Here is a 55,181-nt window from a genome sequence, read left to right as displayed (position 1 = left end):
TTTGACATGCCAGGCCTGTTGGCCGGCCGACCGGTGCTCTGGACCCAAACCCAAGGCCATCCCAACCCCGTGCAGGATGAGGGCACCCTGGCCTTGTCACCGGCCGCCATCGAATCGGCCCGCCTGCGCCTGAAACGCTTCGAACCGCTGCTGGCCGAGCTTTTTGATGGGCTGCAAGCCTGCGGCGGGCAGATCGAGTCGCCTTTGATGAACGTGCCAGATCTGCAAACAGCCCTGGGCCTGCCGCCCAGCCGGGGCAGCCTGTGGGTGAAGGCCGACCACCTGCTGCCCGTGGCCGGCTCGGTCAAAGCGCGTGGCGGCACCCACGAGGTGATCGAGTTTGCCGAAACACTGGCCCTGCAGCACGGTCTGATCGACCCAAGCGGCGACTACCGCCAACTGGCCAGCCCCGAGGCCAGGGCCCTGTTTGGCCAGTACACGGTGGCCGTGGGCTCGACCGGCAACCTGGGGCTGGCTATCGGCACCATGGCCGCCGCGCTGGGTTTGCGGGCCGAGGTACACATGTCAGCCGACGCCAAGGCCTGGAAGAAAGCACGGCTGCGCAGCCGCGGCGTGAGTGTGATCGAACACGCAGGCGACTATGCTGACGCTGTGGCAGCCGGGCGGGCCGGGGCGGCGGCCGATCCGCATTGCCATTTTGTGGATGACGAACGCTCCAGCTCGCTGTTCTTGGGCTATGCCACGGCTGCCGCGCACCTGGCGGCCCAGTTGGCAGAGGCGGGGCGGCCTGTCGACGCCCGGCACCCGCTGTTCGTCTACCTGCCCTGCGGTGTGGGGGGCGCCCCCGGCGGGGTGGCGTACGGTCTGCAGCAGCTGTTCGGGCACCATGTGCATTGCCTGTTTGCCGAGCCCACGGCATCGCCCTGTTTTCTGGTGCAGCGGCTGGCGGGCTGGTCGGGCCTGCCCGCCACCGGGCCACACCCCAGCGTATATGACATCGGCCTGAACAACCTCACCGAAGCCGATGGGCTGGCCGTGCCCCGGGCCTCCACCCTGGCGGCCGCCGCCGTGGGCGCCCAGATCGCCGGCATCTACACCGTGCAGGACGACACCTTGATGCGCCACCTGTGGCAGGCCCAGGCCAGCCAGGGCCTGCGCATCGAGCCTTCGGCCGCTGCCGGCCTGTCAGGCCCGGCCATGCTGCTCAACACCCCCCAAGGGCAGGCCTATCTGCAACAGAGGGGCCTGGACAGCCAGATGGCGCAGGCGACCCATGTGGCCTGGCTGACCGGGGGCATGCTGATGCCCGAGGAGGACTATCAGGGCTTTGTGCTGCGGGGCCAAGCCCGCGATCAAGCGCAGGCCTGAAACCGGGAAGGTGGGAACCTGGGTGCGCTCAGGCGGCCCGGCGCACCCACATCAGACTGGCGCCCATGGCCATCAACACGCCGCCAAACAGGCGGTTCTGCGCCCGTTGCGCCCGGGCGCTGCGCAGCAGGCTGGCCAAGCGTGCGCCGGTGAACGCATAACCATGCATGACCACCAGGTCTACCGCCACGGTGGTGAGCATCAGCACCCCGATCTGGGGCAGCAGGGGGCGGCTGGCGACGATGAACTGGGGCAGCACAGCCACCATGAAGACGATGCCCTTGGGGTTGGTCAGGTTGGTGAACAAGCCCGTCAAGAAACGCTGCCGGGCCGACATCATCGGCACTGCGCCAGCGTTCGCCCCGGGGTTGTCGGTCGCCTCATCCAGCAAACCGTGGCCTGCGTGTACCGGCGCGCGCCATTGCTTCCAGCCCAGCCACAGCAGGTACAGAGCCCCCAGCACCTTGACCACGGTGAACGCCATGGCCGAAGCCACCAGCAGCGAGCCCACCCCCACCCCGGCAATCAGGGTGATGCCCATGAGCCCGGCCTGCAGGCCCAGGATGGTGACGCTGGCGCCTTGCACGCCATAACGCAGCCCATGCCCCACCGACAGCACAGCCCCGGAACCTGGCGACAGGGCAATCAGCCAGGCCGCCGCGAAATATGACCACCAAATACTTGTATCCATGCCTCAAATGGTAAGGGGCAATGCGCCTGCCCCGGCACAGGTGGGCTTGAAAACCGCCTTGGCCGCCAGGCCACAGGGCGATTGAAGCGAGGGCTCAGTTCAGGGGCGCCTGAAAGAGCAGGCCAGCGGCGGGCAGGGGCAGCCCCACAGGCGCCAGCCCAGAGGTAGCTGTGGGCGGCTCTGCCAGCAAGGGCGGCACGGCATTGGCACCGACACGGTTGCGCAAGGCCGCCGCAGGTTCTCGGTAGACGTGCTGGCCAATGAACAGGCGCATGCGCAAAGAGCCCAGCACCTTGAGGAACAGGTCCATGCTGATGTGTGCAGGGTCGGACTCGATGTGGGCGATGCGCGATTGGGTGACCCCCACCATCTGCCCGAACCGGGCCTGGGTCAGGCCAGTGGCACGGCGGGCCTCGATCAGCATCGGGCGCAAGGTCGCCAGATCGGGAAACGGATGCACCTCGGCGCCCAGGGCGGTCATCAACAGGTAGAACTGGTGCAGCTTGATGGCCAGCGGATTGCGCTCGATGCCCCACACGCGCGAACTGCTGATCTTCATGTAGTCTGCCACCTCGGCCACCGAAACCTGCTGGGCCAGGCGCAGGGCCTTGAGCTGCGCACCGAGCTGGGTGGGAATGACGGCGTATTGCATGGTGCTGGGGACTCCGGTGGGGGCTGCTGCGATTGTGCCAAATCCGGCCGGTGCCGCCAGGGCTTTCCGAGTGGAACGCAGGGTCAGCAGTCGTTGGCAGCCGCATCGACCCGGCACTTATGGCGCTCCGTCCAAATCCGGCAACGCTGGGTCAGCCACCCTGATATCCCGGGGTTTGCCGCGCTGCGCCCTCCAGGCCGCGCGTGACAGCATCGATCCCATGTTCAAGCTCGAAAGGCGTTGATGACGCAGGCCCGACGCCCCTCTGAAAGTGAGGTATTGCCGTCGATTCGGGCCCAGACCAGTTCCTTCTTTCTCTTTGACGACCAAGCCGGATATCGCTCTACACCCTCATTTTCGCAACGGCTTTCCGTCAGCAACAACAGGTGTAGAAAAAGTCACCTGGCCCATACAGTTGTATCGAACCGACCCAATGTGGGTTACCCGACCTTTCAAGGGCCTACAGGCAGCAGGTGAAACTGAGCAATCATCGACATTGATCGCAATATCTGCCATGCGTATTCTTGATGACAGTTGCCAGAATTGTGACCCTGTTGAACATTTCTGATGCCACGATGAAAGAGGTCGTCATCCGACCCTCACGTGGCCGGACTGGTCCCCCGTGAAACGGTCCGAATGCCCGGCTTTTTTTTGAAATCTGTCACACCGGGATCACATCAGTGATGCCCCGCATTCACACGGCGTGGGTGGGTTGTCCTCTTCAGTTGCGATTCAAATCTTTCCGATCTCTTATGACTTGAATCAAATCTTGACCAAAGCATCAACTTATGATGAAGATCGCACATCACAAATTAAATGATTTTGTCATTTATTTTTATCATTTTATGATCGAGCCTCATACCGAGACCTGGAGCCAGCGTGCGTCTTGACGAGCCATTTGATTTAGGTTCGATTCTGTTACCTGGCTCAGCAGGGATTCAGACTTACCCACTGCCAGGCAATGTGGGTTCCAGCTTTATTTCGCACTGGTCTGGGCCCGCACACCAATCGTCCAGTGTGGGGACCCCTTATCTCAGCGTGGCTTTGTTTCCTCATGCCGAAAAAAAGCATGCGATGTTCAACTTTGGCAACGGTTGGATTGATCGCTTCTGCGACGACCCCCACGCGATCTATGTCACGCCGCCAAACACAGCACATGAATGGAAAATAGACGGCGCACTCATGGTGGTCATGCTGTCCATCTCCATGTCACAGATCAGCGCAGTGATCGAGGAATTAGAAATCAATGACGATGCCATCGAACTGGTCAAGCCCCTGGCCGAAAAGGGCTACTCAGATCCTTTGGTGCATGACCTTATCCTTCGCCTTTGGACTTTTGCCCGCTCGGGTACCAGCTGCAATCCGTTGTTCTTTCAAAGCAGCCTTGTCTGCATTTTGCACAGCATCGCGTCCAAGATCACGCAACGCGCCGGCATGCCGCCCCAGCAATTGAATGGTCGGAATCTGCAAAAGCTCTTGGACATGATTGAGGATCGCATCAGTGAGAACCTGACTTTGAGTGACCTGGCCACGTTTTCCAAAACCAGCAAGTTCCACTTTATTCGTTTGTTCAGTGAGGCGACCGGACGAACGCCTTACCAGTACATTCAGCACCGACGAATCGAGAGGGCGCGCCTGTTGCTGATGACAACAGAGCAGACCGTGGCAGACATTGGCACCCTGGTCGGGTTTGGCGATGCCCCCAACTTCTCCCGCACCTTCTCACGGCATGTGGGTCTGAGTCCGACCCAATTCCGCCAGCAAGCCTGCTGACCCCTTTTCGCAGGCCGGGGCCCAGGCGAGCTCCTGTTTGCTGGCCCACGGCCCCTCAGGTGTGCAACGCCCGATTGGCGTTCACACACGGACGCCTGAAGACATCCACGACATTGACTCATTGATTGGCTTGATGGCGCAGTGCCGTGAGGCTGATGCGCTGTCTCTGACCAAAGCCACATTTTGGCGCGCGTTCTGTTCCAGCGACTTGGTTGCCTCGCCCACTTGGGCAATCCCTGGGGTCTGTTCACGGCTGGCAACCGAGATCTGGGTCATGAGGTCGGTGAGGCTCCGATTCTCCCGAACCACATCGTTCATGGTCTGCCCAGCCTGGTTCACCAAGGCGGTGCCCGCTTCAACGCACCCACGCCCTCGTTTGATGGCCAGCGTCGACGCCAGCCCTCCGCCTTCACATCAGGTGTCAAAAGGTTTCCCAGTCGTCATCGGTACCCGTGCGCCCGGCCGTCGGGACTGACCGGCCCAAGGCCGATGGTGAACCTGCCTTGGTGAGCAGAATGCCCCCCTGGGGACCCAAGCTGGGCCGTATCGGGTTACCTGCCACCACGCTCAAATTCCGGGCATGGACCTGCGGCTGATTGCTGGCGTTGCTGCGCTTCACTGGCAATTGGCTATTGGCCAGCTTGAACACCGACACTGCCGCCACCAGTTCACGCGCCTGCTGGTCCAAACTTTGCGCAGCCGCCGCACTCTCCTCCACCAGCGCGGCATTTTGCTGGGTCGTCTGGTCCAACTGGTTCACCGCCTGGCCAATCTGGCTGACTCCGGTGTTCTGCTCCGTACTGGCTGAACTGATCTCACCCACCACTTCACTCACCCGCTTGATCGACAGCACCACATCCTCCATTGTCCGACCCGCCTCGTCCACCAACAGCGTGCCTTGTTCCACCTGGACCACGCTGGCACCGATCAACGACTTGATCTCCTTGGCCGCGTCCGCCGAACGGCCCGCCAGGCTGCGCACCTCGCTGGCCACCACCGCAAATCCCCTGCCCTGCTCGCCCGCACGCGCTGCTTCCACTGCCGCGTTCAATGCAAGGATGTTGGTTTGAAATGCAATCCCGTCGATCACACCAATGATCTCCGCGATCCGCTTGGAGCTTTCGTCAATGCCCTTCATGGTGTGCACGACTTGCTTGACCGCCTCGCCCCCCTTGAAGGCCACCTGCGAGGCGCTTGCTGCCAACTGATTGGCCAACCTGGCGTTGTCGGCGTTGGTACTCACCGTGGTGCCGAACTGATCCATCGTCGCTGCCGTCTGCTGCAGCGCACTGGCCTGCTCTTCGGTGCGCTGGCTCAGGTCGGTGTTACCCATCGAGATCTGCGTGGAGGCCGTGGCCACACCTTCCGCATTCATGCGCACGTTGGAGATGACCGATGCCAGGTTTTGCTGCATGGACTGCATGGCTGCCATGATGCTGCCCGTGTCACCGGGCTTCACATCGATAGCTGTCGTGAGGTCGCCGCCAGCCACCTTCTGGGCCACACCCACCGCGGCATCGGGCTCACCGCCGAGTTGCTTCGTCAGGCTGCGCGTGATCACCAGGCCCAGGCCCACACCGATGGCCAGTGAGGCAACCGTCAACACGATCAACAGGGTGCTGGTGTCATGGTAGGCGATCAGATTGGCTTCAACAGACTTTTTGGCGTTTCCTTCCTTCAAAACCACAAGCTCTTGCATGGCTTGATCCAGTTCGTTGACCTTGACGCTGAATGGGCCAAACAGGTAGGCGCTGGATTCATGCGAATTTCCTATTCCTTCGCGTTTTGCGATGGACACAATTCGACTGACTTCTTCCTGGTAGCCCGGCATCAACTCATTCAGCTTCTTCAGAAGCTCAACCCCCCGTGCCGAATACACCATGGAGTCGACATCACGCAGGTTGGACTTCAGTAACTCAATATTTTTATCAATGGTTTCGAATGATTTCAACCGACGCTCTTCGCTAGGGGCAAGCATAACGTTACGCACGGCACGCCCCACATACAGCATATTGATGGTGCATTGTTTCAACAGTGATATCCCTCTCAACTCTTTTTCATAGAGCATTTGATCACGCTCATTGATTTGAGACATGCCCCAGATACCAACGCTGCTGACAGCGAAACCAATCACTCCAACCAAGACAAATGAACCGATAAGTCTATGCGCCAACTTCATATTTATATCCCTACGGAAATTTCAGACAACAGCCCGCGCTGTTAAAAAACAAACGGAATCAAGCAGCCTGTCAGACTCAAGAAGCACCAATTGTTTTGCAGCCCCGAGAACAGCATTTGACGCAGATCAAACCTCAATAATCCCCCTCAAAAAACAAGAGAAAACCAATAAATGATGAACAGCACCGTTCTTCGAATGACTCCCGATTCTAAAATACATAATCTACGAACGGCAAATTCAGACAAGCAGAGCAACACAAGACAATGATTCCATTGTCTTTCTGATAGAAAAAACGACAGAGAATTCCCATTCAGATTTCAAAATGATTAATGCCAACAGACTCATTTCACGGCCATGACTCCGGCGCAGCACTTTCAACAAGGCTGAATGCTTATTCAGTTGAAGCAACTTTCTCCAATTGGCAACATACTCAAATCATGATTGGTATCCAATACTCTCGATCGGTTCCATTTTCAAAATGACAATGGCAGCCATGGGCTATTGCTTGACCAGCAATCAACTGCGAGAGATTGAATGTTCTCAGAGTACACATACCCTGCGCTGACATACCTGGGAACCTTGTCCATATTTTTCGTTTTGGCGTTGCTGATTCGCTCTATTTTTAGAATTTACTCAATCCTCAATAAGATGAGCGTTGAAAATAAAAATCGTTCACGGGCTATCCTCACAGACAGTGCAGCAGGTTTGATCAATGAGCTCGGCCTAAAAACAAGCTTGGCAAACAAGCGAAAACCTGCAGATCGAGGGGACCCCTCCATTTGCGTTGTCTGCCTGCAGTGCGGTGATGGCTCACTCCAATCCCGTAACGCTTGTTGCGGGTCCGATGAAGACGGCTGCCGCCAAGGGCGAGATAAACGTGTTCAGACACGGCCCTCAAGCTTGGAAAGCCGGCAGCCTGAAACTGTGCGAACTCATTCTTCTCACTTGCAGTGACTCGTCGGTTGCCACTGACCTCGGAAACAAGCAGCTATCGGGGCTGGAAGCGCCATTGACCCGCCATCATGATTCGGTGCACGTGAAATGCTCGAAGGGGCCGCAATCTGAGCAGCCCCCGACCACAATCGATCAAATGGTGCTCGACTGAAACCTGCCAAGGTGCTGATGGTCGCATTGAGCCAATGCCTGCAAGGTTTGCAGCTGCCAGCCGACCTCCGGCTCGAAGGCCTCTCGTTCAGCCACCGCGGCGTAGCCACCCGAGCCGTAGACGGCAGCGTAGGCACAGTACTGGGCCGCCTCGATGGCCTTGCCTGCCACGGCCTTGGCCACACCGTAACTGGCCGACACAGCCGCATGGCCACAGCCATCCAGCGACCGCGATCCCCGATGTCGATTCGCCAGGGTGGCGGCCTGGTCGGCGGCGGTCTGCAGCGCTGCCTCATCCGCTTGGCCATCGACATACCGGGCCAGGACCTGGAGGCAGGCGATGACCTCGGGTTCCTCCAGCAGGTGTTCGACCCGGCGGGCGCAGGCGAGGCAGAAGGCCAGTGCCAAGGGTCTGTTTTCGGGAGCGTCCAGCCGCAGCTGGCTGGCAAGACAAGTCAATGCTTCGTTCATCGAGGGTCTCCGACAGGCCGTTGTAGAGCCGACCCCACTTTACCCGCCCGGCGCCACCGCGCACAGAACATGCCGAGTGCCACGGCAATCCCTGGGCGGCCAGCCCCGCGAAACTTGGCAAACGCCGGGGCCGACAAAGTGCTTGGCTTGCTCAAGCTCGCGTGCGGTTAGGTGGCCAACGCCAAACCCGCGCCAAAGCCAGAGGCTGCTCAACAGCCTGACTGCGGCGCCTGCACAGACAATGGAAGCCTGCTGGTCGGCGGGGGCCGTCAGCCCTTGCCCCTCTGGAGACCGTCATGAAACACATGCGCCTTGCCCTGATCACCACGAGCAGCTTGCTGCTGACCGCCTGCGGTGACACCGCCTTGCTCACGGTGGCTGAAGGAACCGGGCCACATCCACGCTGGGTAGCGCCCCACCCCACGCTGATCCCGACCGTGAACATCGCGCCCGCCCGAGGGTGGCCTGCGGGCAAGACGCCAACGCCGGCCGAGGGCACGCGCGTGGCGGCTTTTGCGGATGGCCTGGACCACCCCCGCTGGCTGCTGGTTCTGCCCAACGGTGATGTGCTGGTGGCCGAAACCAACGCACCGCAACGGCCCGATGACAGCCGTGGCCTCAAAGGGATCGCGGCCCGCCTGGTGATGAAGCGGGCCGGGGCCGCAGCGCCCAGCGCCAACCGCATCACCCTGCTTCGCGACAGCCAGGGCAAAGGCGTGGCCGACGAGCGCCATGCCTTGTTGACGGGCCTCAACTCGCCCTTCGGGATGGTGCTGCTGGGCCAGCACCTTTATGTGGCCAACACCGACGCTGTTCTGCGCTTTCCGTACACACCCGGGGACACCCAGATCAGCGCCCCAGGCGAGGTGGTGGCCAGACTGCCCGCGGGCCCCGTCAACCACCATTGGACCAAGAACCTGCTGGCCAGCGCCGATGGCCGCAAGCTCTACGTGACCGTGGGCTCCAACAGCAATGTGGCCGAGCTGGGCATGGACGCAGAAGCTGAACGTGCCGCGATCTGGGAGCTGGACCTGGCCAGCGGCACGCACCGCGTCTTCGCCAGCGGCCTGCGCAACCCCAATGGCATGGCATGGGCCAGCGATGGCGGGTTGTGGACCGTGGTCAATGAGCGCGACGAGATCGGCAGCGACCTGGTGCCCGACTACCTGAGCTCGGTGCAGGACGGCGGCTTTTACGGCTGGCCCTACAGCTACTTTGGGCCCCACCTGGACGAGCGCGTGCAGCCTCAGAACCCTGAGCGGGTAGCCAGCGCCCTGGTGCCCGACTACGCGCTGGGGCCGCACACCGCCTCGTTGGGACTTGTATCGGCCCAGGGCAATCGCCTGCCAGGCCGGTTTGCTCAGGGCATGTTCGTCGGGCAGCACGGCTCATGGAATCGACGTCCGCACAGCGGCTACCAGGTGATCTTTGTGCCGTTCGAAGGCCCCCACCCCTCGGGCGCAGCGCCGCTGGAGGTGCTGACCGGATTTCTCGATGGCGAGGGCGGCGCTTATGGGCGCCCGGTGGGCGTGGCCATCGACCGCCAAGGTGGGCTGCTGGTCGCCGACGACGTAGGCAACGTCGTCTGGCGGGTCAGTGCGACAGAGGGCCGCGCAACAGGTCGTTGAACGGCTGCTGGTACCCGGCCGTGAGGCCCTGCCCAACCCGTGACGTCGCCATCACTGACTGTGGACACTGTGCTCCTGCACCCATTTGACAGCGATGGGCACATTTTTACGTGCCAGCTTGTCGATGCCCGCCAAGTCCTTGGAGCGTTCTGCACTGCCCTCAGGCGCGGTCTCGTAGTGGGCAATCAATTTGTTGGCCTCCGCTTCGCGATCCCTTTTGACGGCCAGTTCATGACCCACGAAACACCCGGCCGCGGCCCCCATGACCGCGTGGCCGCCAGCGACATGCCCTGCCACGGCGCCAGCCGTGGCGCCACTGATGCAGCCCAGCGCATAGGCCGGTGAAGCAGAAAACCCCAGGCCAGCCAGACAGCTGGCAACCAGGACGGCAGATCGAACAACGTACGTCATTGAATACCTCATCTCATGAATGTTGGTGGTCGCCTGAGCGGCGATCGCGGAACCTACGCCCTGAGGCGTCTGCGAGAGGCGCCATGCCAAGCGCCAAGGGCGCCGTGAACCTGGGTCGCCCCAACGCAGCTTGCGCTTGCCATCAGGCTTCAAACCTGTTTGGCGCAGGCCTTGCCGTGATCGGCGTGGTTGCCCTTGGCCTTGGCATCGGCCTCGTTCATGTACTCGCCGGATTTGGTCTTGCCATAGGACTTGCTGCCTTCGCAGTGGTACACATGCGACTTGGTGTTGACCCAAACCTGGCCACTGCCACCCCCCGGTGCGGCAGGGGCCGCAGAGGGCGATTTGGCGGGCGAATGGGCTGGCGTGGCGCTCGCTGCGGCTGCCGGTGTCGGCATGGCAACAGGGGCAGCGGCCGGCGCCGTCGCGGCGGGGGCAGCCGCAGGGGCTGCGGCTGTTGCCGTTTGTGCAAAGCCCGAAGCGGCGCAGAGCAGCCCGGCGGCGAGTGTCAAAGCGAAAACGGATGTCTTCATGGAAGTCCTTTGCGGTGATCCAGGTTGGGGCATCAAACCTTTTGAAGCCTCACGTTACACAACGTACCTGACGCGCGCGCCGATGACCCGCATCAAGCTGCACCACACCGTCAAAGCAGGCAATAAGTCACACAACACCGCCACTTGCCCACTTGTTTGGGCTGGGCGAGGTCGGCCTGGCCGCGAAAGCCGCCAGGCTTCGGGTTCGCCGCCACCGCCCACGGCCTCCACGAGGGGCTCAGCTGCGTCGCCATCCATGAACCCGGCGAGCCACCTGCGCAATCACCGCCTCCCGCGCTTCCAGCTTGGCCTTGGATTCCGTCAGGAACACGGCCACCACGATGGGCCCCCCCTCTTGCGGCCAATAGACACCCACATCGTTGGTGCTGCCATGTGCCCCCGTGCCGGTCTTGCTGCCCACGCGCCATGCCTCAGGCAGGCCTGCAGCCAGTCGTTTGGCATTGGTCCGGGTGTCTTGCAACCATTGCGCCAGTTGTTGCCGGCTGCCGTTCGACAAGGCGGGGCCCAGCACTGCCTGCCTGAGCAAGTTCACCATGGCCCGGGGGCTGCTGGTATCGCGCGCATCACCGGGGGTGGATTCATTGAGCTCGGGCTCCCAGCGGTCCAGCCGGGTGACCGGATCACCCAGTTGCTGGGCAAACCGGGTCAGGCCCTCGGGCCCGCCGAGCGAGCGCAACAGCAGGTTTGCCGCCGCGTTGTCACTGACGGTGATGGCGGCATGACACAGCTCGCCCACGGTCATGCCCGAGCCATCTGCGTGTTTTTCGGTCACGGGCGACCAGGGCAGCAACGCCTCGCGGCCAAACGGGATTCGCCGGTCCAGGTGCTCCAGGCCCTGGTCTACCCGGCGCAGCACCTGGGCGGCGGCCAGCCACTTGAAGGTGCTGCACATGGGAAAACGCTCGTCGAGCCGGTGACCCGTCCACAGCCCGGTTTGGGTGTCGCACACCGCCACCCCCAGGCGGCCCTGGGCCTCACGCTCCAGGGCCACCCACTGGGCCGCATTTTCTGGGGGATGGGCCATGGCTTCGGTCTGGGCACGGGCCACTGTACAAGCCAGGCTTGTCGCCGAGACAAGGGCAAACCGGTTGAAGCTTCTTCTTTGCATGGAATTGAATTGCAAGTTGGGTGATCAAGAGCCGGCATGCTAGTGAAGTCGATGGCGCAGGACAAACGATGATTTCGGGTGCGAAGCCATAGAAAATCTGGGGCATGAACCTTCCTTTGAATGCCCTGCGCGCCTTCGAGGCATCCGCACGCCACCTGAGCTTCACACTGGCTGCGCGCGAGTTGAACGTGACCCAGTCCGCCATCAGTGCCCAGGTCAAGAACCTGGAGCAGCATCTGGGCTCGCCCTTGTTCCGCCGGCTGCCCCGTGGCCTGGTTCTGACCGATGAGGGCCAAGCCTTGCTGCCGATGCTCAGCGACTCGTTCAAACGCATGGCGGCGGTGCTGGGGCAGTTCGAGCGGGGGCGCCTGCGCGAGCCCCTGACGGTGGCGACCGTGGGCACCTATGCGGTGGGCTGGCTGATGCCTAGGCTGGAACGCTTCACGCTCGACCACCCGTTTGTCGACCTGCGCCTGCTGACCCACAACAACCAGGTCAATCTGGCCGGCGAAGGGCTGGATTTCGCCATCCGCTTCGGTGACGGCTCCTGGCACGGTACCTGGGCCGACGCATTGCAGCAGGCCCCCCTGAGCCCGGTGTGCTCGCCCGAGCTCGCTGCTCGGCTGGGCTCACCCGACGACCTTTGCCGGCACTCCCTGCTGCGCTCCTATCGCAGTGATGAATGGCCCGCGTGGTTTGAGGCTGCCGGCATCACACCGCCCGTGCTGCGCGGCCCGGTGTTCGACACCTCCCTGGCCATGGCCTCGGCCGCCGTGCAAGGCTTCGGCGTTGCCTTGCTGCCGCCTTCGATGTTCACACTCGACCTTCGCCAGGGCCGGCTTGTGCAGCCCTTCGACCTCCAGATCACCCAGGGGCGTTACTGGCTGACGCGCCTCAAATCGCGGGCCCCGAGCACGGCGATGAGCGAGTTCCGGGACTGGTTGCTCCAAGAGGTGGGCGCCGAACCCGCGCCCTGACGGGCCTCGGCCTGCAGGCCCAGCCCAGCCCGGCTTGGGGCTATTCCGGGCTCGCCCCCCTGGGCCGGCCCGGGCCCGCTAGAGTGCGGCCCATGTCTGCGCAACCCCTGCCCTCGTCCCGTGCCCTGGTGTGGTTCAAACGCGATTTGCGGGTGGCCGATCACGCCCCCCTGGTGGCGGCACAGGCCCATGGTGATGCCGCAGGGCTGTTCATCATCGAGCCGGAATGGCTGGCCAGCCCGGAGTGCTCGCCCAGCCACGTGGCCTTCACCTTGGGCTGCCTGGCCGAACTTCGAGCCAGCCTGGCCCGCCACGGGCTGCCCCTGCTGGTGCGGGTGTGATCGGCCAACGAGGTGTTGGCCAACCTGCGCCAGGGCTTGGGCTTCACCCACCTGCTGAGCCACGAAGAGACCGGCCCAGGCTGGTCGTACACACGAGACCTGGCAGTGGCCCGCTGGTGCCGCGAGCAAGGGGTGAGCTGGCAGGAGTTCAGCCAGACCGGCGTGGTGCGTGGGCTGCGCCAGCGCGCTGGCTGGGCCCAACGCTGGCAGGCCCGCATGGACGCACCTCGCCTCCAACTGACGGGCCGATTCCAGGCCGCCACCGACTTGAGTCAACCCGATTGGCCCACCCTGGCCGAACTGGGCCTGCCATCGCCGGTCCAAACGCTGCAAGCGCCCGGCGAACAGGCCGCCCTGCAAACCCTGCGCAGCTTCCTGGCCGGGCGCGGCCACGACTACCGGCGCACGATCTCCAGCCCGCTCACCGCCGAACAGGGCTGCAGCCGGCTGAGCCCGCACCTGGCCTTCGGCACGGTGTCGATGCGCACGGTGCACCAGGCCACCGAACAGGCCATCCTGCACGCGCCCGACCGCGAGATGGCCTCGGCGCTGCGCGCCTTCGGCGGCCGCCTGCGCTGGCACTGCCATTTCATGCAAAAGCTGGAGAGCGAGCCCCAGATCGAGTGGCGCAACATGGCCAGGGCGTACGACGGCTTGCGCGAAGACGACTGGAACCCGACACGCTTCGAGGCTTGGTGCCAGGGCCGCACCGGCTACCCCATGGTGGACGCCTGCATGCGATCGCTCCAGGCCACGGGTTGGCTCAACTTTCGCATGCGGGCCATGCTGGTGAGCTTTGCCAGCTACCACCTTTGGCTGCACTGGCGCGAGACCGGGCTGTTCCTGGCGCGGCAGTTCCTCGACTTCGAGCCCGGCATCCACTGGTGCCAGATGCAGATGCAGAGCGGCACCACCGGCATCAACACCCTGCGCATCTACTCGCCCGTGAAGCAGGCGCTGGACCACGACCCCGAAGGCCTGTTCATCCGCCGCTGGGTGCCTGAACTGGCTGCGGTGCCCCTGCCCTACCTGGCCCAGCCCTGGACCATGCCAGCCCCCGTGCAAGCGTTGGCCCGCTGCCACATCGGCCACGACTACCCGGCCCCAGTGGTGGACGACAAGGTGGCCGTGAAGGCCGCCAAAGACCGCCTCTATGGCCTGCGCCAGACCGAGGCCGCCCGCGCCGAGGCCGACGCCGTGCAGGCGCGGCATGGCTCCCGCCGCAGCGGGCTGCCCCCCGGCGGCCAACCCGCTGCCGGCAGGCGCCGCGCCCCCAGCGCCCCAATCGCCCCCACCGCCGCGCCCAACCAGGGCACCCTGTTTTGAAAGGCGCCCATGTGTCCCCCCGATTTCAAAGGCAACAAGAGCCACCTGCCCAGCAAGCCCTGCGCGGTCTGCGGTCGCCCCATGAGCTGGCGCAAGGCCTGGGCCAAGAACTGGGAATCGGTGCTGTATTGCAGCGAGGCCTGCCGACGCCACAAAAAACAGCCCGGCCAGTGAGTGCACTTCAGGGGCCTGAGCACCGATTGGGCGTCTCGATGCCAGTGTGACCCCAAGCCTCAGGGCTTACGCACCACCACCTGCGACAAGGGGTAGCCGCCCATGGTGCCCACGGTGCCGTACACCGCGGCAGCCGTGCCCGTCATGCAACTGGCACCCATCATCCCCAGGGCCGTGCAGTCGGCATAGGCCGTCTGCTGCAGCTGGGCGCTGGTCGGTGCGGCACTGGGGTCGTCGGTGTTGACAAACACCAGGGCATAGGCGTTGCCAACCCCGCCGGCGGAGGGGTTGGCCGCCGCCGGATAGCCGTCATAGCGCGCATCGCTGGCCACGCCAGGTCGCCAGCCTTCATTGCCATGCGCCGCCACGAAGGTGTTGTTGGTGGCCAGGTAGAAGGCCCCCACCATCACGCCGGTACCGGTGCTGTCGGCATAGTGCACGCCCTGGTGGCTCAAGGGCACGGTGCTCATGGGCGAATCCGTCATCGACTGGGTCAGCACCCCATTGAGCCCCGACACACTCCGCGTGGTCGAATTGAAGCTGAAGCTGCCCGTGAAGATGCTGTTGTTGGGCTGGGTCTGCGGCTCGTAGAACGTGGCGGTGATCTGGTACCGGGTGATCACCTGCACAGGCTCGGAGGCCGGGCCGGTGCCCAGTGCATTGACCGCATTCACCACCCAGGCGTAGCCAGCGCAAGACGTGCCGCAGGCCACCTGGATCGGCGACGCACTGGCGCTGGCGCTCAGCCCCGCCGGCACCGAGCTGACCCGGTAGCCGGTGAGCGGCGAGCCCCCGCTGCCGGTGGCGCCGACGCTGATCACGACCGTGCGCGGGTCGCTGCCCAGGCGGGCCTGGAGCCCGGTGGGGGCTTCAGGCACGCCCACCGAGGTGGCCGGGCTCACGGTCAGGGTCTGGGCCACCTGCGGCGCGGCGGCGTACAGGCTGTTGCCGTCCTGGTCGGCGGAGAGCGTACAAGTGCCCAGGGCCAGGCCCTGCACCAGGCCGCTGACAGCCTGCACGGTGCAGACCTGGGGCGTCAGGGTGCCGTAACGCACGGCCAGGCCCGAGCTGGCCAACGCCGTGACCGTGGCACTGCCCCCCAGCGTGAGCGCTGGGGCAATGCCGAAGCGAATGGTTTGTGCAGCCAACCCCTGGGTCTGCACCACCAGGCTTTGGGTGGTCTGGGGTGCTGGCTGGTAGTCAGCGTTGCCAGCCTGGTTGGCCGCCACCACGCAGGTCCCGGTGGTCAGGGCCGTGACCTGCCCCGCGTCCAGCACCTGGCACACGGCCGGCGTGAGGCTGCTGAAGCGGGCACTCAGGCCGGAACTGGACGTGGCGCTGACCTGGGCGCTCAGACCCAGGACCAGGGCAGGCGCCGCCCCAAACTGCAGGGTCTGCGCCTTGGCCAGGGTGGCGGGAGCCAGGCCGCCGCCACAGGCGCTGAGCAGCCCTGCCAAGCCCGAAGCAACAACCGCGGCCAGGGCACATGCCCCAGCCCTGGGCTGCCGATGCAACAAAGAGATGTTTGCGAACATGGTGAAGAGTCCTCAGAAATCAAGGCGCAGGGCCAGTTGGATCGAGCGGCCCTTGCCGGGCACGGGCACGCCCCATGCGATGCCGTTGATGGCCATCGATGAGCCCTGACCCAGGTAGGCCCCGCCCAGGGGTGCGCTGTAGAAGCGGTTGAACAGGTTGTCGACACCCAGGTCGAAACGGGCCTTCTGGAACTGGTAGCTGGCGCGCCAGTTCAGCAAGGCATACCCTGGGGTCGGCATCTCGTTGCGCACCTGCGAGACCCGGGTCTTGGCACTGACGGCCAGCCACTCCAGGCTTTGGGTCCAGGCGCCCCGCTGCTGCTCCAGTGACCAGCGCAGGTTCAGCGGCATCTGGTTGTAAAGGCCGTCGCCCGTGACCCGGTTCGTGCCCTGCACCCAGTTGAGCACGGCACGGGTCTGCAGCGTGCCCAGGCGGGCACTGCGCCCCAGCACCGCCTGCCCGGACAGGTCCAGCCCCTGTAGCCGGGCCTGCTGGTTTTGGTATTGCAAGAGCACGAAGCTTTGCGTGTCGGTCTGATTGGCGGCAGCGCACTGGCCCATGGCGCAACGCTGGGCGTCGATGTAGTTCTCGATCTGCGTCAGGTAGACCGTGCCGCGCACCTGCCAGTCGGGCTGGCTGCCCGGGGCGGCACCGGGGGGCGGCACGGCCTGCCAGTCGGCCGTAGCGCTGAGGGTGTGGGCCACCTCGGGGCGCAGGTTCTGGTTGCCGATGTAGCCGTTGCCGTCGCCGGCAAAGTTGTTCATCAAGGCGGCCATGGCCTGGGTGGACCAGGGGTAGCGCTGGTACAGGCTGGGTGCGCGTGATTTGCGGGCATAACCCAGTTCGTAGGTCTGGCCGGCGACAGGCGTGTGACGCACCAGGGCGGTCAGGTCCCAGTTCAGATCGGAGCGACGGTGCCCTTGGGCATTGAAGCTGGCAGCATCGTTGCCCCACAGGCTGGCCAGGTTGTTGTTGTAACCCTGGACCGGCGCTGCGTCCGAGCTGACCGAGCTCAGGCGCAGGCCCAGCAAGCTGCTCCACTGCGGCTGCCATTGGGCCTCCCACTCGGCAAAGGCGTCGTGGCGTTGGCGCCGTCCATAGTTCAGGTTCCAGAACGCGTTCGGACCCATGGTGCCGCCCACCGGAGGCCACCAGTCATTCAGACTGTAGTGCTGGGCCTCCAGGCCCAGGCGCAGCAGGTCTTGCTGCGTCCAGTTGATGTTGGCCTTGAGCAAGGCCCCCAGGGTGCGGGCCTCGGTGCTCATCGGCATGCCGGTGCCATAACTGTCCCGATCGGCCCCCATGTCCATGCGGTGGTGGGTGCGCTGGCTGTAGGCCTGGGCCAACAACTCGCCCCATTCATATTGCCCCTGGTAACGGGCATTGAGCTGGGTGTTGCGGTTGCCCGTCATGTCCATGCGCTGGTTGGGGTAGCCCTCAAAGGGGATGTCCTGCTGGCTGGCACTGAGCTGCAACCAATGCGTGTCGTGCCGCAGCGCCAGGGCCAGGCTCTGGTTGCGCGCGCGGAAGCCGGATGAGCCCACCTCGTCGCCCGCCAGCGCGCCGCCCGAGGTGGCCGCAGCCGACTTGAACGCGGCTGCAGCGCGGTAGTTGTCTGATTGGGCGCTGGAGCCGGTATAGCTCAGGCTCAGGCCCTCATTGGCCACCACCAGCGCGGCATCGGCGCCTCGGCCACGGCCATTGCTTCGGTAGAACGAACCGACATGCCCTTCTGTCAGCAGGCCTTGACCGACCGCCGCGAACTTCGGTGCCGCCGACTCGACCTGGATGCTGCCGCCCAGGCTGTCGCCCCCCACGCTGACCGGCGTGATGCCGGCAAACACGCGCACCCGAGCCACGTTCGAGGCATCGATGTAGGACAGCGGCGAGTTCATGTGGTTGGGGCAGGCCGCCATCAGGTCCATGCCGTCCACCTGGATGCGCAGGCGTTCGTCCGCCAGGCCATGGATGACGGGCAGCGACGACACGCCGCCCGCACCATACAGGCTGAGCCCGGGCAGCCCGTCCAGCAACTCGGCGGCATCGCTGCTGCCCAGGCGGCGCGGGGTCAGGGCCGCGCCTTCAAGGCGCAGGCGCCCCGGCAGGCTGCGGCTCTCGTTGCCGGGTGCGGTGTCGGTCACGGTGACGGCGGTGAGGGTGCCCGCGACTGGCACGGGCGTCTTGCCTTCGATGTTTGAATCCCCGGTGACAGGGGTCTGAGCCATCAGCAGGCCACTGGCTGAACTGGCCAACAGGGCGATCACGCCCAAGTGGCGGGTCGGGTGTCGTTTCATGGCGTTTTCCTTGGGGTCTTGCCAGAGCCCCGGAACGGATCGGCGTGGCGCGGGTTGTGCAGGAATCGGTGGTCCGTCAAGGTCTTGAGAAAAGCCAGCAGGTCAACCTGGTCCTGGCGACTCAGGGCCCGCGGGTGGATCAGAGGGCTCTTGAGCGGGCTGGCTCGCCCGTCGCCCGCGTCAGGGTCTTGGGCCACGAAGCGCCCACCATCGGCGTACAGGGCCACCACCTCTGCCAGCGTGGCCACCGAGCCGTCATGCATGTAGGGCGCAGTGACCTCGATGTTGCGCAGCGTGGGTGCACGGTAGTGCCCCATGTCGGCCGCCTTGCCCGTGATCTCGATCAGGCCTGGGCTGGCCGCCGGGTAGGCACCGCGCCCATCCAGGTTGTACAAGCCCTTGTTGTAGAAGCTCACATCGACCTCGCGGGTGGCCACCGTCAGGAACTGGTTGCTGAAGTTCGGCTCCCGATGGCATTGGATGCACTCGGCCTGGCGGAACACCTTCAGGCCGCGCGCCTCAGGGGCGCTGAAGCGGGCTTTGCCTTGCTTCACCCGGTCGTACTTGCTGTCGAAGCTGAGCAGCGAACGCTCAAAGGCCGAGACCGCCTTGATCACATGGTCCCAGCTGATGGTCGCTTGCGGGTCTTCCGGGAAGGCCGCGGCAAAGCGCCGCGGGTAGCCAGGCACGGCCTGCAGGCGTTGCAGCACCTGCTGCACGTTGTTGTCGTTCACCCCCATTTCGACCGGTGTCTCGCCAAAGACGGGATTGGTCATCTGGCGCTCCAGCGTGATCAGCGCCGGGTTGGCCCAGGTGTAGGTGGCATTGAACGCCACATTGGCCAGCGACATCGGGCTGCGCGGATGGGCCTCCCCGGTAGAGCCCAGCCCGTGGGCACGGCCATCGGTGAAGGCCAGCCGTTGAAAGTGGCACGAGCCGCAAGACTGTGTGCCATTGCCCGACAGGCGCTTGTCATAAAACAGAAAGCGCCCCAGTTCGACCTTGGCGGGTGACATGGGGTTGTCGGCTGGCACGCGCGGCGGCGGCACATCAGCGGGCAACTGCCAACGCCAGTCAGAAGATCCCGCGGCAGCGCCGCCAAGGGACGCCGCAAGGGTGTTGGAGGCAGCGGCACCGGCAGCCCGGGGGCTGTCTTTGGAGGCGAGGGCCTGTTGGCTGGCGCACGAGGCCACCACCAACAGACCCACCCCCAGAAAGACCCCTGGCCACCGGGCACCCCAGATATCAAGCAGAGGGGTGCCCATGGATCACAAGCCCACAGCCTTGAAGGCGCCCTGGGTCTGGCCTGAGATCGCTTGCCCTGTGCCCGTACCGTCGCTGTTGAAGTTCAAGGCCAGCACGCCGAAGGGCCCCACGCACTTGGCGTCGGTGGGGCTGGACATGCAGCTGTTGGCCGCACTGAAATCGGCGCTGGCGAACAAGGTCTTCACGTCCAGCGCAATCGCCTGGGTGTTGGGGTTGAAGCTCGAAAAGGTCAGCGGCACGCGGTTCGGCGCAGTGCAGCCGCTGATGGCCACCCCATTGGCCGGATCGCCGACGCAGCCGGTGGAACCCAGGTGCAGCAAGGTGATGGGGTTGCCAGCATCAGCGCTTTGCAGCTCCACTTTGGTGAACTTGCGGCCACCGCGCCAGTTCCAGGACATGCCAGGGTTCACGTCGGAACGCAAGACCGCCGGTGTGGCCGGGTCGGTCGAATTGAGGTGATTGAGCGAGAACGGCACGCCCAAGGTCATGCTGACCCCCACGTACTGCCCGGCCGGCACCGTCCCCTGGATCAGCTTGTTCATCGAGGCGCCCGCCGTACAACTGCCCACACCGGTCTGAGACAAGGTGATCAGGCTCACGCTGTCGGTGCCCTGGTAGTTGTTGTTGTCGGTGGTCGAGAGGGTCAGCGCCACCGTGCTGCCATCGGCCTTCAGCAATTTGACGTTCGAGATGTAAAAGCGCAGGTCCTGGATCTGGGCAGCGCTGCTCTTGCTGCCCAGCGCCGGCACAGCGGTGCCGCACTGGATCGGGGCGCTGCCGGCATAGGCCGCGAACTGCAGCTTGACTGCGCCACTTGAATCAACCGACCAGCCGTTGCCGCTGTCGCCGCCGCCGCCACAGGCACTCAGAAGTACCGACAGCGCCAGGGCACAACTGCCCGCGCCGAGAGAGGATTTGAAAAACCGGGTCGTAGAAATGCCAGCCATGAATAGCTCCTGCATCGAATGACTGAATTGAAAAAGGTGCGACCGGCCACCAGCACCCCGTGCACCGGGCACAGGTCTGGCAGGCGATCAGAAGTGGAATTGAAGCGACACGGCACAGCCAACCCAGAGGGGATGGTCAGGATCGTGTTCACTCCGGGTGCACGAGGCACAAGGGCCCCGCGGCACGCCATGGCGCAACTGGGTGTGGAAGAGAGGCCGGGCGTGGCTGCACGCGCTCATACCAGCCGGTACAAAGCGAAAAAGCGCAGCTTGAACAGAGGCCTCAGGCCAGAGGCGGGGCGCGCGGATGCGCCAGACGCAGGTCAGGGCGCAGATCGGGAACCGATGGGGTCGGCAGCCGCCACCTGGGCTGCTCGGGCGCCAGCACCGGCAGCGCCAGGCTGGGCGGCGGGCCCAGGCGATCGAGCATGAGCACGCAGTAGGCGCAGTCATCGATGCTGACGGCAGCGGTGTCGGACAGATCCGCCAGCGCTGCCTTGGCCAGCGATGGGCTGGCGGGCTGGCTGGCCGAGCACACATCAGCCCAGATCAGGGCCGAGGGCTGCTGCGCCGCCAGTGCCCGCGACACCGTGGGCATGAGCGAGGCCAGCACCATGGCCGCCACCATCCACCAGCTGGCAAGCCGGCGGCCGGAGACACTGCGGAAAGAGTTGCTCAAGTGGCGCATGGACAGCCGAAGATTATGCCGCCATGGGTTCACAAAAAACTGACATCAGATCAATGAAACTTCACAGAGCAAGCCGGCCACGCGCCCCGCCTCGAAGGCCACGTCGGCCCGCGGTCGGGCCCGTCAACGCTGCGCCTGAGGACCGAAGCGCGAGGGGCTGAATGCCGAAAGATCCTGCTGCACCGATTGACCCGCCGCCAGTGCGGCCGCCCACTGCCCCGTGCGTGCTGAAGCGCCCAGGCCCACGTGACCATGGCCAAAGGCCAGCACCACATCGGGCGAAGCACGCGAAGGGCCGATGCAGGGCAGGCCATCGGGCAGGCTGGGGCGGTGCCCAAGCCAGCGTTGAACGACGTCGGTCTCAAGGTGGGGGCCCATGCCTTCGAACATGCTGCACAGGTGCTGGTAAAGGATGTCGGCACGGCGCCAGTCCGGGGTAGCGTGCAGCCCCGCGATTTCAACCTGGCCGGCGGCGCGCAGGCCGCCCGCCATCCAGTGGACAATGAGCTTGCCGTCGGCGGCCATCATGGGTAAACGGGGACCACGGGTGGCTTGCGCGATCTGCACGTGGTAGCCGCGCTCGGATTCCAGCGGCACCGGTGTGGCGGCCGCTGCAGCCAGCGCACCCGAACGGGCACCGGCGCAGATGACTGCCGCGTCGCACGGCAACTCACCGCGCTCTGTCACAACCGAACGCAAGTGCCCGCCCTCCAGGCGGAAGCCAGTGGCGCGGGCCTGCCACGACACGGCGCCCAGCGACTGGGCGTGGCGAGCCAGGGCGGCCACATAGCCGCCCGGATCGCGACACTGCCCCGCCTCGGGCACATGAACCGCAAAGCGGTAGCGGGGATCCAGATCGGGCTCGCGCTCGCGCAGGGTGGCTTCGTCCCACTCGACCCACTGCACGCCGGTGCGTGCCCTTACCCGCCAGGCCAGCGCCTCGCCCTCGAACGCTTCGCGCGAGCCATACACATGCAGCAGGCCCTGCTGCTCGATCAGTTGGAGCACACCGGCCTCGCGGGCCAAGCGCTGGTGGAGCGCCGGGGCGTCGACCAACAAGGCCCGCAGCGCGTGGGCCGTGCGCTGCACCCGCGCCTCGGTCCAGCCCGCGGCCAGGTAACGCAGCAACCAGGGCAGCGCCTGGGGCAGGTAGCGCCAACGCACCGCCAAGGGGCCCAGGGGGTCGGCCAGCCAGCCGGGCACGCGGCGCCAGGCGCCCGGCAACGCCGGTGGGATCACCGAATGCGATGACAGCCAGCCTGCGTTGCCGTAGCTGGTGGCGTGCTGGCCGCCAGCCACCTCGGGCTCGACCATCGTCACACGCAATCCCAGGCGCAGTGCCTCGATGGCGGTGGCGCAACCGACGGCGCCTGTGCCGATGATGGCCACATGGCGGCGAGCGGCGGATGGATCAGCGGTGTTCAGTGGGGTGTTCACGGGGTTGCCCTTCGATGGCGCAGTCAGTGTCATGGTGGCACCGATCTGATGCGGCTGATGCGGCCGCTCGGATGCCCTGGCCTGCAAGCAAAAAGCCCGCCCGGGCTTGTGGCCGGGGCGGGCGTCGGTTCACGTCAGGGCCTGGCGGGGGTGTCCCGCCCCGAGGCGCCTCAGGTGATCGCTGGATCGATCGGGGTTCGACGGATCAGTATTCCCAGAAGATGCGTTGCAGTTCCTTGCTGTCGTTGGTCTTGGTCAGAGCAACCATGGCCAGGATGCGGGCCTTTTGCGGGCGCAGGTCGTGCGCCACGACCCAGTCGTACTTGTCGTCGGGTTGCTCGGCGTTGCGCAGCACAAAACCGTCAGGCACACGGGCCGAGCGGATGATCTGCACGCCCTGGGCGCGCAGGCCCTGCAAAGCCGCCACGGCCTGGGCAGCCACCGAGCCATTGCCGGTGCCGGCGTGGATCAGGGCCTTGACGCCGGCCTTGCCGTAAGCGTCGATGCCGGTGGTGTTCATGTTGCCGTAGCCATAAACGATGTCCACGGCGGGCAGGGTCTTGATGTCATCGATGTTGAACTCGGACGCATTGGTGTGGCGCTTGACCGGTGCACGGAACCAGTAGTTGCGGCCTTCCACGACCATGCCCAGGGGCCCCCATTGGCTCTTGAAGGCCTCGGTCTTGATGTTGATGGTCTTGCTGACGTCGCGACCGCTCTGGATCTCGTCGTTCATGGTGACCAGCACGCCCTTGCCGCCGGCGTCCTTGCTGGCGGCCACGCTGACCGCGTCGTACAGGTTCAGCGTGCCGTCGGCCGACAGGGCGGTGCCGGGGCGCATCGAGCCCACCACCACGATGGGCTTGGCGGTGTGCACCACCAGGTTCAGGAAGTAGGCGGTTTCTTCGAGCGTGTCGGTGCCATGGGTGATGACGATGCCGTCCACATCGGCCTGCTTGCTCAGGGCCGAGACCCGGCGCGCCAGGGTCAGCAGGTGCTCGTTGGTGAAGCTCTCGGAAGCGATCTGGAAGACCTGCTCGCCGGTGACCTGCGCCACGTTGGCCAGTTCGGGCAGGCCCGCCAGCAGCTTGTCGACCGGCACCTTGGCCGCGGCGTAGGTGGCGCTGTTGGCGGCCGAGGCGCCAGCACCAGCGATGGTGCCGCCGGTGGCCAGCACCACCACGTGCGGCTTGGCCGCCTGGGCCAGTGCGGCGGCAGACAGGGCGCTCAGCGCGACGGCGGCCAGCCATTGTTTCAGCGATTGACGGGTGGACATCAGCATGAAGGAAAACTCCTGAATTCGGGTCTTGAGGGGGAGCACGCAGCCCTCGGGTGGGGCCTTGAACTCATCCCGCAGGGTCGCCGCGGGATGGCTGATGCTAGGGGCGCCACCAGGCCGCCAATGCGGAATAATCGACCGCAGGGTGTGAAATCCGCTCATATCCGCATTAACCCTGATTCATCGCTGGGCCCCCATGAACCTGAGGCAACTCGAAGTCTTCCAGGCCGTGCTGCAGACCGGCAGCATGAGCGCCGCCGCACGCCTGCTGTGCGTCACGCCCTCGGCCGTCAGCAAGGCGGTGGCCCACACCGAGCTGCAACTGGGTTATGCCCTGTTCACGCGCAGCCCGGCAGGGCTGACGCCCACCCCCGAGGCCCAGGTGCTGGCCGCCGAATCGGCCGGCATCCACCGCCAACTGGAGGGCCTGCGCCAGACTGCGCGCAACCTGGCCCGCGGCGAGGGCGGGCAGATCCGCCTGGCGGCCATTCCCTCGATCAGCCACAACTTTCTGCCCAGCCTGCTGCAGGCCCATGCAGGCCGGCACCCCCAGGTGGGCATCGAGGTGCGCACCCTGAACCAGGATCAGATGGCGCCGGCATTGCTGACGCACAGCGTGGATTTCTGCCTGGGCTTCTACCCGCACCCGCACCCGCAGTTGCAAAGCGATCTGCTGGTGAGCGGGCGCCTGTTCCTGGCGGTCACACGCGAGCTGTGGACCTGGTCGCTGCGCGGCAGCCCCCCGCTGGCCTACGGGCGGCTGGCCCAGGTGCCGGTGATCCGCCTGGTGGGCAACGACCCGATGCGGCAGGCGATTGACGAACTGGCTCAACGCCTGGGTGTGCCGGAGGCTGGCGGCGGCATTCAAGTGCAGACATCGCAGCTGGCACTGGAGCTGGTGCGCCGCGGCATGGGCTGGACTGTGGTGGACTTTCTGACCGCCCAGCACCTGGACCCGCGGACCATGGTGGCCATCGAATTGCACGAACTCCCGCCCATGTCGCTGTACAGCTACCACAGCCCGAATCACCCACCGGGCCAGGCCGTGCAACGCCTGCTCGCCATGCTGCCCGGATTGCTGCAGCAAACGCTGTCGGCCCCCGCGGTCGGCGCCCTGGCGCCGCAGCGGGCGGGCGGTTCCTGAGGCACACTGTTTCCGCGCCCCGGGCCGCGTTGCGGCCTGGCTCGCAATCCACACCCCAACCGGAGACCTGACCCATGCGACTCAAGACTGCCGCCCCCATCGCTCTGGCCTTTGCCGCCGGCCTGCTGGCCGGGCCGTGGGCCACCGACCTGCTGCGCGATGCGCACGCCCAGGCGGTTCCCCTGGCGCCGGTCGCCATCGACATTGCAGCACTCACCGATGCTGACCTGTCCGCCACCCCCAACCCCGACTTGCGCAGCAAGACCCTGGTGGTGACCGACCAGGCCACCCTGGCCGTGCAGACCGGCAATGTGGCCAAGCACTACCACGCCAAATCGGATGAGATCCAGTACATCGTCGAGGGCACGGGCACTGCCTGGCTGGGCGACCGGCTGGTGGACATCAAGCCCGGCATGCTGTTGGTCATCCCCAAGGGCACCGCCCATGCCGGCACCGTGCCCAGCAGCGGGCGCTTCAAGGCGATCGCCATCAAGGTCCCGCCACAGGCCAACGGGGACACGGTGCTGTTGGAATGAGGCGGTAAGGCCTCAGCAGGATCGGCTCTTGCTTGACTCCAGCCGATCGAGCCATGAATACCAGGCCACACCCGCGGCGATGTAGAAGCGCTGCAGGCCGTGCAAGGGGATGCGACGCATGCGGGTGATGGGGTACGGAAAAGGCGGCCCTCCTGCAAGCTCGCCGGCCGTCAGGCGCTGGGCAATCTGCTGGCCCAGGCTGGTACACAACGCAATGCCACGCCCATTGCAACCCAGCGCCATGGTGACGCCGGGAGCAGGCTCGTGCACGTGGGGCATGAAGTCGCGCGTGATGGCGATGCGACCGGCCCAGCGGTATTCATACTGCAAGGGCCCCAAGCCTGGAAACAGCAAGGCCAGCGAGCGTTCGAGGTGGGCAAAATCCTGAGCGCCGACCGGGTCGCTGAAATGGCCGCGCCCCCCCATCAGCAGCCGTCCCTGGGCGTCTTTGCGGAAATACAGCAACAGCCGTTGCGAGGTGGAAGCGGTCTCACCCGCCGGCAGGATGGCCGCTGACTGCTCGCCCTGCAGCGGGCGCGTCGCCACCATGAAGCTGTTGGCGGCCAGCACCGTCTGACGCAAGCCAGACCACAGACCGTCGGTGTAGCCATTGGTGGCAATCACCACGCGGTCGGCCCGCACCGTGGCGCCGCCTCGGCAAGTGGCAAGCCACTGCCGGCCCACCCGCTGCAAGGCTGTCACCGGGCTGTGCCCGTGCACTTGAACACCTTGCCTCTGAGCGGCTTGCAACAGGCCCCGGGCATAGGACAGCGGTTGTACCCCACCAGCACGGCCATCGAGCCAGCCGCCGGCGAAAGCCTCCGTGCCCACGCGGCGCATCACCGCTGCGCGGTCAAGCCACTCGACTGCCACGCCTCGGGCCGCCCATTGGCGCGAACGCGCCTGCAGACTCGCCAACAGCTTCTCGTCGTAGGAAAGCTGCAGCCAACCGGCTCGCACCGGATCGCAGGCGATGCCATGGCGGCGGATCAGTTCGAACACCAGGTCGGCCGACCCGGACACCACCTCGATCAAGGCCTCGGCACGCTCAGGGCCCAGCAGGGCCCTGAGATCGTCGGGATCGTGCTTGAGGGTGGGGTTGACCTGCCCACCATTGCGCCCTGAGGCCCCCCAGCCCGGCTCACGGGCCTCCAGCACGGTCACGCGGGTGCCCGCCTGGGCCAGGTGCAAGGCAGTGGACAGACCCGTGTAGCCCGCGCCGATCACCAGCACATCGGTGCGGGTCGATTCGGACAGCGCCGGCGTGGCGGTGGCGGGCAGCGCTGTGGCCGCCCACAGCGAAGGGGGCATGGCTTCGGAATAGGGCAGGCTCATGGCGTGCGCTCCAATACCGCCTGGGCCGGCTGATGCAGCACCCGCCGCAGGAAATCCTGCGTGCGCGCGTGGCGCGGTGCCCCCAGCACCTGGTCGGAGCTGCCCTCTTCGACAATGGTGCCGCTGTGCAGAAAACAGACCCGGTCGGCCACCTCGCGGGCAAAACCCATTTCGTGGGTGACCACGATCATGGTCATGCCTTCGCGGGCCAGGGCACGCATCACCTCCAGCACATCGCCCACCAACTCAGGGTCCAGTGCCGATGTGGGCTCGTCGAACAACATGGCCTCGGGTTTCATGGCCAGCGCGCGGGCAATCGCCACCCGCTGCTGCTGACCGCCCGAAAGCTGGGCCGGGTAGGCCTGAGCCTTGTCCACCAGGCCCACCTTGTCGAGCAGATCCAGGGCCAGGGCCCTTGCCGGACCGCGGGCCTGGCCCTGCACATGCACCGGGCCTTCCATCACGTTGTCCAGCACGCTGCGGTGGGCAAACAGGTTGAAGCGCTGGAACACCATGCCCATGCGACAGCGCAGTTGCCGGATCGATGCACTGCGCACATCCACGGGCTGGCCAAAGGCGCGGATTTCACCGCCCTCGTAGGTTTCCAGCCCGTTGATGCAGCGCAGCACCGTGGATTTGCCTGAGCCGGACGGCCCGATCAGGCACACCACCTGGCCGGCTTCCACGTTCAGGCTGACGCCCTTGAGCACTTCGTGTGCTCCGTAGCGTTTGTGCAAATCGCGAATTTCGATCATGGCCTGCGGGTCCCCTTGCCAAAGTGGCGTTCAAGTTTCTTCAGGCCCGCCACGAGAGGCAGGCTCAACACCAGGTAAAGCAAGGCCACCAGGGTGTAGACCGTCATGTTCTGGAAGGTGGACGAGGCAATCAGTTGCCCGGCCCGGGTCATCTCTGCCACGGTGATGGTGGACACCAGCGACGAATCCTTGAGCATCATCACCAGCGTGTTGCCATAGGGCGGCAGCGCGATGCGGAAGGCCTGGGGCAGGATCACCCGGCGCATGATCAACACCGGCCCCATGCCCATGGCCAAGGCAGCCTCGCGCTGGCCCGGGTCGACCGCCTCGATGCCGGCCCGGAAGTTCTCGGCCTGGTAGGGCGAATAGGCGATGCCCAGGCCGATCACGCCAGCCTGGAAAGCCGTGAGCTGGATGCCGACGTCGGGCAACACAAAATAGATGTAGAACAACTGCACGATGATGGGCAGGCCGCGGATCAGGTTGATCAACGCGCCCCCGGCCCAGGCCAGGGCCCGCACCGGGGACAGTCGGACCCATGCCAGCACCAGGCCGAGCACGGTGCTGAAGACAAAGGACAACAGCGTGACCTCGACGGTGACCACCGCCCCCTGCAGCAGGATGGGCAGGAACTCACGCGCATGGTCGATGAACTGGGACGCAATCATGAAGCGCTCTCAGACCTGGGGCGCGCGGGCCTCAGATGCCCCACTTCTGCACGATCTTGGCCAGGGTTCCGTCCGCCTTGATCGCAGCAATCGCCTTGTTGAGGCGCGTCAGGGTCTCGGTGTCACCCTTGCGCACCACCAGGCAAACATCGCCCACGTTGAGCGGTTTGTAGCTGTCGACGAGGCGCACCCCCTGGAAGGTGTTCTGGCGGATCTGATAAGCCATGATGGGCTGATCAGCCAATGCGGCCTTGATGCGACCGAGGGCCAGATCACGCGCCAGGTCGGCCACCGAGTCGTAGCTGCGCACCTCCTTGAAAATGCCCTTCTTGTTGAGCATGTCGAGGAACACCGTACCCACCTGGGCCCCAACGACTTCGCCCTTGAGCTCATCGAGCGTGGTGTAGGGCTTGGCATCGTCGGCCTTGACCAGCAGCCCCTCGCCATAGGAATAGACCGGGTCACTGAAGTCGACCACCTGCTGGCGCGCCGCCGTCTTGAGCATCGCGGCCGAGATGATGTCGATCTTGCTCGAGGTGAGCGACGGAATCAGGGCCGAAAAAACGGTCTGCTGCACATTGACACTGAATCCACCGGCCTTGCCCACCGCCGTGACGGTGTCCACCATCATGCCCTGGATGGAGTTGCTCTTGACGTCCAGGAAGGTGAAAGGGATGCCCGTGGCCGTAGCCCCCACGTTGTAGCTGGACGCACCGCCCTGGGCCCATGCACCCGAAGTGACACAGGCCGCGCACAAGATCAGGGCGGCACGGCGAAGGGATGAGGCAAGTGACATGGAAAGCTCCTATACAGGCAAGGCCAGAGGGTGGATGAATGGGTGAAGTTGCATCGCTTGATGCAACGAACATGCCAATAATCGATTTATAAAACTCTTATTGCAATTAATACAAACCACTATTCGACGATATAGAATCGAATATCGATTTTTAAGACCGACATGATCCCCACCCAAGACACCCTGAAGACAGGTGCTGCCGACGCGCCGGCGGCCGGCGGCAACAGCTTGCTGTTCAACCAGTCGCTTGAGAAAGGACTGGGCGTGCTGCGCGCCTTCAATGGCCAGCGCCGCACCATGACGATCGCCGAGGTGGGCGAAGCAGTGGGGATCAACAAAAGCTCGGCCCAACGCATGGTCTATACGCTGGAACAGTTGGGTTACCTGCGCAAACACCCGCAGACCCGGCGCTACCAACTCGCTCCGCGGGTGATGGAGATCGGATTCAACTACCTGTCGGCCAATCCGATGATCGAGATTGCCAACCCCTTCCTGTCCGAGTTGTCGAACGTCACGACCGAAACCTCGTGCCTGACCGAGGGCGATGGTGACGAAATGGTCTATGTGGCCCGCTTTGTGAGCGCCCAGTTCGTGCCGGTGCACATGCCCATCGGCAGCCGCATCCCCATGTACTGCACCGGCTCAGGCCGGGCCTACCTGAGTGCACTGCCCGAGGCCGAAGCCCAGGCCCTGATTGAGGCGGCACACCGGGTGGCCCATACACAGCACACCCTGACGACCGTGGAGGCCATCCTGGAGGCACTGCGCCAGACGCGCCAGCGCGGTTACGCCATCAACCGCGAGGAGCTCTTTCTGGGCGACATGACACTGGCCGCACCCGTACTTGGCGCCAGTGGCCGCCCGCTGGGCGCCATCCACGTGGTGGCCCCCACCAGCCGATGGACCCTGGAGGAGGCCGAGCGCAGGTTGGCCCCACCGCTGCTGCAGTGCGCCAGGGCGGTGAGCAGTTCGGTGCGCACCATGGGCTGATGGCGCTCGGGCTGGGTTAGAGTTCCGCCACCCACATCGCCCCCCTGGCCCGACCCCCATGAACCGACTGCAATCCGAGCTGTGCCGCCTGTACCTCCCCACGGGCGCCCCGCCGCCTGAAGGCGATGTGGCCGAGTTGGCACTGACCGGCCCCGACGGTGCGTTGCGAGGCGCCGTGCTCGAACTGGCCCGCCCGGCCGACTGGCCGGCGCTGTCGGCCCTCTGGCAAGGGGTGCAGGCCGACCTGGGCCTGCCGGCGCCGGCCATCGCCGTGAATGGGCTGGACGGCTACCAGCTGTGGTTTTCGTGGGCCCAAGCGATGCCACTGGCCCAAGCCCAGGCCTTTTTGCAGGCCCTTTGCGCGCGCTACCTGCCCGGTGTGCCGGCGCGGCGCCTGCGGCTGCTGCCCCAGCCTGGCCAGGGCGTGCCCCAGGTGCCAGCGCTGCGGCCCGACACCGGGCTGTGGTCGGCCTTTGTGGCGCCTGACCTGGCCGCCGTGTTTGCCGACGAACCCGCCATCGACCTGCCCCCCGGCCCCGAGGCCCAGGCCGATCTGCTGGCCCGGCTGACCAGCATGCGCCCCGGCGACATGCTGCAGGCCTGGGAGCGCTTGCAACCCGCCCCAGCGCCCCAAGCCCACAACACCCAAATGGCGGCGCCTGCGGCGATGGGCCCGCCAGCCGCCCCCCACACCAGCGCCGGCCCTGGGCCCGGCTTGAGCCCGCAGGCCTTCTTGCGTGCCGTGATGGACGACCCCGGCGTGCCCCTGGCCTTGCGCATCGAGGCGGCCAAGGCCCTGCTGCCTGCGAGCCCCGCCAACGCGGGCTGAACACCATGCAGCCGCCGCCCCGCCCTGCCAGCCCGCAATAGGCCGGACAGGCCGGACTGGCCAGACTGGCCACGCTGCGCGGGCTGTGCACCCTGCTGCTGGTGATGCACCATGCCGCCATCAGTGAGCGCCTGTTGACGATCTCGCACGGGCCGCGTTGGAGCGCAATCGGGATGAGTGGGTGGCCCGGATGCGCTGCATGGGCTTGTGCCCATGCAAGCGGGCGGGGCGCCACACATCCGGGTTCGTGCCCGATTTCGCGCCAACCCTTCGGGCCGTGGCCTTTTCAGGCGGTCTGCGGCATTGCGGCGCTTGTCGATAGCCATGCTATCGACAGCGCACCGCGCCTTGCATCCGATTCCAAAAAGACTGCTGCGCGGCCCGCCACATTCTTTTGACCGCTCAGGCCCGCCGCTTTGAAATTTCAAAAATATAAGTACATACCTGCTGGCGAATGAGCCGTCGCCAAGTTCATCAGTGTCATCAAACGACGCCCCATCCATGCACAGGCGCCAAATGCGTCAAATGCGTCAAATGCGTCAAATGCGCCATAGCGAGATCATCTCTGCCATGGGAAGCCCAAGCCATGCCCCAGGGTTTATACGGTTTCATCGATCAAATTAGTTCATTAATGTAAGCATATTGAAAATGACAACGTTATCTTCAATCTCAAACTCACCACACCCTCTGCAACGCCATGTTCACGAAGCCAACGCCTTTGACCCGCCCGTTTTCAGCGCCCACCGCCATGTACCGACTGAGTTCGCTCGGCATGGCGTGCCTCGCTTTCTCGCTCTCCGCCTGCGGCGGCGGTGACTCCGGGCCCAGGGCGGCGGTCGGTGCCATTCCGGCCGCCAGTTGCAGCGCGGCCACTTTTTCGTACAGCAACCTGACCGTCACATCCGTCAAGCTGGTGGCAGCCGGCTCCAATGAGGCGGCTGGCAGCAGCGGCGTGACCATCACCAACCCCGAGTACTGCGACGTGGTGGGCACCCTGAACCCCCGCACGGGTGCCCTGGATGGACGCCCCTATGGCATCGGCTTCGAGATGCGTCTGCCCACCCAATGGAACGGCCGCTTTTTCTACCAGCCCAACGGCGGTCTGGATGGCTCGGTGGTGGCGGCCGTGGGCGACATCCTCGGCGGCGGGCAAGCCTCCACGGGACTGACCAAAGGCTTTGCCACCCTGAGCACCGATGCAGGCCACCAGCCCGACACCACGGTGAACGCCAACATCAATGGGGGCGTGTTCGGCATCGACCCGCAAGCGCGCCTGGATTACGGCTACAACGCAGTAGGCAGCCTGACCCCGATGGCCAAGACCTTGATCAAGCAATACTTCGGCAAGCAGCCTGACCGCTCCTACATCGTGGGGACATCGAACGGGGGGCGCCACGCCATGGTGGCGGCCTCGCGCTTTGGCGACCAGTTCGACGGCTTTGTGGCCGGCTCGCCGGGTTTCAACCTGCCCAAGGCGGCTGTGGCCCAGCTCTGGGGCGCCAACCAGCTGGCCACCATCTCCAGCAAGTTCAGCAGCGGCGCCAAGGCTGGCCTGCCCGATGTGTCGACCAGCTTCAACGTCAGCCGCGACCTGAAACTGGTCTCCAACGCCATCATTGCCAAGTGCGACAGCCTCGATGGCGTGGCCGATCAGTCGGTCAACGACATCCAGGCCTGTCAGACAGCCTTCAACATCAGTACCGATGTGTCCACCTGCACCGGCACGCCCGATGGCACCTGCCTGAGCGCAGGCCAGAAAACGGTATTGGCCAACATGCACGCGGGGGCCAAGAACTCGGCCGGCCAGTTGCTCTACACCCAGTTCCTCTGGGATGCCGGCATCTACAACAGCTCCTCCTCAGGCTGGTTCACCTGGAAGACCGCCAACGCCACCGGACCACGCGATCCGCTGTCGGTGGGCTTTGTGTTCACGACCCCACCCACCTTGCCCACCGTGATGACCGGCATCGACCCAAGCATCCTGAACTTCGTGCTCGGCTTCAATTTCGACACCGATGCGCCGAAGATCTTCGCCACCAACGCCACCTACACCCAGTCGGCCATGGCCTTCATGACCCCACCTGACCTGCTGATGAGCAAGATGGTTGGCAACGGGGGCAAGATGATTCTGGTGCAAGGCTCGGCCGACCCGGTGTTCTCGGTCCAGGACACGATCAATTGGTACAGCAACTTCCAGGCCGCCTGGAATGACAAGGCCCAGGTGGCGGCACGGCTGTTCGTTGTTCCGGGCATGGGCCACTCGCGAGGCGGGCCCGCCACCGACAACTACGACATGGTGGACGCCATCGTGAACTGGGTGGAGTACGGCAAAGCCCCGGACAGCGTGCTGGCCTCCGCTCGGGGCGTTGGTGGCTCGATTGCCTCAACCAACGCCGACGTGCCCACCAGTTGGTCACCCAACCGTACCCGCCCACTGTGCCCCTACCCGAAGGTGGCCCGTTACAACGGTTCGGGCAATGTGGAGTCGGCCGCCAGCTTCAGCTGCCGATGAGGAGCAACCGTCATGACGGCAGATGTCTCTGAAACCGGCCAGAAGGGCACGCCTTCGATGCCACGACGCCGTTGGCTGGGGGCCGGCCTGCTGGCCGGTACCGGCCTGATGGCCACGCCCGCCCGGGCCGCACCGGGGCCCAGCACCGCCACCACCGACCGGGTACCCATGGCCTTGCCACGCACCGAATTCGTCTACGAAGCGGTCTGCGATCTGGAGCCCACGCTGGACCTGGGCCAGTCACCCTGGGGCGAGCGTCGCATGGTGCCGATTGCCGGCGGCACGTTTGAAGGCCCGGGTCTGAAGGGCAAGGTGCTACCGGGTGGGGCCGACCGCCAACTGATCCGACGCGATGGTGCCCGCTCGCTGGACGCCGTGTACGAGTTGCAGACGCATGACGGCGTGATCATCTCGGTGCGCAACAAGGTGCTGGTGCGGCCGCCCAAGGACGGGGGCGCCCGCTACGCGTTCTCAACCCTGGAGATCGTGGCCCCCGAGGGCCGTTATGGCTGGCTGAACGACCATGTGCACGTGGGCACGCTCGACAGCCTGCGCCCGGAGCGCGCGGCTGTGGTGATCCGGGTGTTCCGCCTGATCTGAAGCCGCGCAGCATCACAGAAGCGGGTAACTCTGCAGTAAGTCAGGCCGGATGACCATGCGTCATCTCCAGGCCTGTTTTTCGTCCTCAAGTCCTTTTGAGGAGCGGGCCTGGACCTGAAGCACGGAGGTTCAGACCATGAAGGCTGTCCGCCCCCTCTTGCCCTGGCCCCTCCCCGCCACCCGCCAGCGGGTCGCGACAACGCCCGCCGGAGGTGCCCGGCAAAGCTTGTCACGGGGCCGCAGAGCGCTGTTGATCATGCTCATGGGTGCATGCCTCGGCCCATCCTGGGCCCAGGGCTCGCCAATGCCGCCGGTCGAGGCGGCCGTCGCCCGGCTGCAGCGAGACTGGGAAGCCATCCGCTACCAGAAGGCCGCCAGTGAGCGTGAAAAGTGGTTCGAAGGCCTGGCCACCAAGGCCCACGTGGTCAGCGAGACTTACGAAGGCCGAGCCGAACCCCTGATCTGGGAGGGGATCGTGCTTGGCTCGCTGGCCCAGGAAAGGGGCGGCCTGAGCGCCCTGCCGCTGCTCAAGCAGGCGCGCAGCCGGTTCGAGCAGGCCTTGCGAATCAATGACCAGGCGCTGGAGGGGACGGCCTACACCGGCCTCGGGGTGCTTTACTACAAAGCACCGGGCTGGCCGCTGAGCTTCGGCGACAAAGCCCAGGCGCGCGCGCTGTTGACCCGGGCTCTGCGACTTGATCCGCAGGGCCTGGACCCGAACTACTTCTATGCCGAGTACCTGGTCGAATCCCGCCTGCCAGACCAGGCCCGGCCCTACCTCGAGAAAGCCCTGGCCGCACCGGATCGCCCGGGCCGACCGCTGACCGAAGCAGGCCTCCGTCAAGACGCCAGGGCCCTGCTGGCCAGGATCCAGCAGACGCACTGAACCTTCCAGCGCCGCCCTTCCACCCGCGCAGCCCCCATGCCGACTTCAGTGCTTGCTTCAGGCCGGACATCGCAGCACGCCTTGTCAACACCAACAGCCTCAGATTCACCCCCCCCCAACAAACAAAGGAGTGACACCATGCGCGATGACCCAATGCCTCTACCCCCTCAGGAGATGTGGCTCAACGACCTCGCGTCGCAAGGTCCCGTCCCGGATTCTGGCGGCCTGGACCGAGCCCTGCCCCGGCTTCTGACACGGCTGTTCTTCCGCCAAGCGGTCATCACCGCGCACCAGGCATTGGCGCCGGGCCTGTTCATGATTTCTGTGCAGGGACAGGCACTGAAGGGGCTGACCTGGTCGCCTGGGGACAAACTGCAGATCAAGGTAGGCCCCGGCATGACGAATCGCACCTACACCCCCATCGACTGGAATCCGGAGACCGGCGAGACCCGCTTTGTGGCCCACGCCTTGGCACACGGCCCGGGCAGCGAATGGGTGCGCCACGCCCGGGTGGGGCAGGCCGTGGCCTTGATGGGGCCGCGCCGGTCGCTGGACCTGTCGGCCTGGCCTGCCGCCACCGGCGTGCTGGTCGGGGATGAGAGCAGCATCAGCCTGGCAGCCGCATGGCGGCCGGCCCGCATCGTCCTGGAGGTCGACCAGCCCGAGCGCATCCACGCCCTGCTGCAGACCTGGCAGTTGCAGGCCGAACTGGTGGCCCGCCAAAGCGACGACGCCCACCTACCCGCCCTGTCAGCGCTGGTGCTGGCCGGCGCCGACGCGGCTTCGCGCTACGTCCTGACCGGGCGGGCACGCACCATCCAGAGCCTGCTGCCGGCCCTGCGGGCGCAAGGCGTGCCCCGCCATCGCTTGTTGAGCAAGGCCTATTGGGCAGCCGGCAAGACCGGCTTGGACTGAGTCAGAGCAGCCCATCGGGCGGGCGCACCTGGCGCCCGCCGCCCTGCGCATCGCACGACTTGAGTTCGAGGCCCGGCCCGGGTGTCTGGCCAGTTGGCGAAGCAGCCTTGGAAGCCTCCCAGGCCTCACCCACCTCGATGCGACGCGCCATGTCGTCGAGCTGCCGCGCCTGTTCAGACGCCACGGGGTTCATCCAGACCAGTGCGTAGCAGATCACCAACAGCGTCAACACCAATCCGGCCACGCTGCGGGCGGCAGGTGCCTTCAGGTGGCGCCGCAGGGTGGCTGCCTGGGTGTACAGATGCACCCCCACGGCAGCCACCAACACAATGCCGAACAACTTGTGCACCGGGTGCATGCGCAGCGTGAACGAGGGTTGGTCCACGATCAGCATCATCAGCCCTGAACTGGCCATGCCCAGAAAGGCCACCAGCAGCACAGGGGTCGTCAGGCGGCGGACCATGACGCGCCTCCCGGCGAGGCGACGGGCAGCAGGTTCAGACTGAATTCGGCCCCGGGTTCAGCATTGCGCGCCTTCAGATGCCAGCCATGGGCCTGCGCCACTTCGAGGCAGATCGCCAGTCCCAGGCCGGCCCCCACATCACGCCGCCCGGGGCCGCGCCAGAAGCGGTCGTAGAGGTGGGCGAAATCGGCCGGATCGATGCCCGCACCGACATCGCGCACCACGATGGCCTGTGCCTGCAACCGCAAGCTGACCATGGAGCCTTCAGGCGCGAAGCCGATGGCGTTCTCGACCAGGTTCTTGAGCAGCACGAACGATGCTGAGTGGTCGCCCCGCACGCCCCGGGGCACCGATTCGATGTCGGGCACCAGGCCGACACCGGCGCGCTGGGCCAGGGGAGCCAGAAAGTGGCACACCTCCCAGACGATGGCCTCCCAATCCAACTCCGCATGGCGGTAGCTGCGGGGTTCGGTCACCTCGGCCAGCACCAGCATCTGCTGGACCTGGCGCGAGAGCTGATCGACATCCTGGATCAAGGCCCGGGCATCGGTTTCGCCCAGCTCCATCTGCCCCTTGAGCAGCGCCAACGGTGTCTTCAATTCATGGGCAGCGTCCGCCAGGAATTTCAGCTGCCGGGCAAAAGCGTCCTCCAGCCGCTGCAGGCTCTCGTTGAACGACAGCACCAGGGGTTTGAGCTCTCGAAACACCCCTTCGGTGCCCAGACGCAAGCCGGGGCGACTGAGTTGGATGCGGCCCGCCTCTTCGGACAGCCGCGTCACGGGGGCCAGCAGACGACGGAACAGAAAGAACTGAACCCCGCCCAGCAACAGCACCGAGAGCACCGCCATGAGCAGCATCATCCCCCCCAGCCGTGTCCCGTTGCCGGCATGGAACAGAACCACCAGCCGCTCGCTGAGTCCGACCTGCAACCACAGATGGTCCGCCCCCTGACTTGGCGCGGGCAAGGCGACGGTGCGCACACGCAGCGGCAAACCCTCGACCCAGACCCGCCCATGGGTCTCGTGCGGTTCAGCGGCCGGTGCGGCGCCGGGCCAGACCTGCCGGGCCCGCTCAGAAGACCACAGCAGTTCATGGCCCTGATCGTCGAAGACGCGATAGACCAGATCCAGCGGCGCCAGATCGGACAGCCATCGCACCTCTTGCGGAATGAGCACCTGGGTCGGCAGCCCCTGCGCGTCGAACTGCACGCGCTCCGCCAGTTCAGTGGCCACGGCCAGGGTGGAGTGGTCCACCCAGTGCAGCGGATCGCCGCGCAGAAACCAGACGATGGCCAGGGCGATCAGCGACAGCGTGACCAACCAGGCCACGAGGTAGGTCCACATCAGCCGGGCACTGAGGCTGAGGTCGGCCCATCTACAGGTCTTCAAGCGCATAGCCGACCCCCCTCAGGTTCTGGATCTTCACAGTCGAGCCCAGCGCCAGGATCTTCTTGCGCAGGCGATGCAAGGCCACATCGAGCGCATTCGGCGTGACCGCCTCCTGCAAGCCCCAGGCCGCCGCCTCCAGGGCGCTGCGCCGTATCGGGTCGCCCCCGCCCTTGATCAGGGTCAGCATGATCTGCAGTTCGGTGCGCGGCAGTTGCACCGATTGCTGAGCACACACCAACAAGGCCTTATGGGGTTGCACCTGCAAGTCTGCGAAACGGGGCTCAAGCGAGGTCTGCTCCGGTGCGCGGCGCAACAGGGCCCGGGTGCGGGCCACCAGCTCTTCCAGCGGGAAGGGCTTGGTGAGGTAGTCATCGGCGCCGCCCTCCAACCCGGCAACCCGGTCGTGCAAGGCGTCGCGCGCGGTCAGGATCAGGCAAGGCAGTTGCTTGCCACTGTCACGCCAGCGCCGGATCAGCGACAGGCCATCGCCGTCCGGCAAGCCGCGATCGACCAGCGCCGCTGAGTAGGCCTGGCTTTCAAGTGCCGCCCAGCCCTGGTCGATGCGCTCCAGCACATCGCATTCGACACCGGCCTGGGCCAGGGCTCTTTTGATCAGGCTGGCCAGCCTGGGGTGATCCTCGATCAGCAGGACACGTTGCACAAAGCGACTCCCTCTCAGAACCGATAAAGATAGCCGATGCGCAGCATGGGCAGCGTCGAGCGGTCCACCAACGGACTGTTCTTGATCGACGAGCCCAGGCGGGTCACGCCCAGGTCCAAAAAGGTGGTCTGATTGGGCGCCAGCCGGTAGTCCAGGCGCACCGCCAATTCGGTGTTCAAGGCCCCGCTGGCCTGGTAGGCCGCACGGCCGGCTCGGGCTTCGGCCTGTTCCACGCCGTAGTAGTACTGCACGTACTTCTGGTCCTGCCAGCTCAATTGGGCCCGCGGGGCAAGGCCGAAGCCACCCAGGTTAAAGCGGCGTTCCACCCCGACCTTGATCTTCTGCCCCTTGCTGTAGCCGGAGGCGTCGCCCGCCAACTCGGCCGACAGATTGGCCAGCTCGGTGCGCCAGGCCACCCGCGTGCCCACCCAGAAGCTGGACTTGCGATCAGCCATGCCGGCCAGGGTGGGCGAATCCTTGGCCTGGTAACCCTCATCGGCCCCGTAGCCAAGCGTGAGCCCGAAGGCCACCGGCCCGGCCTGACCGAGCTTGAACTCCAGGCCCGGGCCGAACACCCGGACCCAGGCGTTCTCGTACGTCACCATGGGGAAGATTTCGGTCTTGTGCCTGAAGTCCTTGTAAGCCCGGACCCGGGGGAACACCACACCGCCGACACCCCAGCCGTAGGGGGGATCGGCATCGCCTGGTGCACCGTCGGCCCGTGCACTCTGGGCACAAGCCAGGCACATGGCCAGGGCCGCCAAAGGCACGGCCCGTGCCATCTGTGGGATGAATGCGTTCATGAGGTTCTTTCAAAACAGAGAAGATGCCCCATGGTCGCCCGCATCGACTTACCGCATCGTTACTGAGAGCCCCTCCTGCCCGAAATGGCCCCTGCCACACGGCACAGCCTTTGAATGCGGCAGCACGCCAGCAAGACGAGCGCCATCAGTCCTGACTGCGGCCCACCGTGCCGAATGAAATCCACTCGCTTTCCAGGTCTTCTTCGATCCGGCTGAAGGCCTGGCTGGCCTCGACGGTGCCCATCGATTCGTAGCGGATCTTGCGCACCAGCGAATCCAGCGCCTTGGTCTTCTTCCAGAACCAGGCGGACTTCTGCTCAAACCGGAACACGGTGCTGGCCGTCAGCATGACGGCGGGCAGGGCCGCCAATGAGGCCGTGAACCACTTGGGAATCTCGGCAATGGCCACGGTGATGCCGGAGCCAATGCTGGCCAGCACGATGACACCCGACACCGCATAGGCCAGAAAGTAGTTGCGGATCGCGAAGCGCCGTGCCGCTATCGCGGCGGCAGCGATCTCCTCGTGGATCGCGCGTGCCAATTCGTCATCGGAAGGATTCATGGTGGGCTCCAGACGTCGGGTCGCAGCGGCCTCCCAAAACGAAGGCCGTTTAACGCCTGGGGATTCTGCAACCGGGTGGCTGGCGCAGCAAGCGCCAGCCACCCGCCCACCTGCAGTCCCGGAGGGCCCTCAGAAGCTGTGCTTCATCCCCAGCGAGATACCGGTGCTGGTGGCACTCAGACCGGCGCCCTGGTAGTCGCGCTTCCAGCGGGTGTTGTCGGCCTCAAGGTAGACCAGAGAGCGCTTCGACAGCTTGTATTCCAGGAACGCAATGGTCCGGTTGTAGCCGTCATCGAGTGCCGCCGTGCGCGACCGGTTCACACGGTAGTGCCCGACCAGCAGATCGAGCTGCGGCGTGATGGGCCAGGTGCCGCCCAGGCCCAGCACCTGGTTGCGCGTCTTGGCCGTGGCCGAGGTGTCTGCGGTGTGGCCGCTGTAGGTCAGGTTGAGCCTGCCCGCCCCCACCGGCACGGCAACACCACTGACATAGCCGTTGAGGGTGAGGCCCGTGACCGTCTTGAACTGCGTGTAGGCCACGATGGCCTGCCAATCCGCAGCCTTGTATTCGATGCTGGCCCCGTTCGAGGACAGCTTGCTGTTGCTGTCGGCCTGGTTGCCGAACGCGTGCATGACCCGAGCCGTGGTGTTGCCAAAGCCATAGGCGTACTTGACCGAGTTGTCCAACCGGTAGCTGCCGGTGCTGGAGCCCGAAGCACCATATTCGATGCCCAATTGATGGGCACTGAGCGCCGCAATCGCCACATTCGAGTTCAAGCTGGCAAAGCGGGTGGCCAGGGGGTCCACCGGCAGCACCGCGTCGGCCAGCAAGGTGTTCTGACGGCCCAGGGTGAGGGTACCCAGATCGCCCCGCAAACCGGTGTAGGCGCCGCGGTCAAAGAACTTGCTGCTGCTGGCGGTGGCGCCGGTGTTGATGTTCAGCCCCGACTCCAGAAAGAACAGGGCCTGCAGCCCGCCGCCCAGATCTTCGGTGCCGCGGTAGCCCAGGCGGCTGGTGGTGTTGATGCCGCTGTTGATCATGCTGGCACTGCCCACCGAGCGCGCATTGGCAGGGTCCATGCCGGAGGTGCTGCGCACCCCTGCGTCCATGATGCCGTAGACCACGGCGCTGCTCTGGGCCTGAGCCAGGCCCGAGGCCAGCAGGCCCAACAACAGCGTGGGCAGGGCATAGGCTGCCCGATGGGGCATCTTCTTCTTGGTCATGCAAGTCTCCTCGTTTCCCGGGATATCGTTTTGGTGAATGTGCTCCGCCGCCTGCAGCGGCCATGGCGTGGCGGTCCCCGCGCGAAAGCGGCGTGATGATGCCGGGTCAACGGCTATTTCTCAATTGCATTAATTTGATTTATAAATGCTTCATGCGCATCAATATCGAATTAGGGGAACTGCAGGCCTTCCTGGCCGTGGCTGAAAAATCCAGCTTCAAGGCCGCGGCGGAGAGCCTGTTCCTTTCGCAGCCAGCACTCAGCCGCCGCATCGAGAAGCTGGAGCTGGAGCTCAAATGCCAGCTGTTTCAACGCACCACACGGCGCGTTGCACTGACGGACGAAGGCCGTCAGTTGCAGGCCCATGCGCAGATCGTGATGGAAGAGTTGCGCCTGGCTTACCAAGGCCTGGAGGCCCGGGCCTTGGCCCGCACCGGCAAGGTGACGGTGGCCTGCGTGCCCTCGGTGGCGCATCACATCCTGCCGGCCGTGCTGGCCCACTACGGCAGCCTGAACGAAGGCGTGCGGGTGAAGATCATCGATGAAAGTGCGCAGACCGTGCTGGACAGCGTGTTGCACGGCCATGCGGATTTCGGGGTGAACTTTCTGGGCAGCCAAGAGGCCGATCTGGAGTTCGTGCCCATCCGAACCGAGGACTACGTCGTGGTGGTCCCCGAAAGCCACGGCCTGGCCCGGCGTCGCAGCGTGTCCTGGAAGACGCTGCTCAAAGAGCCTTTGATTGCGGTGTCCAGCAGCAGCGGCAACCGCCTGCTGATCGACAGTGCCATTGCACGCACCGGCATGCGCCCCACCATCCGCTACGAGGTCAACCACGTCACCGGGGCCTTGAGCCTGGTGGCAGCGGGGCTGGGGGCGGCTGTCTTGCCGGCGTTGGCCGTGCAGGGCCCGCTTCAATCGGGCCTGAAAGGGGTGGCCCTGACCGACCCCGCGGTGTCACGCACCCTGGGCCTGATTGTTCACAAAGGCGCCCGACTGCATCCAGAAGCACAAAGCCTGGCTGACCTGTTGGTGCAGGCCATCCAGGCGGTCTGAGGGCGGGCGACAGAGGCCCCTTCGGGCCAGGCCCCCGCCTCGGGCATCAAGGCTGGCAGCTGAAGCTGGCGGCCGACTCGACGTCCCCCGTGCCGTTGTAGCGCGCCACCTTGGGGTAGGCGCACAGCGGTCGAGTGCGGGTGGCCGACCAGGTGCTGGGCACATCGGCATTCACGCCACCCGCATTGCCGGCCCCCCGGGCGCTGGCCACCACCTGATCCGGGGCCTTGCCCTGCTCCACCCAGGCCACCAGGGGCGTGATCATGTCGAACTGGTCGGTGGCGGGGCCGCCCGAGCAGTGGTTCATGCCAGGCACCTTGAACAGGCGGGCAAAGTTGGTGGCATCGCCTCCGTTGGCAGCGTTCAGGCCGTCAATCAAGGCCACGGTGTCGTTGACCGAGAAGATCGGATCGCTCACACCGTGGTAGACCATCACCTTGGCGCCCCGGTTCTTCAACCCGGACAGGTCGGTCGGGTTGGGTGGCGTCATGAAGCCCATGCCCGACTCGGTGTAGGTGCTGTTGGTGGCATTGATCTGGGCCACCAGGGTGTCGATGTTGGCGCCCAGGGTGAAGGCCGGCCCGTTGAAGGTGGCTGCCGCCTCAGGCGGGGTCTTGAAGATCAGGCCCACGGCGCCCGAATCAAGCTGCAGTGGCGCCGTGAACTCCCAGAAGGCCACGCCGGCACCCCCATGCCCGCTGTCGAACGGGAAGCTGTTGTAAACGGCGGCGCCCGCGCTGGTTGTGGGGCCCTTGAAGATGTTGGACACCGCCGTTTTCTGAGCCGTGGTCAGGCAGGTGCCATCGCGGCTGCCGGTGCAGGTGGGCACATCGGTGGCGATGTTGAACGCGGCCTGACAGGCCTTGCCATCCTGGATCATCCCGTCCGTGGCGCCGTCCAGTGCGTCGCACTTGGCCAGCACCGCCTTGGAGACCATCGTGCGCTCGGCGGTGGTGTAGGCCGTGCCCAGGCCGGCCGGGGTACTGGGGTCGCTGCCTGCCGTGACCAGGCTGGCGTACTGCTGGCCGCGGTAAATGCTGCGCACGGCCGCCTTGGGCAGGTTGTAACCCGGGGCGCCTGCCAGAAAGCCATCGTACTGGTCGCTGTAGCGCGCCGCCCCGACCAGGGTGTGACGCCCCCCGTTGGAGCAACCGCCCAGGTAAGACCGATCAGGGCCCTTGCCATAGGCCAGTTGAATCACGTTTTTGGCCATCGGGGTCAGCTTTCCGACCGCTTGGTAACCGTAGTCGAGGCGAGCTTGGGGATCGATACCGAACGTCGGGTTCTGGGCCGCAGTGTGTCCGGCGTCCGAACTCAACACTGCGAACCCCTGCAGCAAGGCATGGGTTTGGGGCCCCCCGCCAAAGCCGCCTGTGGCCGTGACCACATTGCCGTCGGTACCCCCATTGGCTTGGTAGAAGAAGCGGCCATTCCAGTTGACCGGCAAGCGCATTTCAAAGCCGATGGCATAGGTCTGACCATCGACGGCGCTCACACGCTGGTTCATCTTGCCTGTGACCAGGCAATGGGCCGGCACGGCCTGCCCCCCCACCGTGAGGGTGCCGGCAGCCACGGTGCTGGTGCCCGTGATGGCCGTGTTCTGCAGGGCGCCCAACTTGCTGGCCAAGGCCTCGCAGGTGCCGCTCAGGCTGGCACCGGTGGCGGCCCCCAACTGGGGGATCACCACACCGCCGCCACCGCCGCCACAGGCCGAAAGCACCGCCACAGCAAACGCAGCGGGCAACCACCGGCACGCGGCAGAATCATTTACCTTATTAAGCATCTTCATGTCTCCTCGTGGGTCAATTCGCGATTTATCTTGGGAAAGTCCAACTCACGACCTTCCAGATACTTACTATATGTAATTAGTTTTGCACAAAAACTAGGGATTACGCGAAGGAATCGAAGAGGGGATGGAAGCCGATCCGGCGCACCCGGACAGGTGCCCCAGGCGAAAAGGCCACGGTGCACACAGGCGTGTGGTCACCCACGCAAGGGCCACTCGTCCAAAGACAAACAGAGATTCAGTGGGGATCAGGCTGGGCCAACACCCAGGCGGCCAGTTGACGGGCTTCGACCTCGGTCACACCAGGCTGGCGAGGCATGATCACGCGCCCCCAACGCCCCACCGAGCCGGCGCGGATGATCGCCGCCAGCCGCTCCGGGGCTTCGGGATCTCCGCGGTAGCGCTGGGCCACCTGGGCGTAGCCCGGCCCCACCTGCTTGTGCACCAGGCCATGGCAGGACAGGCAACCATGGCCACGGGCCAGACTCAGGCCCGGGTCGGTCACATCGCTGCCCGCATCGCCGAAAGCCACCCACAACAGGCCGGCCAAGGCCAGGCCCAGCAGCCCCGTCAGCGCCGCGGGCCAGAGGTGACGGATTCGATGGATCAAGGCAGGGGCACTTTCAGACCTTGCGGTGTGCAGCGACCTTGGCCAGCAACTCAAACAACAGGGTGCGCTCACCCGGGCTGAGGTGGCTCAGCAGATCCGCCTCCATGCGGTCGATGATGGCTTCCAACTTTTGCACCAGCGCCTCGCCGTCGGGGGTCAGCCTCAGGTGCTGCACACGCCGGTCTGTCTCGCTGCGCTCACGCTGCAGCAGCCCCCGCTCTTCCAGGCGCCCCAGCAGCAGCGTGAGGTTGGGGCCCGGCACATTCATCGCCACCGACAGGCGTTTGGGCGTGACATGTTCATTGGAGGCCACCAGCATCAACAGGCTGAACTCCAGCTTGTTGAGCTGGCAATGGGTCTCGATGTTCGACTTGAAGAGCCGATTGGTGGGGATGGACGCCTGCGCCAACTGATAACCCAGCAGGCGGGTGAGCCGATGGTGATCAAGGTGGCCGGGGCCGGTGGGGTCGGAAACACGTGTGCTGGGCATACCCGGGTGAGTTTAGCGTTGACCCGACGACAGAGCGACCAGGCCGGTACCGCTGTGTTGGCAATAGGCCCCGGTCCGCTGACAACTGTATAAACTATATATACTGTTTATATTGATTTTCCGGCAGACCATCTGCACCTCACCCCGCCTCGAAAGGAGGTTAGAACCATGACTTATCTGCTGGCACTTTTGGGCCTTGCCTTGCTGATGGCCTGGCGGCGTCATCTCCACCTGGGGCGCTATCGCACGGTCCGCCGCCGTCGTGTGGGCTGGCTGTCCGCCGAGTTGCGCTACCGGGATTTTCTGGAGGCCCCGCACCGCGAGGCCTTTCCAGAGCCACGCGAAGAACGGCTGGTGGTATGGCGGTTGCTGGGCTGCGTGGTCTATGTGCGCCGCCGCAGCGTGGCCCTGCCCAGCCAGTGCGACGCCCGCATCAACCACATCAGCGAGCGCGACTTTGACGCCCGCTTCGAGAACGACTTTCGCCTGACCGCCTGGTGAACTGCCCGCACCTGAGGATCTCAGTGACCCCGCACCAGGCTGAGCAAGGCCTGGGGTGCACCATAGAGCACCTGCCCGGTGACCACCCTTGAGCCGTCCGCGGCCTGCACCTGCAGGGCCGGCACCCCTTGAAGCCCCAGTTGCTGCCAGGCACTGCGGGCTTTTTGCATGCGCTCGCGGGCATGGGCCAACAGGCCGGCATCGCCGGTCTGCAAGGCCTGGGCCGCGGCCTGCAGGCCCAGGCCATCGAGCAGGGCGACCACCACGGCAGCATCGCTGGTGGCCAGACCATCCACATACCGCGCATGCTGCAGCGCGTGCAGGGTCTCAAGCTCACGCCCGGGGGCCGTGATCTGCACCGCACTCAAAGCCCGGGTAGCAGGCCCCGAATCGAAGGACCTTGAAGCGTCTCCAAGCACCTGGTCTCGGTAAGCCGGGCTGAACACCTGACCGGTCAAGGCCTGGATGCGTTGGTCATTGGCCCAGGCATAGGCCGCCATGCCACTGTCCATGGGCCGGGCCGCCTGATCGGCAAACAGGCCCACTGGCGCCAAGGTCAGCGCAATGTCGGCTTGCCCCTGCAACACCTTGAGGGCAGGCGTTGCGCCATAGCACCAGCCGCACAACGGATCAAAGAAATAGCGAACCTGGATGGGATCGGTCTGGCTCATGTGGCACTCCGGTTGGGTTGACGGGATGGCGTGATCGTTCAGCGGCTCACCACTTCATCTCGCCCTTGTTGACCTTGGCCCCCAGGTCCAGCGACATCGCGCCGGGCAAGCCCGGGTAGGCCTGGCTCATGCCCTGCACCACCGCCGCGCTGTTGGCGCCCTTGGCCAGTTGCTGCTCAAAGGTCTTGAGGTAAGTGCTGGTGAAGCTCAGATTGGCCGGCGTCAGCGGGGTGGCGGCCGCCATGTGGCCCGGCACCACCACCTCCGGCTTCAGGGCCGCCATCTCGTCCAGTTGGGCCACCCAGGCGGCCCGCTCGGCCACCGTCTGCGTATCGGCCGTCCACACATGCATCTGGCCGAACACCCCCAGAGCGCCGGTGACGGTCTTGATCGAAGGGATCCAGACATAAGGGCGGTGCGCCAGCAGGCCTTGCGTGCCGCGCAGCTCAATGACTTCGCCGTCCACGCTCAGGCTGTTGCCTTGCAGGGCCTTGGGCAGCACCGGGGTGACCGGCGCATTGGCGCCCATCTTGGGGCCCCAATAGGCCAGCTTGCCGGCCAGCTTGGCCTGGATCTTCTCCAGCACCGCAGGGGTGGCCACCACCTCGGCGGCCGGGAACAGGGATTTCAGCGTTTCCACACCGAAGTAATAGTCAGGGTCAGCCTGGCTGACCAGGATGGTCTTGAGCTGCCGGCCGGAGTCGAGCACGTTGGCGGCGATGCGCAGGGCATCGGAGCGCGTGAAGCCCGCGTCGATGACCACCGCCTCCTTGGCGCCATAGACCAGGGTGGAGTTGACGTTGAAGCTGTTGGGCCCAGCGGTATAGACCTGCAGGTGAAGGGGCTCGGCCTGGGCGGCGGCGGCAAAGGCCAGGGACAGGGTGGCGGCGATGACGGTGGTGCGGAACATGAGCAAGGTCCTGGTGGTTGATTGGGATGACTGGCAGTTTAGTTTCCTGAATCGCGCAGATAAACCCGATAATCTGCGCATATCTGTTGCACAAATCGATCAAATCATGGACCGTCTCACTGCCATGCGGGTGTTTGCCGAGGTGGCCACGGCCGGCAGCTTCAGCGCCGCCGCCGACACGCTGGAGATGTCACGCTCAATGGTCACGCGCCATGTGGGCGAGCTGGAGCAATGGCTGGGCACCCGCCTGCTGCAACGCACCACCCGCCAGGTGACCCTCACCGACGCTGGCGAAAACTGCCTGCGCCGATGCCAGCAAATGCTGGCCTTGGTCGACAGCCTGCAAGAGGAGACCGACACCCATGGCGACACCTTGCGCGGCTTGCTGCGGGTGACCTGCAGCGTATCGCTGGCCTACGCGCAACTGGCGGCGATGCTGACCGATTTTCTGAGCCGGCACCCGCAGCTCAAGATCGACCTCAATGCCAGCGAGGCGGCCCTCAACCTCGTTGAGGCGCGGGTGGATCTGGCCATCCGAATCAGCAGCGACCCCGACCCGATGTTGATCGCCCGCCCCCTGGCGCCCTGCGAATCGCACCTGGTGGCGGCGCCAGGCTACCTGGCCCGCCAGGGCCGGCCCGAACAACCCGAAGACCTGGGCCGGCACCGCTGCCTGAGCTACGCCAACTTTGGCAAGCATGTGTGGCGACTGACGCGTGGCGATGAGACCCGTGAGGTGGCCGTGGCGGCGTATTTCAGCGCCAACGAAGCCACCGCCCTGATGCAGGCCACCCTGGCCGGCGCGGGCATCGCCCTGCTGCCCAGCTACCTGGTGCACGCCGAGCTGGCGGCGGGCCGGCTGCAGGCCGTGCTGCCCGAATGGCAACTGCCCACCCTCACCATCCAGGCGCTGTACCCCTCGCGCCGGCAGCTGTCACCCGCTGTGCGCGCCCTGCTCGATGAGTTGGTGCTGCGCTTCGCCAACCCGCCCTGGCAGACGCACTCGCCCTGACGCGGCGCAGAACCTCGGAATCCAAGCCCCGTGGAATCCCTGGGGGTGGCAGCGGCGCGGCCACCGCCACCCGATCCTCCAACTGAAGTCTCAGGCCACAGGCCCCGCACCGCGCACGCCGATCTGGCACACCGCCGTGGCCGAGGCCACCGTCCGACCACCTTGGGACAAGGTGGCGCTGAGGTTGGCCACGCGGCGACCTCGGTGGACGAAGCAGGCCTCGGCCTGCAGCGGCCCCGGGCGGGCGGGCCGGTGGAAGGCCACATTGAGGTTCAGGGTCAGGACGACGCCCTCGCCGGCCAGACTGGCATCGAGCAGGCAGGCCGTCACATCGTCGAGCATGGCGCAGAGCATGCCGCCCTGCACCGTGCCAGCCGGGTTGAGAAAGGCGGCCGTGGCCTCGTAGGCCACGCTCAGCCGCCCCTGCGCCAGGTCCAGGGCCAGGGGCTGCGCCCCCAGCAGGCGTGCCACCGGCGGTGTGGGCGGCAAGGCGGCCAGCCCGGGCTCAGGCCTCGTCGCGGATGCCATTGCGCAGCACGCCGATGGCGTCGATGTCGATCTCGACCACGTCACCAGGCTTCATGAACACCGGTGGGGTGCGCTTGTTGCCCACCCCACCCGGCGTGCCGGTCACGATCACGTCGCCGGCCTCCAGCGGAATGAAGGCCGAGATGTAGGCGATCTGGCGTGGGATGCTGTGAATCATCATGTCGGTGGTGGCCCGCTGCATTTCCTGGCCATTGAGGCGGGTGACCAACGTCATCTGCTGATCGGGGGCGATCTCGTCGGCACTGACCATCCAGGGGCCGAAAGCACCGGTGCGGTAAAAGTTCTTGCCGGGTGTCCATTGCGAGGTGGCCACCTGCCAGTCCCGGATGCTGCCGTCGTTGTAGCAGCTGTAGCCGGCAATGTGGCTCCAAGAGTCCGCTTCGCTGATGCGGCGCCCGCCACGACCGATGATGATGGCGATCTCGCCTTCATAGTCCAGGCGGTGCGACTCGGGCGGACGGATGATGTCCTGGCCGTGGGCCACCTGCGATTCGGTGGTGCGCAGAAACAGCACCGGGCACTCGGTGACCTGCTTGCCCGTCTCACGCACGTGCTCACCGTAGTTCAGGCCCACGCAGACGATCTTGTTCGGATTGGGGATCACAGGCAACAGGGTGAGTTGCGAGAAGCGCAGCGTGGCCGCGTGCTGACCGGCCGCCTCGGCAGCAGCGCCCAGCAGGTCGAGGGCAATCAGCGTCTTGAGGTCGGGGGCACGGTCGCCAAACAAGGGCTTGAGGTCAAGCACGTGTTCGCCTTGGACCAGGCCGTAACTGGGAACACCTTGGTTCAGGAAGCTGACGAATTTCATGGGAACTCCGGTAGGGGTGCTAGGGGATGCGGACCGTGATCTCCTGCGCGGCGCGGGTGAGCAGACGCGCCAGCTTGGGCAGGTCCACCAGCGCCATGCGCTGCACGGTCGTGACAAGGGAAATGGCGCCAAGGACAGAGCCGTCGGCGCGGTACAGCGGCGCAGCCAGTGCCGCCAGCTCGGGCTCCAGTTCTCCGTTGGAGAAGTAGTAGCCGGTCTTGCGGATAGCGCTGTAGTACTTTCTGAAGTCGGACCAGTTGGTGGGCAGTCCGACCGAGCCCACCTCATCGAGGTGCTCGTCGAACAGGCGGTGCAACTGGGCCGGGCTGAGACCGGCCAGAATGACTTTCGGGGCCGCGCCCTGAAACAGGGGACGGGGCCGGCCCCGGCCATAACTCAGGCTGGCGGGTGCGGTGCCAAGTTCGCGGTGGGTGTCCAGCAACTGCTGGCCATACAAGGCCGAGATGACGCAATCAAATCCGGTCTGGGTGACCAGTTCCTGCATGAAGGGCACACCGTGCTGCAGCACCGGATCGGCGCGCCGGATGTAGTAATCCAGCATGATGATGCGCGGTCCCAGCGTGTACTGGGAGTCGGCCGAACGCTGCAGCAGGCCCGCGTCCGTCAGCATCTTCACATAGCGGTAGCCCGTCGGCAGGGAGACCTGGAGCGCGGCCGTGATGGCCTCGGCGCTCCAGCTCAGCTGGCGGTCAGAGAACAGATCCAGCACGCTGAGCATGCGCACGAGGCTGGAATCGGATTTGTCGGTCATGAGGCTCGGGTCAGTGGGGTTGGAGGGGCGCCACGGGCATCAAAGCCGTGATGGCATCCAACTCCCCGGGCGACTTGGCCAAGCCCATGATATAGCGGTCGGGCCGCAACACCACGGCCTGTGCCGCCTGGGCCTGCAGCCAATCCTGCAGGCCGGCGTCGGCCTCCAGCACGGCCGCGCCGGACGCCTGCCAATGCGCCTGGGTGGCCGCCGAGGCCGCCGCCAGCGCCGGGGCGAGGCCGATCACGGCGAAGCGTTGGCCCAGGGCCTCGTCCAGCAGGCGGCCGTCGGCCAAACGGGGCTGAGGGAAGATCTGCGCCACCGGCGCGGCCTCGCCCCGCCACAGGCCTGGGCCGATGCGGGGAGCCGGGAACTCGAAGATCTCGGGCTGATCCTGGCGAAAGCGCGCATCGCGGACGCGCGCCCGCTCGGGATCGGTGGTCTGGATGATGTTGCCCAGGCGCACCGCCAGTTCGATGAACGCGTGCACATGGGGCGAACGCTCGGCCTCGTAGCTGTCCAGCAGCGTGTCCGGGGCTTGCCGAGCCAGCACGGCCTGCAGCTTCCAGGCCAGATTGGCCACATCGCGGATCGCCGCACACATGCCCTGCCCCAGGAAGGGCGGGGTCTGGTGGGCCGCATCGCCGGCCAGCAGCAGGCGGCCCTGACGCCAGCCCTGGGCAATCACGGACTGGAAGGTGTAGATGACGGCCCGCTCGATCTCGGCATGCTCGGGGCTCATCCAGCGGCTGACCAGGCGCCACAGCGACTCGGGCTTGACCAGCTCAACCGGGTCGTCACCGGGCAACACCATGATCTCCCAGCGGCGGCGCCGACCCGTGACGTTGCACCAGGTCATGGGGCGCGCCGGGTCACAGTACTGCACCGTGTGCTCAGGCAGTTCGGGCGCGTTGTCACGCAGCAGTACATCGAACACCAGCCAGGGCTGACGCAAGCCCAGGTCATGCATGGGCGAGCCCATGGCGCAACGCAACATCGAGCGGGCCCCGTCGCAGCCCACCACATAGCGCGCGTGCAGGCTCAAGGGCTCGACATGGTCAGGCGACCGCACGGTGAGCCGCACCTGCTCACCCTCGTCCTGCACGGCCAGCACCTCATGGCGCAACAGCACCTGCACCCGCTCGAAGCGGCGCAAGCCCTCGCGCAACACCTGCTCCAACTCGGGCTGATTGAAGTAGTAGTTGCTGGCGCAGCCGTGCGGGCCATTCAACTGGGTGCCCCCCCGGATCATCAGGGTCTCCCCGTCAGCATTCACGAAGCGCATGCCGTTCAGGCCCGGACGCGAGATCGCTTCCACCTGCTGACGCAGGCCGATGCCCTGGAAGGCCCGCATCACCTCGCCATCGAAATGGATGGCCCGCGGCAGCGGGTAGATGCCCGCCTCGCGGTCCAGCACCAGCACCGACAGCCCGGCCTGGCCCAGCAGGTTGGCCAGCATCGCCCCGGCGGGCCCCAGACCGACGATGGCCACGTCGTGAAGTGTGCTGCTCATGCTGCGCCTCCTTCGGCCCGCCCCATGCGCCGCGCCATTCCGGCCTGCCACTCTGCGCGGCTCTGGAATCGCGGCCGGCTGCTGGCCAGTTGGCGCGCCTGCTCGAACACCTGCTCGTCCGGCTGATCCAGGTCGATGGGCTCACGCAGTGGCTGTTCGCAGTACCAGGGCATGTCCATGAACACCTCCAGGCGGTTGCCTTCGGGGTCGCGGAAGTAGATCGAGATGGCATTGCCATGGGTGGCACTGATCAGTTCACTGCTGCCACTGTCGGCCGCCACGCGCGCTCGCACCGCGCGCAGGGTGGCCAGATCGGGCACCCGCAGCGAAATCTGGTTGATCACGCTGAACGCCAGATCGGCCGGGCGGCCGCTGGCCAAGACGATCTGGTGGTGCTCGGCCGGATCGCGGCTCATGAAGACCAGTTGCACCGGCCCCAGGTCGCCCCGGTCGGTCTCGGTGAAACAAAGCACCTCTTGGTAGTAGCGCGCCATGCGCTCCAGGTCGCACACATAGAAGCCCATGTGGCTGAACACCAGGGAGCCGGGCCGGCTCAAGGGCGGAACAGGAATGCTCATCTTGTCTCCTTTTGATAAGTAGGCATCTGTTTTTTATTCTGCACCAGTTTTTTATCTTTGTTTTCTTATATTTTGACATTTCATTGTTTTTTACTGCAGAATTCAGCCGTCGAACGACAAAGAGACTCACACCATGAAAAACAGGAGACTTGCCTTGAACCTATTCACCCGCTGCCTGGGCGCCTTGCTGCCCACTCTGGCTTTGCTGAGCAGCCCCGCGGCCAGCGCCCAGGACTACCCCAGCAAACCGATCCGGATCATTGCGCCCTTCGCCGCGGGCACCGGCCCCGATGCCAACACCCGCGAAATCGCGGCCGAGTTGACACGCGTGCTAGGCCAGCCCGTGGTGGTTGAGAACCGCCCCGGGGCCTCGTCGACCATCGGCATGGATGCTGCTGCCCGCTCGGCCCCCGATGGCTACACCCTGGTGATGGGCTCGACCACTTCACACTCGGTGGTGCCAGCCCTGTACCGCAAGGTGCCTTACAACGCAGAGCGCGATTTCGCCCCGATCAGCATCCTGGGCCTGCTCAATACCGCCTTGCTGGCCAATGCCAACCTGCCCGAGACCAACGCCCGTGAGGTGCTGGCCCGGCTGAAGTTGCAGCCCGAAGGTCTGGTGGCCGGCACCTCCGGCGTGGGTAGCTACTCGCACCTGGCCGGCGAGTGGTTTGCCCACAGCGCAGGGGTGCGCTTGAACTTTGTGCCGTACAACACCACCAGCCCCTATGCCGACCTGGTCTCGGGCCAGGTTCAGCTGATGTTCGATGCCCTGCCCACCGCCCTGGGCAACGTGAAGGCCGGCAAACTCAAGGTGCTGGCCTTGACCGGCACCAGCCGGCACCCCAGCTTTCCGGATGTGCCCACCTTTGCCGAACTGGGCCTGAAGGACTACAGCCCCACAGCCTGGACCGGCCTGTTTGCCCCGGCCGGAACGCCCAAGCCCATCGTGGAAAAACTGAGCGCAGCCATGCAAAAGGCCAGCACCCAGAACCCGGCCTTGATCGAACGGTGGCGCTCCTATGGCGGCGAGCTCAAGGCCAACACGCCTGAAGCCTTTGCCGCCTTTCTGAAGCAGGACGCCGTGCTGTGGGGCCAAGCCATCCGCCACACCGGCCTCAAGCTGGACTGAGCGCCATGAGCCCCACCCTTGAGCCGCTGGCCCAGGCCCAGGCGCTGGAGGCCGGGCGCGCCGCCGCCCTGCTGGCGGGCGACCGCGCCGGTTTGCAGGCCCTGCTTTCGCCCGGCCTGGTGTATGTGCATTCCAGCGGACTGCGCGACAGCTGCGCCAGCCTGATGGCCCGGCTGACCAACGGACAGCTGCGCTACCAGGACCTGTCGCTGGACGACCTGCAATGCCAGGCGCACGAAGGCACGCTGATCGTGACTGGGCGCATGCGTGCCAGCGTGCTCAAGGCCGGGCAGGCCCTGCGCGTGGACAGCCTGTTCATGACCGTCTGGCTGGCGCAGCCGTGCGCACCGAGTGGCGCCCGCTGGCAACTGGTGGCCCACCACGGCCTGCCCACGCCGCGTTGAGCCAAATGGCCGCGCTCTTTTCACCTTCTTCCATTTGCAGGAGCAAGCCTTGATCGACAAAGAACGGCCCTCCGTGGCCGCGGCCCTGGAGGGCTTGCAGGATGGCGCCACGGTGCTGATCGGCGGGTTCGGCACCGCTGGCATTCCCAATGAACTGATCGAGGGCCTGATCGAACGCGGCACGCGCGATCTCACCGTGGTCAACAACAACGCCGGCAATGGCCACGCAGGCCTGGCCGCCCTGCTCAAGACCGGGCGGGTGCGCAAGATCGTCTGCAGCTTTCCGCGCAGCGCCGACAGCTTTGTGTTCGACGAGCTTTACCGCAGCGGCCGCATTGAACTGGAGCTGGTGCCCCAGGGCAACCTGGCCGAGCGCTTGCGCGCGGCGGGTGCGGGCATCGGGGCCTTCTACACCCCGACAGGCTACGGCACTGCACTGGCCATGAACCCAGATGGCCGACCCAAGGAAACCCGCGTGATCGATGGCCGCGGCCATGTGCTGGAGTACCCGCTGCAGGGCGACCTGGCCCTGATCAAGGCCGAGGCGGGGGATCGATGGGGCAATTTGACCTTCCGAAAGGCCGCCCGCAACTTCGGCCCGGTGATGGCCACCGCGGCCAAGCGCACTGTCGCCACCGTGCATGAGATCGTCGAACTGGGCCAGCTGGATCCCGAGACCATCGTCACGCCCGGCATCTTTGTCTCCCACCTCGTGAAGGTCGGACGCACCACCACCCAAGCCGGCGGGTTCCGATCCGCGCAGCCTCAGGAGTCCTGAATGAGCCCCCCCCAAGCCCGCAGCAAGACCGCACTGGCCCAGCGCGTCGCGCAGGACATCTTCGACGGCGCCTATGTCAACCTGGGCATCGGCCAGCCCACCCTGGTGGCCAATCACCTGCCCGCAGGTGTCGAGGTGGTGCTGCACAGCGAGAACGGCATCCTGGGCATGGGCCCGGCACCGGCCCCTGGCCAGGAGGACTACGACCTCATCAACGCCGGCAAGCAGCCGGTCACCCTGCTGCCGGGCGGCGCCTTCTTTCACCATGCCGACAGCTTTGCCATGATGCGTGGCGGCCACCTCGACATCTGTGTGCTGGGCGCCTTCCAGGTGTCGACCACGGGCGACCTGGCCAACTGGAGCACCGGCGAGCCGGGCGCCATCCC

58 protein-coding genes (1 of these 58 running past the window's edge) are annotated in these 55,181 nt (G+C 65.5%); 23 read left to right on the top strand and 35 right to left on the bottom strand.

Translation table 11 applies throughout. The features are described from left to right. Positions 1-1,329, top strand: the 3' portion of a protein-coding gene (dsdA, locus tag AC07VS_RS21660; protein ID WP_494751963.1) for a D-serine ammonia-lyase. The gene continues 45 nt to the left of window position 1, outside the view; the window shows 1,329 of its 1,374 coding nt (coding positions 46-1,374); its start codon lies beyond the left edge, outside the window; its stop codon occupies positions 1,327-1,329. A gap of 28 nt (positions 1,330-1,357) precedes the next feature. Here dsdA and AC07VS_RS21655 read toward each other — a convergent pair whose 3' ends face one another. Beyond that, positions 1,358-2,020, bottom strand: coding sequence for a LysE family transporter (locus tag AC07VS_RS21655; protein WP_494751962.1), 663 nt, complete (start codon positions 2,018-2,020; stop codon positions 1,358-1,360). Positions 2,021-2,114: 94 nt separating this feature from the next. After that, positions 2,115-2,672: a helix-turn-helix domain-containing protein gene (locus AC07VS_RS21650; RefSeq protein WP_494751961.1), complete on the bottom strand. Its 558-nt coding sequence runs from the start codon at positions 2,670-2,672 to the stop codon at positions 2,115-2,117. Between the two features lie 879 nt (positions 2,673-3,551). On the opposite strand from AC07VS_RS21650, the gene AC07VS_RS21645 reads away from it, so the two are divergent. After that, complete coding sequence (locus AC07VS_RS21645; RefSeq protein ID WP_494751960.1) at positions 3,552-4,445, top strand: helix-turn-helix domain-containing protein; 894 nt, start codon at positions 3,552-3,554, stop codon at positions 4,443-4,445. 81 nt (positions 4,446-4,526) lie between these two features. Here AC07VS_RS21645 and AC07VS_RS21640 read toward each other — a convergent pair whose 3' ends face one another. Together AC07VS_RS21640 and AC07VS_RS21635 are read right to left on the bottom strand one after the other, a co-directional pair. Further along, entirely contained in the window at positions 4,527-4,763 is a 237-nt protein-coding gene (locus tag AC07VS_RS21640; protein ID WP_494751959.1) for a hypothetical protein, read from the bottom strand. A 103-nt stretch (positions 4,764-4,866) separates the two neighbouring features. Next, complete coding sequence (locus AC07VS_RS21635) at positions 4,867-6,624, bottom strand: methyl-accepting chemotaxis protein (protein WP_494751958.1); 1,758 nt, start codon at positions 6,622-6,624, stop codon at positions 4,867-4,869. 805 nt (positions 6,625-7,429) lie between these two features. On the opposite strand from AC07VS_RS21635, the gene AC07VS_RS21630 reads away from it, so the two are divergent. Beyond that, positions 7,430-7,729 carry a hypothetical protein gene (locus tag AC07VS_RS21630; RefSeq protein ID WP_494751957.1) on the top strand — a complete coding sequence of 100 codons (300 nt, stop codon included), beginning with the start codon at positions 7,430-7,432 and terminating at the stop codon, positions 7,727-7,729. On the opposite strand, the gene AC07VS_RS21625 is transcribed toward AC07VS_RS21630, so the two are convergent. Beyond that, entirely contained in the window at positions 7,711-8,199 is a 489-nt protein-coding gene (locus AC07VS_RS21625; RefSeq protein ID WP_494751956.1) for a hypothetical protein, read from the bottom strand. The two genes, AC07VS_RS21630 and AC07VS_RS21625, sit on opposite strands and share 19 nt — an antisense overlap. Before the next feature lie 296 nt (positions 8,200-8,495). Between AC07VS_RS21625 and AC07VS_RS21620 the strand changes: the two genes are divergently transcribed. Continuing rightward, positions 8,496-9,827 carry a PQQ-dependent sugar dehydrogenase gene (locus AC07VS_RS21620; RefSeq protein ID WP_494751955.1) on the top strand — a complete coding sequence of 444 codons (1,332 nt, stop codon included), beginning with the start codon at positions 8,496-8,498 and terminating at the stop codon, positions 9,825-9,827. A gap of 51 nt (positions 9,828-9,878) precedes the next feature. Here the strand turns inward: AC07VS_RS21620 and AC07VS_RS21615 are convergent, their stop codons facing one another. From AC07VS_RS21615 to bla, 3 genes are all read right to left on the bottom strand, one after another. Beyond that, positions 9,879-10,238, bottom strand: coding sequence for a hypothetical protein (locus AC07VS_RS21615; protein WP_492346015.1), 360 nt, complete (start codon positions 10,236-10,238; stop codon positions 9,879-9,881). 149 nt (positions 10,239-10,387) lie between these two features. After that, entirely contained in the window at positions 10,388-10,771 is a 384-nt protein-coding gene (locus AC07VS_RS21610; RefSeq protein ID WP_492346016.1) for a hypothetical protein, read from the bottom strand. Positions 10,772-11,009: 238 nt separating this feature from the next. Next, entirely contained in the window at positions 11,010-11,900 is an 891-nt protein-coding gene (bla, locus tag AC07VS_RS21605) for a class A beta-lactamase (RefSeq protein ID WP_494657090.1), read from the bottom strand. A gap of 104 nt (positions 11,901-12,004) precedes the next feature. Between bla and AC07VS_RS21600 the strand changes: the two genes are divergently transcribed. The 4 genes from AC07VS_RS21600 (at position 12,005) to AC07VS_RS21585 (ending at position 14,718) form a co-directional block, all read left to right on the top strand. Beyond that, positions 12,005-12,877, top strand: coding sequence for a LysR substrate-binding domain-containing protein (locus AC07VS_RS21600; RefSeq protein WP_494657091.1), 873 nt, complete (start codon positions 12,005-12,007; stop codon positions 12,875-12,877). A 92-nt stretch (positions 12,878-12,969) separates the two neighbouring features. Beyond that, the gene (locus AC07VS_RS21595; protein ID WP_494751954.1) at positions 12,970-13,218 is read left to right on the top strand and encodes a deoxyribodipyrimidine photo-lyase; all 249 of its coding nucleotides are present in this window, start codon (positions 12,970-12,972) and stop codon (positions 13,216-13,218) included. A gap of 12 nt (positions 13,219-13,230) precedes the next feature. Then, on the top strand, positions 13,231-14,544 hold the full coding sequence (locus AC07VS_RS21590) for an FAD-binding domain-containing protein (RefSeq protein WP_494751953.1): 1,314 nt from the start codon (positions 13,231-13,233) through the stop codon (positions 14,542-14,544). A 9-nt stretch (positions 14,545-14,553) separates the two neighbouring features. Continuing rightward, entirely contained in the window at positions 14,554-14,718 is a 165-nt protein-coding gene (locus tag AC07VS_RS21585) for a DUF2256 domain-containing protein (protein WP_494751952.1), read from the top strand. A 59-nt stretch (positions 14,719-14,777) separates the two neighbouring features. On the opposite strand, the gene AC07VS_RS21580 is transcribed toward AC07VS_RS21585, so the two are convergent. The 7 genes from AC07VS_RS21580 to AC07VS_RS21550 form a co-directional block, all read right to left on the bottom strand. Continuing rightward, on the bottom strand, positions 14,778-16,253 hold the full coding sequence (locus tag AC07VS_RS21580) for a hypothetical protein (RefSeq protein ID WP_494751951.1): 1,476 nt from the start codon (positions 16,251-16,253) through the stop codon (positions 14,778-14,780). A 12-nt stretch (positions 16,254-16,265) separates the two neighbouring features. Next, positions 16,266-18,548: a TonB-dependent receptor plug domain-containing protein gene (locus AC07VS_RS21575; protein ID WP_494657096.1), complete on the bottom strand. Its 2,283-nt coding sequence runs from the start codon at positions 18,546-18,548 to the stop codon at positions 16,266-16,268. Continuing rightward, complete coding sequence (locus tag AC07VS_RS21570) at positions 18,545-19,813, bottom strand: MbnH family di-heme enzyme (protein ID WP_494751950.1); 1,269 nt, start codon at positions 19,811-19,813, stop codon at positions 18,545-18,547. The genes AC07VS_RS21575 and AC07VS_RS21570 overlap by 4 nt, the downstream gene beginning before the upstream one ends. 3 nt (positions 19,814-19,816) lie before the next feature. After that, entirely contained in the window at positions 19,817-20,761 is a 945-nt protein-coding gene (locus AC07VS_RS21565) for an MbnP family copper-binding protein (protein ID WP_494751949.1), read from the bottom strand. Positions 20,762-21,044: 283 nt separating this feature from the next. Further along, a complete protein-coding gene (locus AC07VS_RS21560) occupies positions 21,045-21,440 on the bottom strand; it encodes a DUF2946 domain-containing protein (RefSeq protein WP_494751948.1) in 396 nt (131 codons plus the stop codon). A 132-nt stretch (positions 21,441-21,572) separates the two neighbouring features. Beyond that, entirely contained in the window at positions 21,573-22,886 is a 1,314-nt protein-coding gene (locus tag AC07VS_RS21555; protein WP_494751947.1) for an NAD(P)/FAD-dependent oxidoreductase, read from the bottom strand. Positions 22,887-23,091: 205 nt separating this feature from the next. Beyond that, complete coding sequence (locus AC07VS_RS21550) at positions 23,092-24,162, bottom strand: asparaginase (protein ID WP_492346169.1); 1,071 nt, start codon at positions 24,160-24,162, stop codon at positions 23,092-23,094. 199 nt (positions 24,163-24,361) lie between these two features. Here AC07VS_RS21550 and AC07VS_RS21545 point away from each other — a divergent pair, with 199 nt between their 5' ends. Further along, a complete protein-coding gene (locus AC07VS_RS21545; RefSeq protein ID WP_492346030.1) occupies positions 24,362-25,309 on the top strand; it encodes a LysR family transcriptional regulator in 948 nt (315 codons plus the stop codon). Between the two features lie 74 nt (positions 25,310-25,383). Next, positions 25,384-25,845: a cupin domain-containing protein gene (locus AC07VS_RS21540; RefSeq protein ID WP_492346031.1), complete on the top strand. Its 462-nt coding sequence runs from the start codon at positions 25,384-25,386 to the stop codon at positions 25,843-25,845. Between the two features lie 12 nt (positions 25,846-25,857). On the opposite strand, the gene AC07VS_RS21535 is transcribed toward AC07VS_RS21540, so the two are convergent. Genes AC07VS_RS21535 through AC07VS_RS21520 form a run of 4 tightly spaced genes read right to left on the bottom strand, consistent with a single transcriptional unit; the run spans position 25,858 to position 29,399 of the window. Continuing rightward, positions 25,858-27,180, bottom strand: a complete 1,323-nt coding sequence (locus AC07VS_RS21535) for an NAD(P)/FAD-dependent oxidoreductase (RefSeq protein ID WP_494751946.1) — start codon at positions 27,178-27,180, stop codon at positions 25,858-25,860. After that, a complete protein-coding gene (locus AC07VS_RS21530; protein ID WP_492346033.1) occupies positions 27,177-27,935 on the bottom strand; it encodes an amino acid ABC transporter ATP-binding protein in 759 nt (252 codons plus the stop codon). The genes AC07VS_RS21535 and AC07VS_RS21530 overlap by 4 nt, the downstream gene beginning before the upstream one ends. Next, the gene (ehuD, locus tag AC07VS_RS21525; RefSeq protein ID WP_494751945.1) at positions 27,932-28,603 is read right to left on the bottom strand and encodes an ectoine/hydroxyectoine ABC transporter permease subunit EhuD; all 672 of its coding nucleotides are present in this window, start codon (positions 28,601-28,603) and stop codon (positions 27,932-27,934) included. Before ehuD ends, AC07VS_RS21530 begins: the two co-directional genes overlap by 4 nt. A gap of 31 nt (positions 28,604-28,634) precedes the next feature. After that, positions 28,635-29,399: an ABC transporter substrate-binding protein gene (locus tag AC07VS_RS21520; RefSeq protein ID WP_492346035.1), complete on the bottom strand. Its 765-nt coding sequence runs from the start codon at positions 29,397-29,399 to the stop codon at positions 28,635-28,637. A 162-nt stretch (positions 29,400-29,561) separates the two neighbouring features. Between AC07VS_RS21520 and AC07VS_RS21515 the strand changes: the two genes are divergently transcribed. The 6 genes from AC07VS_RS21515 to AC07VS_RS21490 all read left to right on the top strand — a co-directional run bounded on the left by AC07VS_RS21515 (position 29,562) and on the right by AC07VS_RS21490 (position 36,131). Beyond that, a complete protein-coding gene (locus tag AC07VS_RS21515; protein ID WP_492346036.1) occupies positions 29,562-30,389 on the top strand; it encodes an IclR family transcriptional regulator in 828 nt (275 codons plus the stop codon). A 58-nt stretch (positions 30,390-30,447) separates the two neighbouring features. Continuing rightward, positions 30,448-31,218 (top strand): hypothetical protein, encoded by a 771-nt coding sequence (locus AC07VS_RS21510; protein WP_494751944.1) that lies wholly within the window; start codon positions 30,448-30,450, stop codon positions 31,216-31,218. A 748-nt stretch (positions 31,219-31,966) separates the two neighbouring features. Beyond that, positions 31,967-33,730: a tannase/feruloyl esterase family alpha/beta hydrolase gene (locus AC07VS_RS21505; protein WP_494752008.1), complete on the top strand. Its 1,764-nt coding sequence runs from the start codon at positions 31,967-31,969 to the stop codon at positions 33,728-33,730. A 12-nt stretch (positions 33,731-33,742) separates the two neighbouring features. Then, positions 33,743-34,330 (top strand): DUF3237 domain-containing protein, encoded by a 588-nt coding sequence (locus AC07VS_RS21500; protein WP_494751943.1) that lies wholly within the window; start codon positions 33,743-33,745, stop codon positions 34,328-34,330. A 262-nt stretch (positions 34,331-34,592) separates the two neighbouring features. Further along, positions 34,593-35,216 carry a tetratricopeptide repeat protein gene (locus AC07VS_RS21495; protein ID WP_494751942.1) on the top strand — a complete coding sequence of 208 codons (624 nt, stop codon included), beginning with the start codon at positions 34,593-34,595 and terminating at the stop codon, positions 35,214-35,216. Positions 35,217-35,354: 138 nt separating this feature from the next. Continuing rightward, on the top strand, positions 35,355-36,131 hold the full coding sequence (locus AC07VS_RS21490; RefSeq protein ID WP_494751941.1) for a siderophore-interacting protein: 777 nt from the start codon (positions 35,355-35,357) through the stop codon (positions 36,129-36,131). A 1-nt stretch (position 36,132) separates the two neighbouring features. Here the strand turns inward: AC07VS_RS21490 and AC07VS_RS21485 are convergent, their stop codons facing one another. From AC07VS_RS21485 to AC07VS_RS21460, 6 genes are all read right to left on the bottom strand, one after another. Further along, complete coding sequence (locus tag AC07VS_RS21485; protein WP_494751940.1) at positions 36,133-36,594, bottom strand: DUF4405 domain-containing protein; 462 nt, start codon at positions 36,592-36,594, stop codon at positions 36,133-36,135. Continuing rightward, a complete protein-coding gene (locus AC07VS_RS21480) occupies positions 36,579-37,982 on the bottom strand; it encodes a sensor histidine kinase (RefSeq protein WP_494751939.1) in 1,404 nt (467 codons plus the stop codon). Before AC07VS_RS21480 ends, AC07VS_RS21485 begins: the two co-directional genes overlap by 16 nt. Then, positions 37,969-38,643 (bottom strand): response regulator transcription factor, encoded by a 675-nt coding sequence (locus AC07VS_RS21475; protein ID WP_492346044.1) that lies wholly within the window; start codon positions 38,641-38,643, stop codon positions 37,969-37,971. The genes AC07VS_RS21480 and AC07VS_RS21475 overlap by 14 nt, the downstream gene beginning before the upstream one ends. Before the next feature lie 14 nt (positions 38,644-38,657). Continuing rightward, positions 38,658-39,446, bottom strand: a complete 789-nt coding sequence (locus tag AC07VS_RS21470; RefSeq protein ID WP_494751938.1) for a MipA/OmpV family protein — start codon at positions 39,444-39,446, stop codon at positions 38,658-38,660. 145 nt (positions 39,447-39,591) lie between these two features. Continuing rightward, positions 39,592-40,008: a hypothetical protein gene (locus tag AC07VS_RS21465; protein ID WP_492346046.1), complete on the bottom strand. Its 417-nt coding sequence runs from the start codon at positions 40,006-40,008 to the stop codon at positions 39,592-39,594. 129 nt (positions 40,009-40,137) lie between these two features. After that, positions 40,138-41,229, bottom strand: a complete 1,092-nt coding sequence (locus AC07VS_RS21460) for a porin (protein WP_494751937.1) — start codon at positions 41,227-41,229, stop codon at positions 40,138-40,140. A 152-nt stretch (positions 41,230-41,381) separates the two neighbouring features. Between AC07VS_RS21460 and AC07VS_RS21455 the strand changes: the two genes are divergently transcribed. Continuing rightward, entirely contained in the window at positions 41,382-42,281 is a 900-nt protein-coding gene (locus AC07VS_RS21455) for a LysR family transcriptional regulator (RefSeq protein ID WP_492346048.1), read from the top strand. Between the two features lie 46 nt (positions 42,282-42,327). On the opposite strand, the gene AC07VS_RS21450 is transcribed toward AC07VS_RS21455, so the two are convergent. The 3 genes from AC07VS_RS21450 to AC07VS_RS21440 all read right to left on the bottom strand — a co-directional run bounded on the left by AC07VS_RS21450 (position 42,328) and on the right by AC07VS_RS21440 (position 45,167). Further along, entirely contained in the window at positions 42,328-44,064 is a 1,737-nt protein-coding gene (locus AC07VS_RS21450; protein ID WP_494752007.1) for a tannase/feruloyl esterase family alpha/beta hydrolase, read from the bottom strand. A gap of 241 nt (positions 44,065-44,305) precedes the next feature. Further along, a complete protein-coding gene (locus AC07VS_RS21445) occupies positions 44,306-44,677 on the bottom strand; it encodes a c-type cytochrome (RefSeq protein WP_492346050.1) in 372 nt (123 codons plus the stop codon). 13 nt (positions 44,678-44,690) lie between these two features. Further along, positions 44,691-45,167 (bottom strand): MarR family winged helix-turn-helix transcriptional regulator, encoded by a 477-nt coding sequence (locus AC07VS_RS21440; RefSeq protein ID WP_494657109.1) that lies wholly within the window; start codon positions 45,165-45,167, stop codon positions 44,691-44,693. A 168-nt stretch (positions 45,168-45,335) separates the two neighbouring features. Between AC07VS_RS21440 and AC07VS_RS21435 the strand changes: the two genes are divergently transcribed. Further along, complete coding sequence (locus AC07VS_RS21435; RefSeq protein WP_494751936.1) at positions 45,336-45,668, top strand: hypothetical protein; 333 nt, start codon at positions 45,336-45,338, stop codon at positions 45,666-45,668. A 20-nt stretch (positions 45,669-45,688) separates the two neighbouring features. Here the strand turns inward: AC07VS_RS21435 and AC07VS_RS21430 are convergent, their stop codons facing one another. Continuing rightward, entirely contained in the window at positions 45,689-46,339 is a 651-nt protein-coding gene (locus AC07VS_RS21430) for a DsbA family protein (protein WP_494751935.1), read from the bottom strand. 46 nt (positions 46,340-46,385) lie between these two features. Next, entirely contained in the window at positions 46,386-47,249 is an 864-nt protein-coding gene (locus tag AC07VS_RS21425; protein ID WP_494751934.1) for an MBL fold metallo-hydrolase, read from the bottom strand. Between the two features lie 106 nt (positions 47,250-47,355). On the opposite strand from AC07VS_RS21425, the gene AC07VS_RS21420 reads away from it, so the two are divergent. Further along, positions 47,356-48,261 (top strand): LysR family transcriptional regulator, encoded by a 906-nt coding sequence (locus AC07VS_RS21420; protein WP_494751933.1) that lies wholly within the window; start codon positions 47,356-47,358, stop codon positions 48,259-48,261. Positions 48,262-48,351: 90 nt separating this feature from the next. Here AC07VS_RS21420 and AC07VS_RS21415 read toward each other — a convergent pair whose 3' ends face one another. From AC07VS_RS21415 to AC07VS_RS21395, 5 genes are read right to left on the bottom strand one after another with little or no spacing between them, the layout of a single operon-like run. After that, on the bottom strand, positions 48,352-48,789 hold the full coding sequence (locus AC07VS_RS21415) for a PaaI family thioesterase (protein WP_494751932.1): 438 nt from the start codon (positions 48,787-48,789) through the stop codon (positions 48,352-48,354). Then, positions 48,767-49,618, bottom strand: a complete 852-nt coding sequence (locus AC07VS_RS21410) for a fumarylacetoacetate hydrolase family protein (RefSeq protein ID WP_492346058.1) — start codon at positions 49,616-49,618, stop codon at positions 48,767-48,769. Before AC07VS_RS21410 ends, AC07VS_RS21415 begins: the two co-directional genes overlap by 23 nt. A gap of 19 nt (positions 49,619-49,637) precedes the next feature. Continuing rightward, complete coding sequence (locus AC07VS_RS21405) at positions 49,638-50,390, bottom strand: IclR family transcriptional regulator (RefSeq protein WP_492346059.1); 753 nt, start codon at positions 50,388-50,390, stop codon at positions 49,638-49,640. Positions 50,391-50,400: 10 nt separating this feature from the next. Further along, positions 50,401-51,903: a bifunctional 3-(3-hydroxy-phenyl)propionate/3-hydroxycinnamic acid hydroxylase MhpA gene (gene mhpA / locus AC07VS_RS21400; RefSeq protein WP_494751931.1), complete on the bottom strand. Its 1,503-nt coding sequence runs from the start codon at positions 51,901-51,903 to the stop codon at positions 50,401-50,403. Next, the gene (locus AC07VS_RS21395; RefSeq protein WP_492346061.1) at positions 51,900-52,481 is read right to left on the bottom strand and encodes a VOC family protein; all 582 of its coding nucleotides are present in this window, start codon (positions 52,479-52,481) and stop codon (positions 51,900-51,902) included. The genes mhpA and AC07VS_RS21395 overlap by 4 nt, the downstream gene beginning before the upstream one ends. 154 nt (positions 52,482-52,635) lie before the next feature. On the opposite strand from AC07VS_RS21395, the gene AC07VS_RS21390 reads away from it, so the two are divergent. The 4 genes from AC07VS_RS21390 to AC07VS_RS21375 all read left to right on the top strand — a co-directional run. Next, positions 52,636-53,613 (top strand): Bug family tripartite tricarboxylate transporter substrate binding protein, encoded by a 978-nt coding sequence (locus AC07VS_RS21390; RefSeq protein WP_494751930.1) that lies wholly within the window; start codon positions 52,636-52,638, stop codon positions 53,611-53,613. Positions 53,614-53,618: 5 nt separating this feature from the next. Then, entirely contained in the window at positions 53,619-54,017 is a 399-nt protein-coding gene (locus AC07VS_RS21385; RefSeq protein ID WP_494657115.1) for a nuclear transport factor 2 family protein, read from the top strand. A 49-nt stretch (positions 54,018-54,066) separates the two neighbouring features. Continuing rightward, complete coding sequence (locus AC07VS_RS21380; protein ID WP_494751929.1) at positions 54,067-54,795, top strand: 3-oxoacid CoA-transferase subunit A; 729 nt, start codon at positions 54,067-54,069, stop codon at positions 54,793-54,795. Beyond that, a partial coding sequence (locus AC07VS_RS21375; protein ID WP_494751928.1) for a CoA-transferase occupies positions 54,796-55,181 on the top strand: 386 nt, incomplete at its 3' end.

It is taken from the genome of Curvibacter sp. GW821-FHT01G03 (genome assembly GCF_059422285.1).
Note: the sequence above shows the minus strand (reverse complement) of the source record. Positions and strands in the feature narration are given on the sequence as shown.

Excerpts from the sequence above, each read along its gene's own strand:
- AC07VS_RS21655 (WP_494751962.1), bottom strand. The coding sequence starts at position 2,020 with ATGGATACAAGTATTTGGTGGTCATATTTCGCGGCGGCCTGGCTGATT.
- AC07VS_RS21650 (WP_494751961.1), bottom strand. The coding sequence starts at position 2,672 with ATGCAATACGCCGTCATTCCCACCCAGCTCGGTGCGCAGCTCAAGGCC.
- AC07VS_RS21640 (WP_494751959.1), bottom strand. The coding sequence starts at position 4,763 with ATGAACGATGTGGTTCGGGAGAATCGGAGCCTCACCGACCTCATGACC.
- AC07VS_RS21635 (WP_494751958.1), bottom strand. The coding sequence starts at position 6,624 with ATGAAGTTGGCGCATAGACTTATCGGTTCATTTGTCTTGGTTGGAGTG.
- AC07VS_RS21630 (WP_494751957.1), top strand. The coding sequence starts at position 7,430 with ATGGCTCACTCCAATCCCGTAACGCTTGTTGCGGGTCCGATGAAGACG.
- AC07VS_RS21625 (WP_494751956.1), bottom strand. The coding sequence starts at position 8,199 with ATGAACGAAGCATTGACTTGTCTTGCCAGCCAGCTGCGGCTGGACGCT.
- AC07VS_RS21620 (WP_494751955.1), top strand. The coding sequence starts at position 8,496 with ATGAAACACATGCGCCTTGCCCTGATCACCACGAGCAGCTTGCTGCTG.
- AC07VS_RS21615 (WP_492346015.1), bottom strand. The coding sequence starts at position 10,238 with ATGACGTACGTTGTTCGATCTGCCGTCCTGGTTGCCAGCTGTCTGGCT.
- AC07VS_RS21610 (WP_492346016.1), bottom strand. The coding sequence starts at position 10,771 with ATGAAGACATCCGTTTTCGCTTTGACACTCGCCGCCGGGCTGCTCTGC.
- bla (WP_494657090.1), bottom strand. The coding sequence starts at position 11,900 with ATGCAAAGAAGAAGCTTCAACCGGTTTGCCCTTGTCTCGGCGACAAGC.
- AC07VS_RS21600 (WP_494657091.1), top strand. The coding sequence starts at position 12,005 with ATGAACCTTCCTTTGAATGCCCTGCGCGCCTTCGAGGCATCCGCACGC.
- AC07VS_RS21595 (WP_494751954.1), top strand. The coding sequence starts at position 12,970 with ATGTCTGCGCAACCCCTGCCCTCGTCCCGTGCCCTGGTGTGGTTCAAA.
- AC07VS_RS21585 (WP_494751952.1), top strand. The coding sequence starts at position 14,554 with ATGTGTCCCCCCGATTTCAAAGGCAACAAGAGCCACCTGCCCAGCAAG.
- AC07VS_RS21580 (WP_494751951.1), bottom strand. The coding sequence starts at position 16,253 with ATGTTCGCAAACATCTCTTTGTTGCATCGGCAGCCCAGGGCTGGGGCA.
- AC07VS_RS21575 (WP_494657096.1), bottom strand. The coding sequence starts at position 18,548 with ATGAAACGACACCCGACCCGCCACTTGGGCGTGATCGCCCTGTTGGCC.
- AC07VS_RS21570 (WP_494751950.1), bottom strand. The coding sequence starts at position 19,813 with ATGGGCACCCCTCTGCTTGATATCTGGGGTGCCCGGTGGCCAGGGGTC.
- AC07VS_RS21565 (WP_494751949.1), bottom strand. The coding sequence starts at position 20,761 with ATGGCTGGCATTTCTACGACCCGGTTTTTCAAATCCTCTCTCGGCGCG.
- AC07VS_RS21550 (WP_492346169.1), bottom strand. The coding sequence starts at position 24,162 with ATGTCCACCCGTCAATCGCTGAAACAATGGCTGGCCGCCGTCGCGCTG.
- AC07VS_RS21545 (WP_492346030.1), top strand. The coding sequence starts at position 24,362 with ATGAACCTGAGGCAACTCGAAGTCTTCCAGGCCGTGCTGCAGACCGGC.
- AC07VS_RS21540 (WP_492346031.1), top strand. The coding sequence starts at position 25,384 with ATGCGACTCAAGACTGCCGCCCCCATCGCTCTGGCCTTTGCCGCCGGC.
- AC07VS_RS21535 (WP_494751946.1), bottom strand. The coding sequence starts at position 27,180 with ATGAGCCTGCCCTATTCCGAAGCCATGCCCCCTTCGCTGTGGGCGGCC.
- AC07VS_RS21530 (WP_492346033.1), bottom strand. The coding sequence starts at position 27,935 with ATGATCGAAATTCGCGATTTGCACAAACGCTACGGAGCACACGAAGTG.
- ehuD (WP_494751945.1), bottom strand. The coding sequence starts at position 28,603 with ATGATTGCGTCCCAGTTCATCGACCATGCGCGTGAGTTCCTGCCCATC.
- AC07VS_RS21520 (WP_492346035.1), bottom strand. The coding sequence starts at position 29,399 with ATGTCACTTGCCTCATCCCTTCGCCGTGCCGCCCTGATCTTGTGCGCG.
- AC07VS_RS21515 (WP_492346036.1), top strand. The coding sequence starts at position 29,562 with ATGATCCCCACCCAAGACACCCTGAAGACAGGTGCTGCCGACGCGCCG.
- AC07VS_RS21510 (WP_494751944.1), top strand. The coding sequence starts at position 30,448 with ATGAACCGACTGCAATCCGAGCTGTGCCGCCTGTACCTCCCCACGGGC.
- AC07VS_RS21505 (WP_494752008.1), top strand. The coding sequence starts at position 31,967 with ATGTACCGACTGAGTTCGCTCGGCATGGCGTGCCTCGCTTTCTCGCTC.
- AC07VS_RS21500 (WP_494751943.1), top strand. The coding sequence starts at position 33,743 with ATGACGGCAGATGTCTCTGAAACCGGCCAGAAGGGCACGCCTTCGATG.
- AC07VS_RS21495 (WP_494751942.1), top strand. The coding sequence starts at position 34,593 with ATGGGTGCATGCCTCGGCCCATCCTGGGCCCAGGGCTCGCCAATGCCG.
- AC07VS_RS21490 (WP_494751941.1), top strand. The coding sequence starts at position 35,355 with ATGCGCGATGACCCAATGCCTCTACCCCCTCAGGAGATGTGGCTCAAC.
- AC07VS_RS21485 (WP_494751940.1), bottom strand. The coding sequence starts at position 36,594 with ATGGTCCGCCGCCTGACGACCCCTGTGCTGCTGGTGGCCTTTCTGGGC.
- AC07VS_RS21470 (WP_494751938.1), bottom strand. The coding sequence starts at position 39,446 with ATGAACGCATTCATCCCACAGATGGCACGGGCCGTGCCTTTGGCGGCC.
- AC07VS_RS21465 (WP_492346046.1), bottom strand. The coding sequence starts at position 40,008 with ATGAATCCTTCCGATGACGAATTGGCACGCGCGATCCACGAGGAGATC.
- AC07VS_RS21460 (WP_494751937.1), bottom strand. The coding sequence starts at position 41,229 with ATGACCAAGAAGAAGATGCCCCATCGGGCAGCCTATGCCCTGCCCACG.
- AC07VS_RS21455 (WP_492346048.1), top strand. The coding sequence starts at position 41,382 with ATGCGCATCAATATCGAATTAGGGGAACTGCAGGCCTTCCTGGCCGTG.
- AC07VS_RS21450 (WP_494752007.1), bottom strand. The coding sequence starts at position 44,064 with ATGCTTAATAAGGTAAATGATTCTGCCGCGTGCCGGTGGTTGCCCGCT.
- AC07VS_RS21440 (WP_494657109.1), bottom strand. The coding sequence starts at position 45,167 with ATGCCCAGCACACGTGTTTCCGACCCCACCGGCCCCGGCCACCTTGAT.
- AC07VS_RS21435 (WP_494751936.1), top strand. The coding sequence starts at position 45,336 with ATGACTTATCTGCTGGCACTTTTGGGCCTTGCCTTGCTGATGGCCTGG.
- AC07VS_RS21430 (WP_494751935.1), bottom strand. The coding sequence starts at position 46,339 with ATGAGCCAGACCGATCCCATCCAGGTTCGCTATTTCTTTGATCCGTTG.
- AC07VS_RS21425 (WP_494751934.1), bottom strand. The coding sequence starts at position 47,249 with ATGTTCCGCACCACCGTCATCGCCGCCACCCTGTCCCTGGCCTTTGCC.
- AC07VS_RS21420 (WP_494751933.1), top strand. The coding sequence starts at position 47,356 with ATGGACCGTCTCACTGCCATGCGGGTGTTTGCCGAGGTGGCCACGGCC.
- AC07VS_RS21415 (WP_494751932.1), bottom strand. The coding sequence starts at position 48,789 with ATGGCATCCGCGACGAGGCCTGAGCCCGGGCTGGCCGCCTTGCCGCCC.
- AC07VS_RS21410 (WP_492346058.1), bottom strand. The coding sequence starts at position 49,618 with ATGAAATTCGTCAGCTTCCTGAACCAAGGTGTTCCCAGTTACGGCCTG.
- AC07VS_RS21405 (WP_492346059.1), bottom strand. The coding sequence starts at position 50,390 with ATGACCGACAAATCCGATTCCAGCCTCGTGCGCATGCTCAGCGTGCTG.
- mhpA (WP_494751931.1), bottom strand. The coding sequence starts at position 51,903 with ATGAGCAGCACACTTCACGACGTGGCCATCGTCGGTCTGGGGCCCGCC.
- AC07VS_RS21395 (WP_492346061.1), bottom strand. The coding sequence starts at position 52,481 with ATGAGCATTCCTGTTCCGCCCTTGAGCCGGCCCGGCTCCCTGGTGTTC.
- AC07VS_RS21385 (WP_494657115.1), top strand. The coding sequence starts at position 53,619 with ATGAGCCCCACCCTTGAGCCGCTGGCCCAGGCCCAGGCGCTGGAGGCC.